This is a genomic window from Polaromonas sp. CT11-55, assembly GCF_047303325.1.
GTDB lineage: Bacteria > Pseudomonadota > Gammaproteobacteria > Burkholderiales > Burkholderiaceae_C > Polaromonas.
In genome coordinates this window covers 278,966-334,658 of the sequence record NZ_JBKBEX010000004.1, presented here as the reverse complement: position 1 = coordinate 334,658, position 55,693 = coordinate 278,966, and the positions used below count along the sequence as shown (strand labels likewise).

At 65.0% G+C, this 55,693-nt stretch carries 55 protein-coding genes (2 of these 55 cut by a window edge); 30 read left to right on the top strand and 25 right to left on the bottom strand.

What is annotated here, in order from left to right; genetic code table 11:
* From ACEN8I_RS06900 to apbC, 8 genes are all read right to left on the bottom strand, one after another.
* Positions 1–892, bottom strand: the beginning of a protein-coding gene (locus ACEN8I_RS06900; protein ID WP_413327575.1) for a 4Fe-4S binding protein. It extends 1,250 nt beyond the left edge of the window; 892 of the gene's 2,142 nt are visible here — the first part of the coding sequence; its start codon is at positions 890–892; its stop codon lies off the left edge, out of view.
* Positions 819–1,514, bottom strand: coding sequence for a DUF3306 domain-containing protein (locus ACEN8I_RS06895; RefSeq protein ID WP_413327574.1), 696 nt, complete (start codon positions 1,512–1,514; stop codon positions 819–821). The genes ACEN8I_RS06900 and ACEN8I_RS06895 overlap by 74 nt, the downstream gene beginning before the upstream one ends.
* Positions 1,504–2,094, bottom strand: coding sequence for a DUF3305 domain-containing protein (locus tag ACEN8I_RS06890; RefSeq protein WP_413327573.1), 591 nt, complete (start codon positions 2,092–2,094; stop codon positions 1,504–1,506). The genes ACEN8I_RS06895 and ACEN8I_RS06890 overlap by 11 nt, the downstream gene beginning before the upstream one ends.
* A gap of 42 nt (positions 2,095–2,136) precedes the next feature.
* Positions 2,137–5,010 (bottom strand): formate dehydrogenase subunit alpha, encoded by a 2,874-nt coding sequence (gene fdhF / locus ACEN8I_RS06885; RefSeq protein ID WP_413327572.1) that lies wholly within the window; start codon positions 5,008–5,010, stop codon positions 2,137–2,139.
* A complete protein-coding gene (locus ACEN8I_RS06880; protein ID WP_413327571.1) occupies positions 5,007–6,821 on the bottom strand; it encodes an NADH-ubiquinone oxidoreductase-F iron-sulfur binding region domain-containing protein in 1,815 nt (604 codons plus the stop codon). The genes fdhF and ACEN8I_RS06880 overlap by 4 nt, the downstream gene beginning before the upstream one ends.
* A gap of 88 nt (positions 6,822–6,909) precedes the next feature.
* Positions 6,910–8,544 carry an OFA family MFS transporter gene (locus ACEN8I_RS06875; protein ID WP_413327570.1) on the bottom strand — a complete coding sequence of 545 codons (1,635 nt, stop codon included), beginning with the start codon at positions 8,542–8,544 and terminating at the stop codon, positions 6,910–6,912.
* Positions 8,545–8,798: 254 nt separating this feature from the next.
* Positions 8,799–9,740, bottom strand: a complete 942-nt coding sequence (locus tag ACEN8I_RS06870; protein WP_413327569.1) for a LysR family transcriptional regulator — start codon at positions 9,738–9,740, stop codon at positions 8,799–8,801.
* 22 nt (positions 9,741–9,762) lie between these two features.
* Entirely contained in the window at positions 9,763–10,854 is a 1,092-nt protein-coding gene (apbC, locus tag ACEN8I_RS06865; protein WP_074578002.1) for an iron-sulfur cluster carrier protein ApbC, read from the bottom strand.
* A 178-nt stretch (positions 10,855–11,032) separates the two neighbouring features.
* On the opposite strand from apbC, the gene metG reads away from it, so the two are divergent.
* Positions 11,033–13,138 carry a methionine--tRNA ligase gene (gene metG, locus ACEN8I_RS06860; protein WP_413327568.1) on the top strand — a complete coding sequence of 702 codons (2,106 nt, stop codon included), beginning with the start codon at positions 11,033–11,035 and terminating at the stop codon, positions 13,136–13,138.
* Positions 13,139–13,162: 24 nt separating this feature from the next.
* Here metG and ACEN8I_RS06855 read toward each other — a convergent pair whose 3' ends face one another.
* Positions 13,163–14,965 (bottom strand): 7TM diverse intracellular signaling domain-containing protein, encoded by a 1,803-nt coding sequence (locus ACEN8I_RS06855; RefSeq protein ID WP_413327567.1) that lies wholly within the window; start codon positions 14,963–14,965, stop codon positions 13,163–13,165.
* A 208-nt stretch (positions 14,966–15,173) separates the two neighbouring features.
* On the opposite strand from ACEN8I_RS06855, the gene ACEN8I_RS06850 reads away from it, so the two are divergent.
* Positions 15,174–16,847: a SulP family inorganic anion transporter gene (locus ACEN8I_RS06850; RefSeq protein ID WP_413327566.1), complete on the top strand. Its 1,674-nt coding sequence runs from the start codon at positions 15,174–15,176 to the stop codon at positions 16,845–16,847.
* A 7-nt stretch (positions 16,848–16,854) separates the two neighbouring features.
* On the opposite strand, the gene bamE is transcribed toward ACEN8I_RS06850, so the two are convergent.
* A complete protein-coding gene (gene bamE / locus ACEN8I_RS06845; protein ID WP_413327565.1) occupies positions 16,855–17,376 on the bottom strand; it encodes an outer membrane protein assembly factor BamE in 522 nt (173 codons plus the stop codon).
* Positions 17,377–17,518: 142 nt separating this feature from the next.
* Between bamE and ACEN8I_RS06840 the strand changes: the two genes are divergently transcribed.
* From ACEN8I_RS06840 to ACEN8I_RS06810, 7 genes are all read left to right on the top strand, one after another.
* The gene (locus ACEN8I_RS06840) at positions 17,519–17,746 is read left to right on the top strand and encodes a DUF3460 family protein (protein ID WP_413327564.1); all 228 of its coding nucleotides are present in this window, start codon (positions 17,519–17,521) and stop codon (positions 17,744–17,746) included.
* Positions 17,747–17,791: 45 nt separating this feature from the next.
* Complete coding sequence (locus ACEN8I_RS06835) at positions 17,792–18,670, top strand: segregation and condensation protein A (RefSeq protein WP_413327563.1); 879 nt, start codon at positions 17,792–17,794, stop codon at positions 18,668–18,670.
* Positions 18,671–19,100: 430 nt separating this feature from the next.
* A complete protein-coding gene (locus ACEN8I_RS06830) occupies positions 19,101–20,573 on the top strand; it encodes a ShlB/FhaC/HecB family hemolysin secretion/activation protein (protein ID WP_413327562.1) in 1,473 nt (490 codons plus the stop codon).
* Positions 20,574–20,623: 50 nt separating this feature from the next.
* Positions 20,624–22,861, top strand: coding sequence for a filamentous hemagglutinin N-terminal domain-containing protein (locus ACEN8I_RS06825; RefSeq protein WP_413327561.1), 2,238 nt, complete (start codon positions 20,624–20,626; stop codon positions 22,859–22,861).
* A gap of 103 nt (positions 22,862–22,964) precedes the next feature.
* Positions 22,965–23,642, top strand: coding sequence for a hypothetical protein (locus ACEN8I_RS06820; RefSeq protein ID WP_413327560.1), 678 nt, complete (start codon positions 22,965–22,967; stop codon positions 23,640–23,642).
* A 160-nt stretch (positions 23,643–23,802) separates the two neighbouring features.
* Positions 23,803–25,536 carry an L-aspartate oxidase gene (gene nadB / locus ACEN8I_RS06815; RefSeq protein WP_413327559.1) on the top strand — a complete coding sequence of 578 codons (1,734 nt, stop codon included), beginning with the start codon at positions 23,803–23,805 and terminating at the stop codon, positions 25,534–25,536.
* A gap of 43 nt (positions 25,537–25,579) precedes the next feature.
* Positions 25,580–25,939 (top strand): 5-carboxymethyl-2-hydroxymuconate Delta-isomerase, encoded by a 360-nt coding sequence (locus ACEN8I_RS06810; RefSeq protein ID WP_413327558.1) that lies wholly within the window; start codon positions 25,580–25,582, stop codon positions 25,937–25,939.
* On the opposite strand, the gene ACEN8I_RS06805 is transcribed toward ACEN8I_RS06810, so the two are convergent.
* From ACEN8I_RS06805 to nadC, 4 genes are all read right to left on the bottom strand, one after another.
* Positions 25,936–27,531, bottom strand: a complete 1,596-nt coding sequence (locus tag ACEN8I_RS06805; RefSeq protein ID WP_413327557.1) for a tetratricopeptide repeat protein — start codon at positions 27,529–27,531, stop codon at positions 25,936–25,938. The genes ACEN8I_RS06810 and ACEN8I_RS06805 overlap by 4 nt on opposite strands.
* A gap of 89 nt (positions 27,532–27,620) precedes the next feature.
* Entirely contained in the window at positions 27,621–29,381 is a 1,761-nt protein-coding gene (gene pabB / locus ACEN8I_RS06800; protein WP_413327556.1) for an aminodeoxychorismate synthase component I, read from the bottom strand.
* A gap of 14 nt (positions 29,382–29,395) precedes the next feature.
* A complete protein-coding gene (gene nadA / locus ACEN8I_RS06795) occupies positions 29,396–30,511 on the bottom strand; it encodes a quinolinate synthase NadA (protein ID WP_413327555.1) in 1,116 nt (371 codons plus the stop codon).
* 2 nt (positions 30,512–30,513) lie between these two features.
* Positions 30,514–31,383 (bottom strand): carboxylating nicotinate-nucleotide diphosphorylase, encoded by an 870-nt coding sequence (gene nadC, locus ACEN8I_RS06790; RefSeq protein ID WP_413327554.1) that lies wholly within the window; start codon positions 31,381–31,383, stop codon positions 30,514–30,516.
* A 163-nt stretch (positions 31,384–31,546) separates the two neighbouring features.
* Here nadC and panD point away from each other — a divergent pair, with 163 nt between their 5' ends.
* The 10 genes from panD (at position 31,547) to ACEN8I_RS06740 (ending at position 39,461) form a co-directional block, all read left to right on the top strand.
* Positions 31,547–31,927, top strand: coding sequence for an aspartate 1-decarboxylase (panD, locus tag ACEN8I_RS06785; RefSeq protein ID WP_007867856.1), 381 nt, complete (start codon positions 31,547–31,549; stop codon positions 31,925–31,927).
* A gap of 41 nt (positions 31,928–31,968) precedes the next feature.
* Entirely contained in the window at positions 31,969–33,303 is a 1,335-nt protein-coding gene (locus tag ACEN8I_RS06780; protein ID WP_413327553.1) for an adenosylmethionine--8-amino-7-oxononanoate transaminase, read from the top strand.
* A complete protein-coding gene (bioD, locus tag ACEN8I_RS06775) occupies positions 33,290–33,976 on the top strand; it encodes a dethiobiotin synthase (RefSeq protein ID WP_413327552.1) in 687 nt (228 codons plus the stop codon). Before ACEN8I_RS06780 ends, bioD begins: the two co-directional genes overlap by 14 nt.
* 2 nt (positions 33,977–33,978) lie before the next feature.
* Positions 33,979–35,175, top strand: coding sequence for an 8-amino-7-oxononanoate synthase (gene bioF, locus ACEN8I_RS06770; RefSeq protein ID WP_413327551.1), 1,197 nt, complete (start codon positions 33,979–33,981; stop codon positions 35,173–35,175).
* A gap of 56 nt (positions 35,176–35,231) precedes the next feature.
* A complete protein-coding gene (bioB, locus tag ACEN8I_RS06765) occupies positions 35,232–36,251 on the top strand; it encodes a biotin synthase BioB (protein WP_413327550.1) in 1,020 nt (339 codons plus the stop codon).
* 88 nt (positions 36,252–36,339) lie between these two features.
* Positions 36,340–37,233 (top strand): 3-methyl-2-oxobutanoate hydroxymethyltransferase, encoded by an 894-nt coding sequence (gene panB / locus ACEN8I_RS06760; RefSeq protein ID WP_413327549.1) that lies wholly within the window; start codon positions 36,340–36,342, stop codon positions 37,231–37,233.
* Positions 37,234–37,270: 37 nt separating this feature from the next.
* Entirely contained in the window at positions 37,271–38,119 is an 849-nt protein-coding gene (panC, locus tag ACEN8I_RS06755; RefSeq protein WP_413327548.1) for a pantoate--beta-alanine ligase, read from the top strand.
* A 7-nt stretch (positions 38,120–38,126) separates the two neighbouring features.
* Positions 38,127–38,585 (top strand): GNAT family N-acetyltransferase, encoded by a 459-nt coding sequence (locus tag ACEN8I_RS06750; RefSeq protein ID WP_413327547.1) that lies wholly within the window; start codon positions 38,127–38,129, stop codon positions 38,583–38,585.
* Entirely contained in the window at positions 38,582–39,052 is a 471-nt protein-coding gene (locus ACEN8I_RS06745) for an N-acetyltransferase family protein (RefSeq protein WP_413327546.1), read from the top strand. Before ACEN8I_RS06750 ends, ACEN8I_RS06745 begins: the two co-directional genes overlap by 4 nt.
* A 79-nt stretch (positions 39,053–39,131) precedes the next feature.
* The gene (locus ACEN8I_RS06740; protein ID WP_413327545.1) at positions 39,132–39,461 is read left to right on the top strand and encodes a cupin domain-containing protein; all 330 of its coding nucleotides are present in this window, start codon (positions 39,132–39,134) and stop codon (positions 39,459–39,461) included.
* Positions 39,462–39,493: 32 nt separating this feature from the next.
* On the opposite strand, the gene ACEN8I_RS06735 is transcribed toward ACEN8I_RS06740, so the two are convergent.
* From ACEN8I_RS06735 to ACEN8I_RS06720, 4 genes are all read right to left on the bottom strand, one after another.
* On the bottom strand, positions 39,494–40,504 hold the full coding sequence (locus tag ACEN8I_RS06735) for an NAD(P)H-dependent glycerol-3-phosphate dehydrogenase (RefSeq protein WP_413327544.1): 1,011 nt from the start codon (positions 40,502–40,504) through the stop codon (positions 39,494–39,496).
* 51 nt (positions 40,505–40,555) lie between these two features.
* Complete coding sequence (secB, locus tag ACEN8I_RS06730) at positions 40,556–41,023, bottom strand: protein-export chaperone SecB (protein ID WP_074577983.1); 468 nt, start codon at positions 41,021–41,023, stop codon at positions 40,556–40,558.
* Positions 41,024–41,112: 89 nt separating this feature from the next.
* Positions 41,113–41,376, bottom strand: a complete 264-nt coding sequence (gene grxC, locus ACEN8I_RS06725) for a glutaredoxin 3 (protein WP_007867884.1) — start codon at positions 41,374–41,376, stop codon at positions 41,113–41,115.
* Positions 41,377–41,483: 107 nt separating this feature from the next.
* The gene (locus ACEN8I_RS06720; protein WP_413327543.1) at positions 41,484–41,894 is read right to left on the bottom strand and encodes a rhodanese-like domain-containing protein; all 411 of its coding nucleotides are present in this window, start codon (positions 41,892–41,894) and stop codon (positions 41,484–41,486) included.
* A 125-nt stretch (positions 41,895–42,019) separates the two neighbouring features.
* On the opposite strand from ACEN8I_RS06720, the gene gpmA reads away from it, so the two are divergent.
* The 3 genes from gpmA to ACEN8I_RS06705 all read left to right on the top strand — a co-directional run bounded on the left by gpmA (position 42,020) and on the right by ACEN8I_RS06705 (position 45,255).
* Complete coding sequence (gene gpmA, locus ACEN8I_RS06715) at positions 42,020–42,763, top strand: 2,3-diphosphoglycerate-dependent phosphoglycerate mutase (protein ID WP_413327542.1); 744 nt, start codon at positions 42,020–42,022, stop codon at positions 42,761–42,763.
* A 185-nt stretch (positions 42,764–42,948) separates the two neighbouring features.
* Positions 42,949–44,388: a S41 family peptidase gene (locus ACEN8I_RS06710; protein WP_413327541.1), complete on the top strand. Its 1,440-nt coding sequence runs from the start codon at positions 42,949–42,951 to the stop codon at positions 44,386–44,388.
* Positions 44,389–44,499: 111 nt separating this feature from the next.
* On the top strand, positions 44,500–45,255 hold the full coding sequence (locus ACEN8I_RS06705) for a HesA/MoeB/ThiF family protein (RefSeq protein ID WP_413327540.1): 756 nt from the start codon (positions 44,500–44,502) through the stop codon (positions 45,253–45,255).
* A gap of 4 nt (positions 45,256–45,259) precedes the next feature.
* Here ACEN8I_RS06705 and ACEN8I_RS06700 read toward each other — a convergent pair whose 3' ends face one another.
* Positions 45,260–47,275, bottom strand: a complete 2,016-nt coding sequence (locus ACEN8I_RS06700; protein ID WP_413327539.1) for an AsmA family protein — start codon at positions 47,273–47,275, stop codon at positions 45,260–45,262.
* 461 nt (positions 47,276–47,736) lie between these two features.
* Here ACEN8I_RS06700 and ACEN8I_RS06695 point away from each other — a divergent pair, with 461 nt between their 5' ends.
* Positions 47,737–48,117 carry a response regulator gene (locus ACEN8I_RS06695; protein WP_413327538.1) on the top strand — a complete coding sequence of 127 codons (381 nt, stop codon included), beginning with the start codon at positions 47,737–47,739 and terminating at the stop codon, positions 48,115–48,117.
* Positions 48,118–48,119: 2 nt separating this feature from the next.
* Here the strand turns inward: ACEN8I_RS06695 and ACEN8I_RS06690 are convergent, their stop codons facing one another.
* Positions 48,120–48,752 carry a response regulator transcription factor gene (locus ACEN8I_RS06690; RefSeq protein WP_007867910.1) on the bottom strand — a complete coding sequence of 211 codons (633 nt, stop codon included), beginning with the start codon at positions 48,750–48,752 and terminating at the stop codon, positions 48,120–48,122.
* A 126-nt stretch (positions 48,753–48,878) separates the two neighbouring features.
* Between ACEN8I_RS06690 and ACEN8I_RS06685 the strand changes: the two genes are divergently transcribed.
* The 7 genes from ACEN8I_RS06685 (at position 48,879) to ACEN8I_RS06655 (ending at position 52,912) form a co-directional block, all read left to right on the top strand.
* Entirely contained in the window at positions 48,879–50,219 is a 1,341-nt protein-coding gene (locus ACEN8I_RS06685; RefSeq protein WP_413327537.1) for a CHASE3 domain-containing protein, read from the top strand.
* A gap of 184 nt (positions 50,220–50,403) precedes the next feature.
* Complete coding sequence (locus ACEN8I_RS06680; RefSeq protein WP_007867921.1) at positions 50,404–50,568, top strand: DUF1328 domain-containing protein; 165 nt, start codon at positions 50,404–50,406, stop codon at positions 50,566–50,568.
* Positions 50,569–50,680: 112 nt separating this feature from the next.
* Entirely contained in the window at positions 50,681–51,067 is a 387-nt protein-coding gene (locus ACEN8I_RS06675; protein WP_413327536.1) for a hypothetical protein, read from the top strand.
* A gap of 35 nt (positions 51,068–51,102) precedes the next feature.
* Positions 51,103–51,468 (top strand): hypothetical protein, encoded by a 366-nt coding sequence (locus tag ACEN8I_RS06670; protein ID WP_413327535.1) that lies wholly within the window; start codon positions 51,103–51,105, stop codon positions 51,466–51,468.
* A gap of 22 nt (positions 51,469–51,490) precedes the next feature.
* Positions 51,491–51,946 (top strand): hypothetical protein, encoded by a 456-nt coding sequence (locus ACEN8I_RS06665; protein WP_413327534.1) that lies wholly within the window; start codon positions 51,491–51,493, stop codon positions 51,944–51,946.
* Positions 51,943–52,503 (top strand): ferritin-like domain-containing protein, encoded by a 561-nt coding sequence (locus ACEN8I_RS06660; RefSeq protein WP_413327533.1) that lies wholly within the window; start codon positions 51,943–51,945, stop codon positions 52,501–52,503. The genes ACEN8I_RS06665 and ACEN8I_RS06660 overlap by 4 nt, the downstream gene beginning before the upstream one ends.
* Before the next feature lie 94 nt (positions 52,504–52,597).
* Complete coding sequence (locus tag ACEN8I_RS06655; RefSeq protein WP_413327532.1) at positions 52,598–52,912, top strand: BON domain-containing protein; 315 nt, start codon at positions 52,598–52,600, stop codon at positions 52,910–52,912.
* 105 nt (positions 52,913–53,017) lie between these two features.
* On the opposite strand, the gene ACEN8I_RS06650 is transcribed toward ACEN8I_RS06655, so the two are convergent.
* The 5 genes from ACEN8I_RS06650 to folE form a co-directional block, all read right to left on the bottom strand.
* Positions 53,018–53,524, bottom strand: coding sequence for a BON domain-containing protein (locus ACEN8I_RS06650; RefSeq protein WP_413327531.1), 507 nt, complete (start codon positions 53,522–53,524; stop codon positions 53,018–53,020).
* A gap of 157 nt (positions 53,525–53,681) precedes the next feature.
* Positions 53,682–54,215, bottom strand: a complete 534-nt coding sequence (locus ACEN8I_RS06645) for a thermonuclease family protein (protein WP_413327530.1) — start codon at positions 54,213–54,215, stop codon at positions 53,682–53,684.
* Between the two features lie 87 nt (positions 54,216–54,302).
* A complete protein-coding gene (locus ACEN8I_RS06640) occupies positions 54,303–55,127 on the bottom strand; it encodes a DUF429 domain-containing protein (RefSeq protein ID WP_413327529.1) in 825 nt (274 codons plus the stop codon).
* Positions 55,128–55,157: 30 nt separating this feature from the next.
* Entirely contained in the window at positions 55,158–55,580 is a 423-nt protein-coding gene (locus ACEN8I_RS06635; RefSeq protein WP_007867959.1) for a BLUF domain-containing protein, read from the bottom strand.
* A gap of 2 nt (positions 55,581–55,582) precedes the next feature.
* Positions 55,583–55,693: the 3' end of a GTP cyclohydrolase I gene (folE, locus tag ACEN8I_RS06630; RefSeq protein ID WP_036838408.1), read on the bottom strand. 612 nt of this gene lie beyond the right edge of the window; only the last 111 of its 723 coding nucleotides appear in the window; its start codon lies beyond the right edge, outside the window; it ends in the stop codon at positions 55,583–55,585.

Sequence of the window (55,693 nt, the reverse complement as noted above, 5' to 3'; positions counted from 1 at the left end):
CGGTGGCCGGCAGGCCGGGCGAGGCCAGGCCGGCTGAGGCATCCTGCGCGAAATAGCCTTGCGGCGGCGCATGCAGCGTGAACAGCGGTTTGACGCCCAGGTCCAACACCAGGTCAAAGGCTTCGGTGAGGCTTTGCGGCGCGCGGTTGAAGTCGATCGCGCCGGCCACTTTGCAAACGGCCGTGCAGTCGCGGTGCGACGTGCATTTGGCGCTGTCGACCTGGTAGCTCAGGTCTATGGCGCCTTCCGGGCACACGGCCACGCAGGCATTGCAGCGTGTGCAGAGGTCCAGGTCTATGGGGTTGGTCTTATCCCAGCTCGCTTCAAACGCGCCCAGCCAACCTTTGAGCGCAAGCCGCTCGCCGCTGATCACCGGGTATTGCCGCTCCTGCGCGGGAAGACTGCCAGGAAGACCGGCCTGCGCGCCAGCGGAAACGCCCTGCGCGAAGATGGTCACCTCCAGGGTGTCGGCCAGCAATGCGGCCACCTGCTCGGCCTGGTCCAGCGGGCCGACGATGAGCAAACGGCCGGCGCTCTTGTAGGTCACCGTGGCCACGGGCTCGGCATCGGGCAACTGGGCTGCGGCCAGCAACGCCGCGATCTTGGGGCCGGCGCTGGAAGCGTCCTTGCTCCAGCCGCCGGTCTCGCGGATATTGACGAACTTGACGACTGAAGTCGCGCCCTGGGTTTGCGAGCCGACTTCAGCGAACAGACGCTTTTCCTGGGTGCAGGCGACCACCACGTCGTTGCCCGATTGCACGGCCTTCTGGAAAGCCCCGGCTTCGCGCCGGCACAGCGCCGAATGCAGCGTCAGGCTCTCATTGAGGGCCTCGCCCAGCGCCTGGGGCTGGAGCGGCATGGTCTGGTTGCAGTCGCAAATCAGTGTGGGCATGGTCTGGTTGGCTACCGGCCACGGGGGGCTCGGGTTGGCTGGTCTCTGCGGGCCCGGCCGGCTCGGGAGGAGCTATGTCCGGGTTTTCATAGGAGGACTGTGCCACGGTTTCATCCGTGGGGTTATTGGCGCTTTCCCGCGAGGCGGCGGCCGCTTCGTCCTTGTCCTTGCTTTTCTCGGCGTCCTCCTCATCGTCAAACAGCTTGAGGAACTTCGCGCTGGCCATCTGCCGCAGCATGGACTCGGGAATCGGCTCGAACTTGGAGTAATCGTCGATGTAAGTGTCCAGCCCGTCCATCACATTGAAGTGTGGGTCGGCAAAGAGTTTTTTCATGGCCGCGTTGCGCACCTCGGGGCTCACGTTACCGGCCATAAAAGGCTTGAAGTCGGAATCGCGGGTCAGCAGCCTGGCATCGTCCAGCGTCAGCACTTTGGGGGGCGAGGCATCAGCCGGCGCGGCTTCCACAACCGGCTGCGCCTGGACAGGTGCGGCAGGCGGCACAGTCCCAGCCGGGGCAGCGGAGGCAGCAGCGGCCGCCGGTTCATCCAAAGCCTTGCCCTGGCGCGCTTCCTCTTTGCGGCGCGCCCAGCGGCCCAGGAAACCGCTGGGTTCATCCGCCATGGTTACCTCCGCCGTTTTTTTTGCCCGTACTCACACTCGCGGGATTGCCGAAGCGGTCGCTCAGCGGCCTGAAGCTTTGCGGGCGTTGCCGGCGCTTGGGCTCAGCCACATGGTGTTTGTCGACGAACTCGCGCAGCCACGATACGACCTCGGGCGGCGCGGGCACCTGCTCCACGGTTTCCTGCGCGTCCAGCCAGCGGCCGGCATCGTGGTAGCTCAGTGTCACGGTCTGGGGCACGGCAATCGGCTCGCCGGCCAGCAGCGCTTCTTCCTCCATGCGCCACAGCACCCAGAAGCAGGGCTGGTCGGTGCTGGCGTTGAGGTAATAGCCTTCGGCGTCGTCGGTGAACAGCTCAACCGCAAAGCCCGGGTGCAGCCAGCGCTCCTCGCGCTCGTCTTTGAGCAGCAGCCGCGGCGCGGCGCCGAAGCCGTCTTCATGCGGCACCACGTCGGCCAGTACCCAGCGCCAGGGCTGCCAGCGGTTGTTGATGTGTTCGCGGCGCATGACGACAGCCACCGCCGTGCAGGGCCGGGGCATGGCGGCGTCTGTTTCGGGGGAACGCAGCTGGAAGTCGGACATGCCCGCAGTGTACGGCGGGCTTTTGCCTTTGCGGCAATAACCCTAGCGGGCGGCCGTCCCTTCGCCATAACCCTGGATGGCCGAGGCCTGGCCGCCGCGGCGTATCGCGACGGCGCAGTACTTGAATTCCGGGATCTTGCCGAAGGGGTCCAGCGCGGCATTGGTCATCAAATTGGCCGCCGCCTCGTAATAGGCGAAAGGAATGAAGACCGCGCCGTGCGGCGTGCCGTCGTCGCGCCGCACATGGATGGCGACCTGGCCGCGGCGCGACTGCACGGTGATCACGTCGCCGGCCTGCAAGCCCAGTTCCGCGAGGTCGTCGCCGCACAGCGAGGCCGTGGCCATGGGTTCGATCGCATCGAGCACCGTGGCGCGCCGCGTCATGCTGCCGGTGTGCCAGTGCTCGAGCTGCCGCCCGGTGATCAGCACAAAGGGGAAGTCCGCGTCGGGCCGCTCGTTGGCCGGGATGATGTCGGCAGGGACCAGATGGACACGCCCGTCGTTGGTGGCGAAGCGGTCTATGAAGACGGTGGGCGCGCCGGGGTCGTCTTCGCTCAGGCAGGGATAGGTCACGCTGGACTCGCGTTGGAGCCGCTCCCAGCTGATGCCCGAGATCGCCGCGTGCATGGCCTGGCGCATTTCCTCGTAGACGGCCGCCACGCCCGAATGCTCGCCGGCATAGTTCCAGCTGAGGCCCATGCGTTGCGCGATCTGCTGGATGATCCAGAGGTCGGGTTTCGCTTCGCCGGGCGGTGTGATGGCTTGCTTGCCCAGCTGCACCATGCGGTCGGTGTTGCTGACCGTGCCGGTTTTTTCGGGCCAGGCGGTGGCCGGCAGCACCACGTCGGCGAGCCAGGCGGTTTCGGTCATGAAGATGTCCTGCACCACCAGGTGCTCCAGGCTGGCCAGCGCATGGCGCGCGTGATTGAGGTCGGGGTCGCTCATGGCCGGGTTCTCACCCATGATGTACATGCCGCGTATCTTGTGCGGGTCGCTGTCGGGCGCGAGTGCCTTGTGCATGATCTCGACCACGGTGTAGCCGGGCTTTTCGTCCAGTGGGGTGTCCCAGAATTTCTCGAACCAGGCATGCGCGCCGGCGTTGTCCACGCGTTGGTAGTTGGGGAACATCATCGGGATCAGGCCCGCGTCGCTGGCGCCCTGCACATTGTTCTGGCCGCGCAGCGGGTGCAGGCCTGAGCCAGGCTTGCCGATCTGGCCGGTCACCGTGACCAGCGCGATCAGGCAGCGCGCGTTGTCGGTGCCGTGCACGTGCTGGCTGATGCCCATGCCCCACAAAATCATCGCGCCCTTGGCCTTGGCGAATTCCCGCGCCACCTCGCGCAGGGTTTGCGCCGGGATGCCGCAGATGGGCTCCATGGCTTCGGGGCTGTAGCCCTTGACGTTTTCTTTCAAGGCCTCGTAATTGCTGGCGCGCTTGCTGATGAAGTCCTGGTCGGCCAGGCCTTCGTCGATCACGGTGTGGATCAGCGCGTTGAGCATGGCCACGTCGGTGTCGGCCTTGAACTGCAGGGTGCGCCAGGCGTGTTTGCCGAGGTCGGTGACACGCGGGTCGGCCAGCACGATTTTTGCGCCGTTCTTGACGGCGTTCTTCATCCAGGTGGCGGCCACCGGGTGGTTGGCCGTGGGGTTGGATCCGATCACAAAGATCAGGTCCGAATGCTCCACGTCGTTGACCTGGTTGCTGACCGCGCCCGAGCCCACGCCCTCGAGCAACGCCGCGACGCTGGAGGCATGGCACAGACGTGTGCAATGGTCCACATTGTTGGAGCCGAAGCCGGTGCGCACCAGTTTCTGGAACAGATAGGCCTCTTCATTGCTGCCCTTGGCCGAGCCGAAGCCGGCCAGGGCTTTTTTGCCGTGCGTGTCGCGCAGGCCCTTGAGGCTGCCGGCGGAAAGCGCGAGCGCCTCTTCCCAGGTCGCTTCGCGGAACACTTCGGACCAGTCGGCGCTGTCGCGGTTGAGGTTTTGCAGCGCCTCGGGGTCTTTGCCCACGCCGGCCTTGCGTATCAGCGGCACCGTCAGGCGTTGCGGGCTGTGCGCATAGTCGAAGCCGAAGCGGCCCTTGACGCACAACCGCGAATGGTTGGCCGGGCCGTCGCGCCCGTCCACGCTGACGATCTTGTTGTCCTTGACGTTGTAGGTCAGCAGGCAGCCGACGCCGCAGAAGGGGCAGACCGAGTCGACCTTTTTATCAACCACCTGCGAGCCGACCTGGGATTTGGGCATGAGCGCGCCCGTGGGACAGGCCTGCACACATTCGCCGCAGGCCACACAGGTGCTGTCGCCCATGGGGTCGTTGAGGTCGAACACAATCTCGCTGTGCGAGCCGCGCATGGCGTAGCCGATCACGTCGTTGACCTGCTCCTCGCGGCAGGCGCGCACGCAGCGGTTGCACTGGATGCAGGCGTCCAGGTTGACCGCCATGGCGGGGTGCGAGACGTCGGCCGCGGGCTGCTCGCGGCGCAGGGCTTTGAGCGCGGGGCGCACCTGCACCTCCATGCGGTCCGCCCATTCGCTGAGTTCGCCGTGCTGCAGCGACTCGTCTTTTTCATTCCATTTGTAGCCGGTGTCGGGCATGTCCGACAGCAGCATCTCCAGCACCATCTTCTGGCTCTTGAGCGCGCGTTCGCTTTGGGCCTGCACCTCCATGCCGGCCGTGGCGCTGCGGCAGCAGCTGGGGGCCAGCGTGCGCTCGCCCTTGACCTCGACCACACAGGCGCGGCAGTTGCCGTCGGGCCGCAGGCCGTCCTTGTAGCAAAGATGGGGGATGTCCACGCCGTGGCGCGCGGCGGCCTTGAAGATGGTTTCGCCTTCGTAGGCATGGATGCTCTTGCCGTCGAGCTTGAACTCCACGGTTTGCGGCAGCACTTCAGCAAGTTTGGCGGGGGCGTTCATGCCGCAGCTCCGATCTCATGCGGGAAATATTTCTGGATGCTGCGCACCGGGTTGGGCGCGGCCTGGCCCAGGCCGCAGATGGAGGCGTCGGTCATCACGATGTTGAGGTCTTCCAGCGTGTCGCCGTCCCAGTGCTCGGCCTGCATCAGCTGCGCGGCCTTGGCCGTGCCGACGCGGCAGGGCGTGCACTGGCCGCAGCTTTCATGTTCAAAGAACTTCATCATGTTGAGGGCGGCGTCGCGCGCGCGGTCCTGATGGCCCAGCACCATGACGGCGGCCGAGCCTATGAAACAACCATAAGGCTGCAGGGTGTCGAAGTCCAGCGGGATGTCGCCCAGGGACGCCGGCAGGATGCCGCCCGAGGCGCCGCCGGGCAGGTAAGCGTAAAAGTCGTGGCCCTCGGCCATGCCGCCGCAGTATTCGTCTATCAGCTCGCGCACCGTGATGCCGGCCGGCGCCAGCTTGACACCGGGGTTCTTGACGCGCCCGCTCACGCTGAAGCTGCGCAGGCCCTTGCGGCCGTTGCGACCGAAGCCGCTGAACCACTGCGGGCCTTTTTCAACGATGTCGCGCACCCAGTACAGGGTCTCGAAGTTGTGTTCCAGCGTGGGCCGGCCAAAAAGGCCCACCTGCGCGATGTAGGGCGGGCGCATGCGCGGCTCGCCGCGTTTGCCTTCTATGCTTTCGATCATCGCGGACTCTTCACCGCAGATGTAGGCGCCCGCGCCGCGCCGCAGCTCGATCAGCGGCAGCTCGCAGGGCGGGTCGGCGCGCAGTTTGTCGAGTTCAGCCTGCAGGATGGCGCGGCAGTCGTGGTATTCGTCGCGCAAATAGATGTAGCAGGCCTCCACGCCCACCACCTGGGCCGCGACCAGCAGGCCCTCAAGGAAGCGGTGCGGGTCGCGCTCAAGGTAGGTGCGGTCCTTGAAGGTGCCGGGCTCGCCCTCGTCGATGTTGACGGCCATCAGGCGCGGCGCAGGCTGCTCGCGCACGATGCGCCATTTGCGGCCGGCCGGAAAGCCCGCGCCGCCCAGGCCGCGCAGGCCGGAGTCTTCCATGGCCTTGATGATGCGCTCGGCGTCTTCCTCGCCGTTGACCACCGCTGCGGCCAGCGCATAACCGCCGTGTTCGCGGTACAGCGCGTAGCCGGTGTAAGCGGGCGCGGCGCCCGTGCCGGCGCCGGTCACGCTGTGTTCGGCGAAATCGGCTGCGACGAAGGGGACGGCGGCCTGCGCCATGCCGCCAGGGGCTTGCACATCGCCAACGGCGGAAACCACAGCCTGCGGCGTCGCAAAAGGTACGGCCTGCTGGTGCACCGCGACGGCGGGCGCCTGCTCGCAGCGGCCTATGCAGGGCGCGGCGACCACACGCACGTCCTGGCTTCCAAGCAGCGCCGGCAAGCGGGCCAGCAAATCCTGCGCGCCGGCCAGTTCACAGGCCAGGCCGTCGCAGACCCGCACCGTGAGGCCGGGGGCCTTGCCGTCGCCGCGAATCACTTCAAAGTGGTGATAAAAAGTCGCGACCTCGTAGACCTCGGCCATGGGGATGTTCATCTCCTTGGCCAGCGCCACCAGGTGCCTGTCGTGCAGGCAGCGGTAAGCGTCGTTGAGCGCGTGCAGGTGCTCGATCAGCAGGTCGCGCCTGTGGCCGGCTTCGGGCCGCGCGCCTATCAGCGCGCGCACCTCGTCCAGCGATGCATCGTCCGCCTGGCGCCCCTTGAGTTTGCTTTTGCGGCGTATGCGCTCGCGCATTTCGTCGACCGTTGCGACGGCAACGGCCTTGACTTCGGGACTGCGACCAGGATGGTTCATTGTTGGCTGGGCCGGCGTCCCCGCCTCAGGCGCGGGGACGGCTTGGCTTGAAACGAAATAATCTGTGAATCAATAAAACAAGGAAAGCTCAGGCAAAAAACTTGGCAACGCTTTGCAAGGTGCGGTAGATGCCCCAGGCCAGCGGAATGCCCACCGCGAGCCAGGCCAGCACCACCACCACGGGGCTGACCGTGCCGCCGTTACCGTTGCCGCCATTGGCGCGGTGCAGTTCGGAGGCCACGGCTTTTTCATGGGCCAGGCGTTTTTCTTCGGCGAGCTCGCTGTCGGTCATGAACCACTTGGGGTTCAGCGGACGCACCAGCAGGTTGCAGATCAATCCCACCACCAGCATGCCCACCAGGATGTACATGGTCTGGTTGTACACCTGCTCGCGCGGAATGCCCAGCCCCAGCTGGTATTCGCGCATGTAATTCACCACCACCGGGCCCAGGATGCCGGCCGTGGCCCAGGCCGTCAGCAGGCGGCCGTGGATGGCGCCCACCATCTGGGTACCGAAGATGTCAGCCAGGTAGGCCGGCACGGTGGCAAAGCCGCCGCCGTACATGCTCAAAATGACGCAGAAGGCGCCGACGAACAGCAGAATGCTGCCGGCCGCCGCGCTGCCCGGCACGCTGAAATACAGCACGCCGCCCAGCACAAAGAAGACCACATAGGTCATCTTGCGGCCCAGCTTGTCGGACAGGCTGGCCCAGAAGAAGCGGCCGCCGATGTTAAAGAGGCTCAGCAGCGCGGTAAAGCCGGCGGCCACGGTGGCGATGGCGGCCAGTTGCGCCTTGTCGAGTTCGCCGAACTTCTTGGCCACGCCGATCAGCGAGCCGCCGAACACTTCCTGCAACATGGGCGAGGCCATGCCGATCACGCCGATGCCGGCGCTCACGTTCATGCACAGCACCATCCAGATCAGCCAGAACTGGGGAATACCCCAGACTTTTTTCACATGCACATGGCGCTGCGTGATCATGGTGTTGGTGGCAGCGGGCGGTGGCGTCCAGCCTTCAGGCTTCCAGCCGGTTTCGGGCACGCGGTAGCCAAAGGCGCCGGCCATCATGAAGACGAAGTACACAACGGCCATGACGACAAAGGTCTGCATCACGCCCACGCTGGTCGGCGTGGCGAAATACTTCATGAGGTCGGCCGCGAGGGGCGAACCTATCATCGCGCCGCCGCCAAAGCCCATGATGGCCATGCCGGTGGCCATGCCGCGGCGGTCGGGGAACCACTTGATCAGCGTGGAGACCGGCGAGATGTAGCCCAGCCCCAGGCCCACGCCGCCTATGACGCCGGAACCCAGGATCATGAGCCAGAACTGGTGCAGGTAAATGCCCAGGGCCGAGATCAGCATGCCGCCGCACCAGCAGACGGCCGACACCACGCCGGCCTTGCGCGGGCCGGCACGTTCCAGCCAGCCGCCCCAGGTCGCCGCGGAAATGCCCAGCAGCACGAAAAACAGGGTGTACATCCAGCCCAGCGTGGAGATTTTCCAGTCGCAGCTGGTGGTGAACAACTCGGCGATAAAGCCGACCTCAGGGCCGCATTTGATGGATTCCTTGATGCCCAGCGCCTTGGACAGCGGCAGCCAGAACACCGAAAAACCATAGGCCATGCCTATGCACAGGTGGATCGCCAGGGCGGCGGGAGGCACCAGCCATCGGTTGAAGCCGGGGCCGGCAATGATGCGCTCTTTATCGAGGAATCCAGACATGTCTTTTTATCTCCGTGTTATGGCTTATTGGTATTTCCCACCCTGAACGAGTGCGCGAAGTGTCGCGGCCGCACGGCAACACGGTCAAATTGAATCGGGACATATGTCGATTCAAAAACTAAATGGCCCCCACGGTCGCGCACTTCGTGTCGCTCCCTGCCCCCCGAGGGGGCCGCTGCGCCTGCGGCCCGGCAAAGCCGGTTCCGCGGCCCCGGCTGATTTGGGGAACCCCCTTCTACGTGTGGAGCGGAGCGCTAGACGCTCAGCAAGCCGCTATGCGCGGCGGCGTGGCGCAGCCAGCCGGCGTCCTGGGCCAGGGCCAGGGCGGCTTCGAGGGTGCGCGAGGGGTCGCCGCCCTGGGCCATAAAGCCTATGGTGGTGCGCACCTCGGGGCTGACCAGGGGCAGGGCTTCGAGTTCGCGGTAGCCGCGCACCGCGCCCACCAGTGCGCCTGGCATGACCGTGCAGACATTGCCCTCGGCCACCGACAGCGCCAGCGTGAGGATGGAGTTGGTCTGGATGACGGGCTCGCAGGCCTCGCCGGCTTCCTGGAAGGCCTTGTCGACGATGGTGCGGTTGTGCATGTCGCGCGTGAGCAGGCACAGCGGGTGTTTGGCGGCTTCGGCCCAGGTGATCTTGGGGCCGATCTGCATCTGGTCCTTGCTGGCCTTGGCGGCGCGGCGCACGAAAAAATAGTGTTCGGTGTACTGCTTGATCTGGCGCAGGCTGGGCCCGTTGGCGCGCAGCCGGTCGGTGTAGCCCAGGCCCATGTCCAGCGCCAGGCTTTCCAGGCCCGCCTCCAGTTCGTTGGAACTCATGGAGCGCACCGTGGGCGAGATGCCCGGGTAGCGCGCCTGCAGCAGCGCGCAAAAGCGCGCTGCCACCGGCATGGCGGTGGGCACTGCCCCTATGGCCAGGCTCCCCTGCGGCTTGCCGATGCCGCTGTCGAGCTCCTGCTGCAGCAGCTCGCGCTCATGCAGCATGCGCTGGGCGCTGAGCAACACGCGCTCGCCTTCGGGCGTGAAGCCTTCGAAATTGCGCCCGCGCCGCACGATGACGGTGCCGAACTCCCGCTCCAGCGCGCGCAGCGCATTGGACAGCGCCGGCTGCGTGATGTGGCAGGCCTGGGCCGCGCGGCCGAAATGTTTGTGCTCGTCGAGCGCGGCCAGGTAACGCAGGGATGCCAGCAGGTTCATGGGGCGCTGCGCCTGGGCGGTTTCAGGTGTTCTTGCTGATGGTGATGGTCGGGAACTTGGCGGAGAAGTCTTTGGACTTGGCCGCCACGGTGACGGCCATCTTGCGCGCCACGGCCTTGTAGATGCCGGCGACCTCACCGTCCGGGTCGGCCACCACGGTGGGCCGGCCGTTGTCGGCCTGCAGGCGTATCTGCATGTCCAGCGGCAGCGCGCCCAGGTAGTCCATCTTGTAGTCGGCCGCCATTTTTTTGCCGCCGCCCTCGCCGAAGATGTGCTCGGCATGGCCGCAGTTGCTGCAGATGTGCACCGCCATGTTCTCGACGATGCCCAGGATGGGCACGCCGACTTTTTCGAACATCTTGATGCCCTTTTTGGCGTCCAGCAGCGCGATGTCCTGCGGCGTGGTGACGATGACGGCGCCCGTCATGGGCACGCGCTGCGACAGCGTGAGCTGGATGTCGCCGGTGCCGGGCGGCATGTCGACGATCAGGTAATCCAGGTCTTTCCAGTTGGTCTGGCGCAGCAGCTGCTCCAGCGCCTGGGTGGCCATGGGGCCGCGCCAGATCATGGCCTCGTCCTGGGCCACCAGGAAACCTATGGACATGACCTGGATGCCATAGTTCTCCATGGGCTCCATGTTCTTGCCGTCCACGCTCTCGGGCCGGCCTTCTATGCCCATCATCATGGGCTGGCTGGGGCCGTAGATGTCGGCGTCGAGCAGGCCCACGCTGGCGCCCTCGGCGGCCAGGGCCAGGGCCAGGTTGACGGCGGTGGTGCTCTTGCCGACGCCGCCCTTGCCGGAGGCGACGGCGATGATGTTCTTGACGTTGGGCAGCAGTTGCACGCCGCGCTGCACGGCGTGGCTGGCAATCTTGACCGCGACATTGACCGAGACGTTGCCGGCGCCGGGCACGGCCTTGACGGCGGCGATCAGGCTTTTGCGCAGGCCGGCGACCTGGCTTTTGGCCGGGTAGCCGAGTTCGATGTCAAAGGACACGTCGCTGCCGCTGATCTGCAGGTTTTTCAGGGCCTTGGTGCTGACAAAGTCCTTGCCGGTGTTGGGATCCAGCACGGCTTGCACGGCGTTCAGGACGGCCTGTTGGTCCAGGGACATGGGGAAATACTCCGTTGAATCTGTCAAATGGGGCGGCGCTCTGGCGGCGGCGGGGGTTGGGCTGAAGTCTAACGCCGTGGCGGCGCCCACTGGGGTCATGGGGACTTGGCGGGGCGGCATGAGGGCCAAGCGACTTAAAATTGCGGGTTAGCCCTCATTAAGCCCAAAAAAGATCCCTATGTCCCAGCGCCGCCTGTTTGTCACAACCGCCCTGCCCTATGCCAACGGCAATTTCCATATCGGCCACATCATGGAATACATCCAGGCCGACATCTGGGTGCGTTTCCAGCGCATGCAGGGCCATGCGGTGAACTTCGTGGGCGCCGACGACACCCACGGCGCGCCCATCATGATCGCCGCCGAAAAGGCCGGCAAGACACCGCAGCAGTTCGTGGCCGATATCGCCGCGGGCCGCAAGCCCTACCTGGACGGCTTTCATATCAGCTTTGACAACTGGCATTCGACCGACGCGCCGGAAAACCACGAACTGGCAAAGCAGATTTACCGTGACCTGCGCGACAACGCCCAAGGGTCGCTGATTGAAACCAAGACCATCGACCAGTTCTTTGACCCTGAAAAGAACATGTTCCTGCCGGATCGCTTTATCAAAGGCGAGTGCCCGAATTGCCATTCGAAAGACCAGTACGGCGACAACTGCGAGGTCTGCGGCGCCGTGTACGCGCCCACCGACCTGATCAACCCCTATTCAGCCCTGTCAGGCGCCAAGCCGGTGCTCAAAAGCTCGGAGCATTTTTTCTTCAAACTGTCGGACGAGCGCAGCGTCAAGTTTCTGGAAGACTGGATTGACGGCAACAATGCCAACGGCAAGCCCCGCCTGCAGCCCGAAGTGGCGAACAAGGTCAAGGAGTGGTTTTCCGTCCGGACCAACGCCGACGGCACGAAGAGCGAAGGCCTGGGCGACTGGGACATCAGCCGCGATGCACCCTACTTCGGCATTGAAATCCCCGATGCGCCGGGCAAATACTTTTACGTGTGGCTGGATGCACCTGTCGGCTACCTGGCCTCGCTCAAAAACCTGCTGGGCAAGCGTGGTGAAAACTACGACGCCTACATGGCCGACCCCGACCTGGAGCAGATCCACTTCATCGGCAAAGACATCGTCACCTTCCACACCCTGTTCTGGCCCGCCATGCTGCACTTCAGCGGCCGCAAGACGCCCGACAACGTGTTTGTGCACGGCTTCCTCACCGTGAACAACGGCGAGAAGATGAGCAAGAGCCGCGGCACCGGCCTGGACCCGCTTAAATACCTGAGCCTGGGCATGAACCCCGAATGGCTGCGCTACTACCTGGCCGCCAAGCTCAATGCGCGCAACGAGGACATCGACTTCAACGCCGACGACTTCATGGCCCGCGTCAATAGCGACCTGGTGGGCAAGTACATCAATATCGCAAGCCGCGCGGCGGGCTTCATCAGCAAGCGCTTTGCCGGCCAGCTCGGCGAGGTGTCGGCCGACGGCGCTGCGCTGCTGGATGCCTTGCGCGCCGCGAAGGACGTGATCGCGCCGCTCTATGAAAGCCGCGAATTCGCCAAGGCCTTGCGTGAAACCATGCTGCTGACGGACCGGGTCAACGCCTATGTGGACCAGAACAAGCCCTGGGAACTCGCCAAGCAGGCCGGCATGGACGCGCGCCTGCAGGACGTCTGCACGGTCTGCATAGAAGCCTTCCGCCTGCTGACGATTTATTTGAAGCCCGTGCTGCCCGCCCTGGCCGCGCAGGTCGAAGACTTCCTGAAAGTGCAGCCGCTGAATTTTTCGGACGCGGGCAGCATGCTGGGCAAGGGGCACGTGATCGGCGATTACAAGCACCTGATGCAACGCGTGGACGTCAAGCAGCTCGACGCGCTGTTCGAGCCGCCACCCCAGGCCGAAGCCGCGCCGGCCGCGCGCGCGGACCTGCCGGGCGGTGAGGCTTTGGCCCCCGCCATCACGATCGACGACTTCGCCAAGGTCGATTTGCGCATTGCCAAAATCGTCAGCTGCGAGGCGGTGGAAGGCTCGACCAAGCTGCTGCGCCTGACGCTGGATGCCGGCGAAGGCCGCATGCGCAATGTGTTCAGCGGCATCGCCTCGGCCTACAAACCCGAGGACCTGGTCGGCAAGCTGACGGTGCTGGTGGCCAACCTGGCGCCGCGAAAAATGAAGTTCGGCATCAGCGAAGGCATGGTGCTGGCCGCCAGCCATGCTGACGAAAAAGCCCAGCCCGGCATTTATGTGCTGGAACCCCTGCCGGGCGCAACGCCGGGCATGCGCATCCACTGAGCCAAAGGCGGCCGGCCTCAGGCTTCAGCCGGCCACCGCGTTGATAAAACGCAAGCCGGTGCCGGAGCGGCCCGACAGCTCCCTGAGCACGTTGCCCATGGCGTGCAGCAGCTGCTCGGCATCGGGCGCGTTGAAAGGCGCCTCGGCCACGGCGATCCTGAACTGCAGCATGGTGCCCGGCGGCAGGCTGGGGCTGTCGGCCAGGCCCCGGGCGATCAGGCGCTGCGCAATCTGCGTGAGTTCGTCGCGCCTGAGGTGGCCCTGCAGGATCAGTAAAAAATCGCCGTCGCGGTGGCGTGCCACAGTGTCACCGTCACTCGCCACGCCGGCTACGCAGGCACCGGCCTGCACTACCGCGCTTTGCGCCGCTTCCATGCCGTAGTCCTGGCGGATATCGATGGCGTTGCCCAGCCGCACACGCATCACCGCACCCGCGCCGGGGTCGCGCCGCTGGCGCACCAACAGGGCGTCCAGCCGCTGCAGCAGCACGCGGTGGTTGCCCAGCCCGGTCAAGGGGTCGACCCGTGTGAGGGCACCGACACGGGCCTGGTTGTCGCGCTTTTCGCGGCTGCGCAGGTACAGGGCCACCAGCAGCAGCAGAATCTCGAAGGCTGCCCCTATCTGCGCGCCGTACTGCGTGGCGATGCCCAGCGGCAGCATGGCCTGCGTGCGCAGGATGGGAAAAATCGACCCTACCGTCAGGCAGACCATGGCGGCCAGCACCCACAGGCCGACCATGGGCCGGCGCCAGACATACCAGCCGGCCACGCTGAGGTAGACAGCCATGCTGCCCAGGTAATAAGGCGTGGCCAGGTTGAAGGAGGACTTGTTGCCCATCACCAGGAAAGCCGTGAGAATGCCCGCGCCGAGCACCGTCATCAGCAGCAGGCCGCGCGACAGCCAGGGCGCGTCGCGGTCGACCACCATCTGGCGCAAAAACAGGTGCAGCAGCGCGGCGGTGGCCAGCGTCAGGGCGACCGGCGCGCTGTCATTCCACCAGGCGTTGCCCGGCCAGAGAAACTCGCCGGCCAGCCCGGTCAATGACAGCTGGCCAGCGGCCACCACCAGCACGTAGCCGGCGAAAAAAAGATGGATGCTGTCGCGCCAGGAGGCGGTGTGCAGCGCGCTCATCAGCGCGATCAGCAGGACCAGCCCGATGTACACCCCGAGCAACAGGTGCGACTCCTTGGACTGTTCATGAAAGCTCTCCGGGTCGGACAGCTCCCAGGGCACACTGATGGGGTAGTTATGCGCCACCCTCAGGTAGCTGGCCTGGGTTTCGCCGGGCTGCAGCAGGAGCTCGAAGGCCGGCGTCAGATGGCGCACCGGCCACTGCGCGACAGGCACCGCGTCGCCGGACCGCTCCACTTGCCACACTCCGCCCGGCGCCGGCCGGTAGAGGTCCACGCTGTCCATATTGGGGTGGGGAATGGTGAGCATCAGCGGCGTGGGCGCGGCGACCGCCGGCAGGGCCAGGCGGTACCACAGTGCCGCCCCGCCCCCGGTGGGCATGATCTCGCTGGACTGAACGGCACGCCCTTCACCGGCATCAAACTTGCTGCGAACCTGCTCGAAAGTGAAGGTACCCGCGCTGTCCACCAGCACTTGGCCTTCACCCAGGACGCCGCGCCCGGGCTTGAAGGGGGCAGGCACCATGGCCGCGGGGCTTGCGGCGGGATTCTCGACGGGGGAAAGCGCCCCTGCCGGGGGAGCGGGGGGTTCTTGCGCCACAGCCATGGCGTGTGCCAGCAGCAGCGCCGCCAAAGCGGCCGCCCGCTGCGGCAGGCGCCATCCGGGCATCGACGAAAAACCGAAAAAACCGGGCAATCACTTCTCCAGGAAAAGCACGCTGGGACAGTCAGGAACCAGGTGCCGTGAAGCCCCAAAGCTTATCCAGTCCGCGAAAGGCTGTAAAAGTAAGTACTTTGACCTAATACATCTATTCACTGTAACCAGCCTTTACATTGCCGGCAATGGAAAAATGTCACGCCAAGGACTTCTCGGCGGCATATGCCTGGCACCACAATCAAAGCCCATGCACCTGCCCGCCTACCTTGCGCCGTTTCGCCCCCGCCTGCTTTCAGCACTCGCCGGCTACACGCGTGAACGGTTCTTGAAAGACGCCGGAGCGGGCCTCACCGTCGGCATCGTGGCCTTGCCTCTGGCCATGGCCTTTGCCATCGCATCGGGCCTCAAGCCCGAGGCCGGCATCTGGACCGCCATCATCGCCGGCGCACTGATCTCGGCGCTGGGCGGCTCGGCGGTGCAGATAGGCGGCCCCGCCGGCGCCTTTATCGTGATTGTCTACGGCATCCTGGAGCGCTACGGCCTGGCCAACCTGCTGATCGCCACCGCCTGCGCGGGCGTGCTGCTGTTCCTGCTGGGCCTGTTCAAGCTGGGCACACTGGTGCGCTATGTGCCGGTCAGCATCGTGGTGGGCTTTACCAACGGCATCGCAGTGCTGATCGCGTTGTCGCAGGCCAAGGATTTGCTGGGCTTGGTCGTGCCCAAGATGCCGGCCGATTTTTTTTCGCAGATCAAGGTCCTGGGCAGCCACCTGGACAGCTTCAACCCCTATGCGCTGGGCCTGGGTCTGGCCAGCCTGCTGGGCCTGTTCGTCTGGCCCCGGCTGTTCGGCACGCAGGCGCGCGTTGCGGGCGGTTTTTTCACCATGCGCCTGATCCGGCTCATGCAGGCGGTCGAGGGTGTGCAGCTCAAGCGCGCCACGCGCATGGCCTCGCGCATGCCCGGCCCTATCGTGGCGCTGGTCACGCTGACGGCCTTTGCCTATTTCCTGGCCCTGCCGGTGGAAACCATAGGCACGCGCTTTCACGGCATTCCGCGCGCCCTGCCCGCGTTTGCCCTGCCCGACTTTTCATGGGCGACGGTGCGCCTGCTGGTGGCGCCCACCATCACCATCGCAATGCTGGGCGCTGTGGAGTCACTGCTGTGCGCGCGCGTGGCCGACCAGGTCTCGGGCCTGCCGCGCCACGACCCCAACCAGGAACTGATGGCCCAGGGCGTGGCCAACTTCGTCGTGCCCTTTTTCGGCGGCATGCCGGCCACCGGCACGATTGCCCGCACCGTGACCAATGTGCGAACCGGCGCCAGCTCGCCGGTCGCGGGCCTGGTGCATGCGCTCACGCTGGCCCTCATCGTGCTGGCGGCGGCGCCGCTGGCGGTGCATGTGCCGCTGGCCGTGCTCTCGGGCATATTGCTCTACGTGGCCTGGAACATGGGCGAGTGGCGCGAGTTCGCCCGCCTGCCCCAGGCCAGCAGCCACTACCGCCTCATCATGCTGGGCACGTTTTTCCTGACGGTGGTGTTCGACCTCACGGTGGCGCTGCAGGTCGGTCTGATCCTGGCCTGCGTGCTCTTCGTGCGGCGCATGAGCAGCCTGTTCCAGGTGGTCGAGGTCTCGCGCGACGCGGACTCGGCGAGCTTCCAGCTCTACGGTTCGCTGTTCTTCGGTGCGGTGGCCAAGCTGGACCCGATACTGAGCGTGGTGGAAAGCGCGCCCAAGGGCCTGGTGGTGCGGCTGGACGTTCAGTCCCTGCAGTCGCTGGACACCTCGGGGCTGGACGTGCTGGAGCAACTGCACAAGGCCATCGTGCTGCGCGGCGGCCGGCTGGTGATTGCAGGGCTCAATGCCCAGCCACTGGCCGTGATGGAGCGTTCGGGCTTTCTGGCAAAGATCGAGATGGTTTAGCCGGCCTTCAGCGTGTGCCGCCCGACGGACTGACACTTTCTTCATCCACCGAGGCCGTGCCCTTGACCTTGAGGTCGGCGTCAAACACCACCGTGAAGATGCGCGCCGTCGAAGGCGGGTTCAGGTAGCGCCAGTCGTAATGGGTCTCCTGCTTGAGCGCATAAGGCGTGACCTTCATGGGCTTGCCGAGCATCTTGCGTACCTGCTCCATGCGCATGCCGGGCAGCACTTTCTCGAAATTCTGCGGCGTGAGCACCTGCCGGAGCGCGCTCATCTTGCCGTCCGCCCCTATGGTGATCATGTAGTTGGCCTGGCCCTGCGGCTGGCGGTTGTATTCAAAGGTGCGCGCACCCGCCGCCGCGGCCGCGCCGGGCAAGGGCGTGTCGGCCATGTCGGCGGCATCCCAGATTTTTTCGGGCTCGCCGAAGCGGGCGCGCACATCGGCTTCGGTCGCCACGCCTTCTTCAAGTTCGGCGATGCGCTGCGGGTCGCAGCCCACCAGGCCCAGGACAAATGAGAGCAGACCCATACAGGCAAACATCCTTCTTGGTGAAAAAGCGGGCGACAACCCCTTTTGGGCCGGCAAAGAGGGCGAAAAGGGTGAAAACAAGGAAGGCATGGCAGACCCCGGTAAAATCAGCCCACTATACGTTTCAGGCAGTTTAGACCCCATGGCCCTCCTCAACTTCTTCCGCCGCTCCGACTACACCTCCGACACGACGCAGTTCATAGACCAGCTCAAGGCCAAAAAGCCCACGCTGGAGGCCGAGCAGCGCGCCGGGCGTGCCTTGCTGTGGGACAAGAACCTGAACCGCAGCGAACAGGCCGAGTATGGTGAGGCCCGCGTGCCCCAGCAGCCCTACGTCTACGGCACCAGCAGCCACCCCAACGGCAAATAAGGGCGCCACAGCCCTTCGCGACGCCCATAGCCGCTGCTTTTTTTCATGTCCCAGCCCCATTTCACGCCCGAACCCCAGGAACTGCCGCCGGCCGCCGGCCAGGCGCAGCCCGTGGCGGGCACGGACATGCCCGAAGTGATAGACCAGGTCGCGCTGGCGCGCCTGTACGGCGAGCCGCTGTTCGCGATGCCGCATGACCTGTACATCCCGCCCGATGCGCTGCAGGTTTTCCTCGAGGCCTTTGAAGGCCCGCTGGACTTGCTGCTCTACCTGATCCGCAAGCAGAATTTCAACATCCTCGACATCCCGATGGCGGCGGTCACGCGCCAGTACCTGACCTACGTCGACGAGATTCGCGCCACCAACCTGGAACTGGCGGCCGAATACCTGCTGATGGCCGCCATGCTGATCGAGATCAAGTCGCGCATGCTGCTGCCGCCCAAGAAGGTGGCCGAGGGCCAGGAGCCCGAAGACCCGCGTGCCGAGCTGGTTCGCCGCCTGCTCGAGTACGAACAGATCAAGCTGGCCGCCCACAAGCTCAACGAGGTGCCGCAGTTCGGCCGCGATTTCCTGCGCGCCCAGGTGTATGTCGAGCAATCGCTGCAGCCTCGCTTTCCCGACGTCAACGTGGTCGACCTGCAGGAAGCCTGGCGCGACATCGTCAAGCGTGCCCGCCTGGTGCAGCACCACGTCATCAGCCGCGAAGAACTCTCGGTGCGCGAGCACATGAGCATCGTGCTGCGCAAGCTGCAGGGCCGCAAGTTCCTGGAGTTCGAGGAGCTGTTCGACGCCGCGCGCGGCATGCCGGTGCTGGTGGTGACCTTTATCGCGCTGCTCGAGCTCTCCAAAGAAGGCCTGCTGGAAGTCACCCAGGCCGAGGCCTTCGCGCCCATTTACGTGCGCCTGGCTTACACGCCGGCCTGAACGGCCCCGGCTGCCGTGCAGCCGAATCTGCGGAGCCAGGCGGATTCAACGAAACCCACCGCAGACGGATGTGGTCAACAGGGTTTTTATTGAAATACTTTTAGATTTATAGGTTTTAGCGATTAACTTGCTAATTGGCAGCGTTGCGTCCTACTCTTTTCGAGAAGGCATCCGCGCAGGATGGGGCACAACTTAGGACTCCATGAAAACTGCGCGAGGATGCGCCCCTACACCCCGGGGTTTGAAAAAAGCCTTGCTTCCCTTGACAATGCTGGCGCTGAGCCAAGCCCTTCTGGCCCAGCAGCTCCCCGGTGCCGGCAGCCAGATTCAGCAGCTTCCTCCCGTTCCCGTTCCGCAGAAAGCGGCGCCGGAAATCAGGATTCAGGAAGGCACAGCACCTGGAAAGGCCGAACCCGGCACCGCCAAAATTTTGGTCAGAAGCCTGCAAGTCACGGGTTCACGTGTATTTTCCGAAGCCGAGCTTGTGGGCCTCACCGGCTTTGCTCCCAATACCGAGCTGACATTGGCCGAGTTGCAGGCCATGGCCGCCCGCATCACCGACCACTACCGGAAAAACGGTTATTTTGTCGCCCGGGCTTATCTGCCTGCGCAAAGCGTCAAGGACAACACCGTCACCATCGCAGTCAGCGAAGGCCAATACGGCAAGATCGTCCTGAACAACCAGACCCACCTGTCGGATGACCTGGTCCGAAACATCCTGAGTGGCGTCAACAGCGGCGATCCCATCACCAACGACACGCTCGAGAAGCGGCTGCTGCTGCTTTCGGACATTCCCGGGGTCAAGATCAAGTCAACACTGGTGCCCGGGGAAACGCCCGGCAGTTCCGACCTGCTGGTCGACATCACGCCAGGCCAGCGCATCAGCGGCAGCGTGGACGTGGACAACGCCGGAAACCGCTACACCGGCGAATACCGCCTGGGCGCCACGGTCAACATCAACAACCTGCTGGGCCAGGGCGACGTCGCCAGTTTTCGGGCGGTGACGTCGGGCTCGGGGCTGAACTACGGTCGCGCGTCCTACCAGCTTCAGTTGGGCAAAGCCACAGCGGGCGTGGCCTACAGCCGCCTCGCCTATAAACTGGGCAAGGAATTTACCCCCCTGCAGGCCAACGGCACGGCGGAAATTGCGAGCATCTACGCAAGCTATCCATTGATTCGCTCACGCAACACCAATCTGAACGCCGGCCTCAACTACGACCACCGGACCTTTCAGGACCGGGTGGATGTGGTCCCCTCGGTCGTCGACAAGAAGGCGAACGTCGTCACGGCAAGTCTCTACGGGAGCCACCTTGACAACCTGGGCGGTGGCGGAATGAACGCTTTTTCTCTGGGACTGTCTGCCGGCAACCTGGATATTGAAACGCCCGCTGCCCTGGCGGCCGATGCAACCGGTGCGCGCACCAACGGCTCCTACGGCAAGCTTGCTTTCGGTGCGAGCCGCCTGCAGCGCGTCACCGACACCCTTTCCTTTTACGCGGGCGTCAACGGACAACTGGCCTCCAAAAACCTGGACTCTTCCGAGAAGATGGTCCTGGGCGGCATGGATGGCGTCAGGGCCTATCCGCAGGGCGAAGCCTTTGGCGACCAGGGATTCATCGTCACCCTGGAAGCCCGCCTGCTGCTACCCAAGCCCGAGAGCGTGCCCGGCCAGTTTCACCTGATCGGCTTCGTTGACGGAGGCAGCGCCACCATCAACAAAAAACCGTGGGCGGCAGGCGACAACCACCGCAGCCTGGGCGCTTATGGCGTGGGGCTGACCTGGGGCGAGCCTGGCAATTTTGCGATCCGAACCTACTACGCACGCAAGCTGGGTGACACGGCGGCCACCTCTGCGCCGGACAAATCGGGCCGTTTCTGGATCCAGGCCATCAAGTATTTTTAATCGCGGCAGACCGAGCCACCCGTACCCAGCAAGCTTTTGAAAGACGCCTCATGAACCACATCTACAGAACCATCTGGAACGCCAGTTCCAGCGCCTTTGTCGCAGTCGCCGAAAACGCCAGCGGTCAGGGCAAACAAAATGCCTGCACCGCTACGGGCAGGGCGCGCCCTTGTTTTGCGGTCAATCTGCTGTCAGCGTGCCTGATGCTCGGGTTCGGCGGCGCTGCCCTTGCCCTGCCCACCGATGGCGTAGTTGCGGCCGGCTTGGCCACCATTTCCAGCACGACCTCTGCCACCACCATCAACCAGTTCACCGCCAACGCAGTCATCAACTGGCAAAGCTTTGGCATTGCAGCCGGGCAGAGCGTGCAATTCGTCCAGCCGGGCGCCAACTCCGTCGCACTCAACCGCGTGCTGGGGGCCGACGCCTCCAGCATTCTGGGAAACCTGTCGGCCAACGGGAAGGTCTTCCTGCTCAATCCCAACGGCATCCTGTTCGGCGGCGGCTCGCAGGTCAACGTCAGCGGGCTGGTCGCGACGACCATGAGCCTGAGCGACGCCAAATTCATGAGCGGTGACTACAGCTTCAGCCGCGCCGGCAACGGATCGGTAGTCAACCAGGGCACGATAAGCGCGGCGGACGGCGGGTATGTGGCACTGATGGGCAAAACAGTCGTCAACCAGGGGGTCATCACCGCTCGCCTGGGGAGCGTGGCGCTTGCAGGGGGCGAAGCGGCCACGCTCGACCTAGCCGGTGACGGCATGCTGCGCGTGTCCGTGGCACAAGGCGCTGTCAACGCGCTGGTGGAAAACGGCGGCATCATCCGCGCCGACGGCGGCAAGGTACTGATGACCACGCAGGCGGCGGGCGGCCTTCTTCATACTGCGGTAAACAACACCGGCGTCATCCAGGCGCAAACCATCGGAAGCCGCAACGGCACCATTTTGCTGCTCGGCGATATGGATTCCGGCACGATGAATGTGGCCGGCACGCTGGACGCCAGCGCACCGAACGGAGGTGACGGCGGCTTCATGGAAACCTCGGCCGGCACAGTAAGCATTGGGAGCGGGGTGCGCACGACAGCCGCTCCTTTCGGCCTGACTGGCACCTGGCTCATCGACCCTCAAAACTTCGTCATCGGCCTGGGTGGAAATTATTCCAATATTCAGCTTGGCTTTGACCTGGTCAACAGCAACATCACCATCGTCACGCCACCTGGGGTCGGTGAGGGAGATATTTTTGTCAACGGCCCAGTGACCTGGACCGCCGCCGGCGCCCCGACCACCTTGACACTCAACGCTGACCGTGACGTCAATATCAATTCGACGATAACGGCCACCAACGGCAATCTGGCCGTGTGCTGCGGACGCGACGTCAACGTGAATGCGGCCATTTCAGTGACCGACGCAAGCGTTTTGCTGTCCGCAGGCCGCAACGTGAACCAGAACGCGGCTATCACCATGGTCAGGGGCAACCTGGAGATGTGCGCGGCCAATGACGTCAACGTCAACGCCAAAATCGCGATGACCAATGGCAATGCCGACATCACCCGAAGCTTGGGCCTGCCCCTCGGCCTAACCCTGATCGCCGATACGGACGGAACGGGGCCGGGTGCTGCGGGAGGCACTGTGAACATGACCGTCACTGGCGCCAGTCGCCCGAGTATCACGGGCACAGCGGGGACCGCTGCACCGGTCACCATCAACTACAACCCGGTCTCGTACGCAGCGCCCACAGATTACTTGCCGAAGTTCATACTGGTCGACAGCACGCTGACCCAGCGCATGCTGGTGTTCCCTGAAGTCACCAAAACCTACGACGGAACCACCGCCGCCACCCTCGTGTCCCTGAAAGGGAATCCCGCGGGGGTCAGCCTGGTGGCAGATCCGGGCAGCACCGCCGTATTCAACAGCGCAGACCCGGGAACCGGGAAAACCGTGACCTTTACCGGCTACCGGCTGGTCGGTCCCAACGCTGCCCAATACGCACTGGCTACAACCTGTTGCGGGCCGATTGTCAGCAAGACCACCGGAACCATCGGTCCTGCGGCCCTTGTAACGCCTGGCGTTCTCGCGGCTCTTTCGGCCGCCAAACCTTTCATGGGCATGTCGTTGGTCGCCATGGCAGGTACGTTCCCCCTGGAGCTGATGCCCACACCCTACGCCAGCAACGACGATGTGTTCCTGGCACTGGCGGAAGAAAAAGAGGTGGTGCCGGTGGCCATTCCGCTCATCCCGCCCCAACCTTACGTCGCCCGGCGCTACGCCCCCAAACCGGAACGCAACTAGCCCATCAGGCCCAGACCCAGGCACACACCCGATGTCACTTCCATCGCTTGCAAGTCCTCGCGTATCCCTGGCCAGCGCCGCCAGGACACTCACTGCACAGGGAATGTGCGTCGCCACACTGCTGAGCGTGTCGGCCTTCCAGGGCGCATGGGCCGCCGGTGAGGCTTCCCCCTCCGCACGCAAACATGCCAGCTTCGGGCAACAACAAGTGTCCAGGGAAGTGGCCGGGCTGGCTGCATGGATTGTGGACTCGGCCGACAACCGGGGCATGCCCTTCATGATTGTCGACAAGGTCAACGCGCAGGTCTTGGTCCTTGACAAGAGTGGACAACTCATAGGCGCAGCGCCGGCCCTGCTGGGCCTGGCACGCGGCGACGACTCCACGCCGGGCATTGGCGAGCGCAAGCTTTCCACCATCCTGGCGCACGAACGCACCACACCGGCCGGCCGGTTTGTCGCTTCGCTGGCCCGCAATCTTCACGGCGTGGAAATACTCTGGATTGACTACGCCACCTCCATCTCCCTGCACAGAGTGGTAAAGGGAACGCCCGCTGAACAGCGCGCCCAGCGCCTGGCCAGCGCCACCCCTGCAGACAACCGTGTCACCTTTGGCTGCATCAATGTCCCTGTCAGTTTTTACGACAGGGTGGTCAGCCCAGCCTTCACCGGCACCGACGGCGTCGTGTACATCCTGCCCGAGACCCGGATCGCTCGCGATGTTTTCGGATCCTATGAGGTTGACGAAAGCGCGCAGCCGCCGGCTCCCCTCGCGCCGCGCTGACCTTCCCGCCACCCCACCCCAGCGGCTCACGGGCGGCTCCATCAGGCCGCATCCAAAGCCGGGCACCTGGGCTGGCTGATAATTTGCGGTTTACGGGCTAACAGGACATCCGGGCGTTCGCCCGTACCATTGCCTGATGCAGCAAGGTCATACCGCCTCCATGAACACCCTTCCCGCCTCAGGCCCCCAGCAGCCCGCCAAGGCCGATGCCCCCGTGCAGCACACCTTTGATGTGGTCATCATCGGCAGCGGCCTGGCCGGACTCAGCACCGCGCTCAAACTGGTGGAAGGCAGCGGTATGGACGGCACCTCGCTTCGCATCGCAGTGCTGACCAAGGGCAAGCTGGCGGACGGCGCCAGCGGCTGGGCACAGGGCGGCATTGCAGCGGTGCTGGCGCAAGGCAAAGAAGGTGATAGCTTTGCGGCCCATATCGCCGACACGCAAGCAGCGGGCGCCTGGCTGTCCGACGAGGCGGCGACGGCTCAAGTCGTCAAGGGCGCACCGGCAGCCATCGCCTGGCTGCAGGCCCAGGGCGTGGCCTTTACGCAGGAGCCCGGCCCCAAAGCGGCGCTGCACCTCACCCGCGAAGGCGGGCACAGCCACAGGCGCATCGTGCACGCGACCGATGCCACCGGCGCCGTTGTTCAGGAAAGCCTGATCGCGGCCGTCCGGGCCCAACCCTGCATCGAGGTGTTTGAGCAGACCACGCTGGTGGACCTGATCGTGCGGAACGACATCGCTACCGGCCGGCCGCGCTGTGTCGGCCTGTATGCGCTGGACAGCCGCGACGACGGCGCGGCCAACGCGGGAGGCGGCATCGTCCGCACCTTTGCCGCACGCCACACCCTGTTGGCCACCGGCGGTGCCGGCAAGGTCTACCTCTACACCAGCAACCCCGATACCGCCACCGGCGACGGCATCGCCGCGGCCTGGCGCGCCGGGTGCCGCGTCGGCAACATGGAGTTCATCCAGTTCCACCCCACCTGCCTGTACCACCCCGAGGCCAAGTCCTTTTTGATCAGCGAAGCGGTGCGCGGCGAAGGCGGCATATTGCGCCTGCCGGAATCGGCAGGCGGCGCGCGCTTCATGCCGTCGCACGATGAACGCGCCGAGCTGGCGCCGCGTGATGTAGTCGCCCGCGCGATTGATTTCGAGATGAAAAAACACGGTGTGGACTGTGTCTACCTGGACATCTCGCACAAGGGCGAAGCGTTTGTGCGGGAGCATTTTCCGACCATCCACGCACGCTGCCTGTCACTCGGTATTGACATCGCACGTCAACCGATTCCCGTCGTACCGGCCGCCCACTACACCTGCGGCGGCGTACTCACCGATCTGGTCGGCCGCACCGATATCGCAAACCTTTACGCGGCGGGCGAAACCGCCTGCACCGGCCTGCACGGCGCCAATCGGCTGGCCAGCAATTCGCTGGTCGAGTGTGTGGTGTTTGCTCACGAAGTGGCAAGCGCTATCAAATCGGAAACCGCTCGCGCCCACCGCACCACCGCTGAAGGCCAAAATGATTCACAGGTTTCACTGCCCGCCTGGGACGAGAGCCAGGTGACCGATGCCGACGAGCAGGTGGTGATCGCCCACAACTGGGACGAACTGCGCCGGCTGATGTGGAACTACGTGGGCATTGTGCGAACCAACAAGCGCCTGGAGCGCGCCGCGCATCGCATCGCGCTGCTGCAGTCGGAAATTGACGAGTTCTATGCGAACTTCCGCGTCACACGCGACCTGCTGGAACTGCGCAACCTGGTGCAGGTGGCCGACCTTATCGTGCGCTCCGCTCAATCCCGCCGCGAAAGCCGCGGCCTGCATTTCAGCCGTGACTACCCCCTCACCGCTGAACAGGCCATTCCCACCGTGCTGGTGCCGCCTGGCAACTGAGCCTTCTCGAACCCTTTTCCCACCACTCTTACCCGGAGCCCCTATGCCTCATTTAACCGTTGAATATTCCAGCAACCTCGCCGGCTTTCCCAAGGCTGAAGTGCTCCAGGCGCTGAACCAGGCGGTTGCCGCCAGCCCTGAAATACAGAACGAATCCGACCTGAAAACCCGGCTGGTCGCGCTGGACAATTTTGAAATCGGCACCGCGCCGGCCTCACGCGCTTTTGTGCATGCCCAGCTGCGCCTGCTGTCGGGCCGCACACCCGAAGCCAAGAAGGACCTGGGCGAGCGCATCGCCCAGGTGTTGCGCCGCCTGACGCCGCGGCCGGCGGGTTTGATGGTGCAGCTGAGCGTGGAGATGGTGGACATGGACCGCGCGTCCTACGTCAAGGAAAAGCTTTAAGCCAGCAGTGACGCCCCGCCGTCCCGCTGGCGCCACAGCATCAGATAGCCCTGCACAGCCTTGGTGCCCTCCACACGGACCTGTATCTCCTTCATGCGCAGCATCTCGAAACCATTGTGCAAAGCGATGCGGTTCAAATAGTCGAGAGAATGCGTGTAGCGGCCCGTGGTATTCAGACGAAAATTGCGAGCATCCGGCGAGTCCGGCGCTTCCTCGTTGACGGCGTCAAGCGATTCCACGGAAAACGCGAACAGTCCGCCGGCACGCAGCAGCCTTTGCGCTTCGCCGAACAATCCGTCCAGCCGCCCGATATAGACAAAGACATCCGTGGAGATCAGCACGTCATAGCTGGAGGCCGCCTCCTCTTTCATCATGGCTAGCAGGTCCATATGTTCAAGCCGGGTGTAGATGCGCCGCGCCTCAGCCCTCACCAGCATGTTGGCGGAGAGGTCAACCCCCACCAGCTCTTTGGCATAAGGGGAAATGGCCAGGCCCGACAAGCCTGTGCCGCAACCCAGATCCAGCACAGACCATTGCCTCACCGCCGGAGTGGAGACCTCGCGGACAAGATCCATCAGTTTTTCCGGCGCATCGTAATGCAGTGTTTGAACCAGATGCGAGTCAAAAGTTTGCGCATACTCATCAAACAGCTGTGCAACGTAGCCGCTGGGCGCGCTGTCCCGGTGCTCTCCTGACAGGGCGGCCACCAGATGCGTCACCGGGCTGTCGGGCTGTAGTTCGACAACCCGCCGGTAGCAGGCGATCGCACCTTCTTTATCCCCGCGCTCCAGAAAAGCGTTTCCAAGGAGTCGATGCGCGACCACATGTTCAGGCGCGAGCTCAATCGCGCGCCGATAACACGTCATGGCTTTCTCGCCTCGTCCCGACGCACTCATGACATTGCCAAGGGCTGCATGGATGTCGGCGTTGGCGGGGTCGATGGCAATTGCCTTTTCATAACACTCGGCGGCCTTTGGGTGTTGGCCGAGATGCCCATAAGCGTCGCCCATCATCTTGTAAGAGACCGCCGCAGTGGGCTCCAGCGCCACCGCCTTGCCGTAGCAAGAAATGGCGCCTGCAAAATCCCGCTGGTTGAACAGCTGGTTACCCAGCAAAAAGCGGAATTCCGCTGAGTTGGGCAAAGCAAGAATGGCTCTTCTGACGACGGCTTTGGCATCCTCGGTCTTGCCGGCTCCAAGCAAAAGATCGAAGAGATCGCGATACGCAAATTCAAAGTCCGGCTTGAGTGCCAGCGCTTGTGTGAAATGCCGGACTGATTCAGGGTGGTCGTCAAGGGCCTTTGCCGCCTTGCCCAGCAGATAGTGCGCGTCGGCAAGAGAAGGGTCTATCGCCAGGGCACGTTCAAGTGCCACGGCAGCTTCCGCGAACTTCTGCTGTTCAACCAAAGAAAATCCCAGGCCGACACAGGCAGCGGCAAAGCGCGGGTTGAGCGACAGCGCCTGTTGGTAACACGCCGCGGCCTCGTCGAGTTGGCCCAAGTTCAGGTGTTGGTCGCCTTGCCTTTTGGCGGCTACTTCCTGGGGCCCTGCAGGGGGCTCCCCGCTCAACAAGATTTTCAGTTCTTCCAGCACGACTTGCCTTTCAATCCAATGTTCACGCTATCGTGGCACATTGTCTCCTCGTCCTGGCGATTGCCAAGCCCTGAGGGCTTTACCTTTACCTAGGCAAGCCGCTCCAGATCCGCCGGTATCCAGCCTCGCAGGCTGTTAACAAAAGCCAGCGCCTCCACGCGCGGCAGGTCCTCAACACGCACCACGGCTTCTTCCTGAATGTGGCCGTCCTGCAACGCACGGGCGCGCCCCACACCCGCCAGCAAGCCGCAGCGCAGCGGCGGCGTGACCCAGCGGCCGTCCAGCAGAAAAGCCACATTGCCGCGCGTGCATTCCGTCAGTTCGCCGTCGGCGTTCCAGAGCAGCGTATCGAACACATCGGGCTGCGCGGGTGTGAAGGCGTCGTAATGGGCGCGCCGGGTGGTCTTGCAGCGGACGAATTCGCCGTGTGCTTCGTCCAACGCACGATTTGCCAGTTGCAAGCGCACACGCGCAAGTGAAGCCGGTAAGGCATAGGCCTCGGCGCGTGCACGACCCCGTGCATCCAGCAACAAACGGACCCGCCACGCGCCCTGGGTGTGTGCATCGGCCACTGACTGCAATGCGCCCTGCACATGCCGCGCATCCCACGGGTAGCCAAAGTGCTGCGCGGCTTGGGCCATGCGCGCCAGGTGGGCATCGGCGTCGCGTAATTGGCCGTCTGCCAGACCCAGCGTTTCCAGCAACTCAAAGGGCGCGCTGGCGCGTTGCACAAAGGCCTGCTTAAGGCTCCATTCACGCCACTCGCCATCGGTCGTCGCGCCCGAGGTGATGCCGCTGCCGATGCCGCAGCGGGCTTCATTGCCGCGTAAGGTCACGGTACGGATCGGCACGTTAAAGGTGGTCCCGCCGCCGGGCCGCAGCACACCCATGGCCCCGCAATACACACCGCGCGGCTCCGGCTCCAGTGCGTGAATCGCCCGCATGGCGCGCACCTTGGGCGCACCGGTGATGGAGCCGCAGGGAAACAGCGCGGCAAACACATCGGCCAGGCTGCAGCCGGGCCGCGTGCGCGCCTCCACGTCCGAGGTCATCTGCCAGACCGCGGGCAGGGCCTCGGTGTGGAACAGGCGCGGCACACGCACGCTGAAAGGTTCGGCGATGCGCGACAGGTCGTTGCGCAGCAGGTCCACGATCATCACGTTTTCGGCGCGCTCCTTGGGCGAATTGCGCAGGGCCTCGGCTAGCGCGGCATCGTCCCCGGGATTGGCACCGCGCGGCGCCGTGCCTTTCATGGGCCGCGTAAGGAGCAAACCTTCGCGCCAGTCGAAGAACAGCTCGGGCGACACCGACAGCAGTTGCTCCTCGCCCGTGTCCAGAAAAGCCGCATAGCCGCCCGGCTGGGCGCGCTGCAGGGCCTGGAACAGGGCCGGCGCGCTGTGCGAATCGACGTCCAGCGCGGCCCGCATCTGCGCCGTGAAATTGACCTGGTAGTACTCGCCATCGGCAATCGCGCGTTGCAATTCGGCCAGCGCGGCCTCAAACGCGGAGCGCGCCATCGCCTCCTGCCACTGAAGCTGCGGTGATGCCTCTTGTACCGGACCAGGCCAGGGCAGCGCCGCGTCATGCACGGCAAACCAGGCCAAAGGCCCATCAGCCGGGTGCACGGCCAGCGCGGCATCAAAAGCAGGCGCGGCTTCATAACGCAAATAGCCCACGCACCAGGCGCCTTGCCGTGCCGCGGCCTGCGCGGCGTCCAGCACCGCGCGCACCTCCTCGGGCCGCCGCGCCACCAGTACTTCGCGGGCTGCGCCAAAGGCCTGGCGCAAACGCGGCCCCTCGGGCTGGCGGGGGTCGGTGAAATCGATGAGCGCTGAAACCGCGTGCGCCACGTGCTGGGCGCCCGTCAGGCCGCGCCTATGTTAGGCACCAGGCCCGTGACCGGCCGCCCTGCCTTCAAGGCTTCGGTGAAGGCCAGCATGCGGTCTATGGGCAAACGGGCACGTTGGCCCAGCGCCGCATCGACCTTGATTTCGTTCGTTCCGGTTTCCAGCACCTGCGCCAGCCCGGCCAGGCCGTTCATGGCCATCCAGGGGCAGTGGGCGCAGCTCTTGCAGGTGGCGCTGTTGCCGGCGGTAGGCGCTTCGATAAAGACTTTGCCCGGGTTCAGCGTGCGCAGCTTGTGCATCATGCCGTTGTCGGTGGCGACGATAAACTCTTTCGCGTCCATCTCGCGCGCGGCCTTCAAGATGCCCGAGGTGGAGCCCACGGCATCGGCCAGCGCGACCACGTCGGCGGGCGATTCGGGATGCACCAGCACTTTGGCACCGGGGTGTTCGGCCTTCAGGGCCTGCAGCTCAAAGGCCTTGAACTCGTCGTGCACGATGCAGGCGCCGTTCCAGAAAACCATGTCGGCGACGGTCTCGCGCTGGATGTAGCCGCCCAGGTGCCGGTCCGGCGCCCAGAGGATTTTCTGGCCCTGGTCTTTCAGCGCGCGCACGATGTCGAGCGCGCAGCTCGATGTCACCAGCCAGTCGGCACGCGCCTTCACGGCCGCGCTGGTGTTGGCGTAGACCACGACCGTACGGTCCGGATGGGCATCGCAGAAGGCGCTGAATTCAGCGGCCGGACAGCCTAGGTCCAGCGAGCAGGTCGCGTCCAGGTCAGGCATGAGCACGCGCTTTTCGGGCGACAGAATCTTTGCCGTCTCGCCCATGAAACGCACGCCGGACACCACCAGGGTCTGCGCCGCATGGTCGCGGCCGAAGCGCGCCATCTCCAGCGAGTCCGAGACCAGGCCGCCGGTTTCTTCGGCCAGATCCTGCAGGTCGGGATGCACGTAATAGTGCGACACCATGACGGCGTTGCGCGCCTTGAGCAGTTCGCGTATGCGGGTTTTGAGCGCGGCGCGCTCGGCCTGGGTGGGTTCGGCCGGCACGCGAGCCCAGGCCTGGTGCGTGCTGCAGGCGCCGGCCGCCTCGGGCTGCTCGTAATCGACGCGAATTGGCACGGCTGTTTGCATGTTCACACCGCCTGCGCATCAAAGCGCATGGAAAAATCAATCGCCCGCACGTCCTTGGTCAGCGTGCCTATGGAGATGCGGTCCACGCCGGTTTCGGCCAGGGTGCGCAGGCCGTCCAGGGTGACGCCGCCGGAAATCTCCAGCACGGCGCGCCCGGCGTTGATGCGCACGGCCTCTTTCAGGTCCGGCAGGCTCATGTTGTCCAGCAGGATCATGCGCGCGCCGGCGTCCAGGGCCTGGGCCAGCTCGCCCAGGTTCTCGACTTCAATCTGCACAAAATCGGCCTGCGCGGCGACTTCGGCCGCGCGTGCCAGCACCTGCGCGATGCCGCCGGCCGCCGCGATGTGGTTTTCCTTGATCAGCACCGCGTCGTACAAACCGACCCGGTGGTTGGTGCCGCCACCCGCCACCACGGCGTATTTCTGCGCGAGCCGCAGGCCGGGCAGGGTCTTGCGCGTGTCGACGATCTGCGCGCGCGTGCCCTTCACGATGTCGACGTAGACCGCCGTCTTGGTCGCCACGGCGCTGAGCAGCTGCAGAAAATTGAGCGCGGTGCGTTCGGCCGAAAGCAGGGCGCGAGCCCGTCCGCGCACCTCGAACACCACCTGGCCGGCTTCGCAGCGCTCGCCGTCCTTCACATGCCAGAGTAGCTGGGCCTGCGGGTCAAGCTGCCGCACCGTGGCCTCCACCCAGGCACTGCCGCAGATGACGGCGCTTTCGCGCGCCAGCACCTGGGCCCGCGTCTGGCGGGCCGCATCGATCAGGCCGGCCGTCAGGTCGCCGGCGCCTATGTCCTCGGCGAGCGCGCGCGCGGCGTCGGCCTGGGCCAAGTCGGCCAGTGCCTGGCTGGAGAAATTAAATGACTTTTTCATGAGCAATCTAAGAAAGAATGGGCACCATACCGTGCACTAAACTATTAAATAGAGCGTAAAACTGTCGCGAATGTTACAGCGGCCGGCCAGATGCCTGAACGCCGCGAAGCGCCCACTCACAATGGCGCTCCCCTTGCCCCTATTTTGATCCACGCCCATCACCATGTTCAGAACCCTGCTTAAATCAAAAATCCACCGCGCCGCGGTGACGCACTGCGAACTCAACTACGAGGGCTCCTGCGCCATCGACGAAGACCTGCTGGACGCCGCCAACCTGGCCGAGAACGAGCAGGTGCACATCTGGAACATCAACAACGGCGAGCGCTTCATCACCTATGCGATACGCGCCGAACGCGGCAGCCGCATCATCTCGGTCAACGGCTCCGCAGCGCGCCGTGCCGCGGTGGGCGACCTGGTCATCATCGCCGCCTTCGCGCAGGTGCATGAAGAGCACGTTGCGGGCTTCAGCCCCAAGCTGGTGTTCGTGAACCCCGACAACCGCATCAAGGAAGAGCGCTCCACCATCCCGGTGCAGCAGCCCTGAGCCGTTTCAGGTCTTTCCCCGCCTCCTTCACACAAGGCCTCATGGACAACGCAGCGATGATCCGGCGCAGCCTGCGCCATGTGTGGCACCCCTGCACGCAGATGAAGCTGCACGAGGCCCAGCCGCCCGTGCCCATCGCGCGCGCCGAAGGCGTGTGGCTTTACGACTTTGAAGGCAGGCGCTACCTGGACGGCGTGAGCTCCTGGTGGGTCAACCTCTTCGGCCACGGCCATCCGCACATCAAGGCGGCGCTGCGGGATCAGCTCGACACGCTGGACCACGTGATGCTGGCCGGCTTCACACACCAGCCCGTGGTGGAACTCTCCGAGCGCCTGGGTGCGCTGACAGGTCTGGGCCATGCCTTTTACGGCAGCGACGGCGCCAGCGCCACCGAGATCGCGCTCAAGATGAGCGCGCATTACTGGCGCAACAGTGGCCGGCCCGAAAAAAGCCGCTTCATTGGTCTCGCCGGCGGCTACCACGGCGAAACCGTGGGCGCGCTGGCGGTGACCGACATCGCACTCTTTCGCGAGGCCTATGCTCCCCTGGTGCGGCTGGCCGCCACCGTGCCCAGCCCCGACGCGCGCGGCGCCCTGGCCGGCGAAAGCCCGGCGGACACGGCACGCCGCACCGCCGCGGGCCTGCAGGCCTGGCTGGAACAGCACCATGCGCAGACCGCCGCACTCATCGTCGAGCCCCTGGTGCAGTGCGCCGCCGGCATGGCCATGCACGATGCAGCCTACCTCCAGGAAGCGCGCGCGCTGTGCGACCGCTACGAGGTGCATTTGATCGCCGACGAAATCGCCACCGGCTTCGGCCGCACCGGCACCATGTTCGCCCACCAGCAGGCCGGCATACGGCCCGACTTCATCTGCCTATCCAAAGGATTGACCGGCGGCACGCTGCCGCTGTCGGCCGTGCTGACCACCGACGCGGTCTATGAAGCCTTTTACGACGACGAGGTGGCGCGCGGTTTCTTGCATTCGCATTCCTACACCGGCAACCCGCTGGCCTGCCGCGCGGCGCTGGCCACGCTGGAGCTGTTCGAGCAGACCAATGCCCTTGCGCGAAACACCGAAACAGCCCGGATGCTGGATGCGGCTTTCGCGCCCCTCACGCAGCACCGCGCCGTGCGGCACGCGCGCCGTCTGGGCATGATCTGGGCCTGGGACGTAGAGCCCGGCAGCCTCCCCCACTTCGCGCGCCGCTACACGCAGCACGCGATGGCCAACGGCGTGCTGCTGCGGCCCATAGGCCAGACGATTTACGCCATGCCGCCTTATGTGATGGATGCGGAATCCGCCCAGCACCTGGCGCGCGGCGCGCTGGCGGCGCTGGAGGCCACGCTGGCTGAAGAAGGCGGTGCGCGTGACTGAAGCGCTGTCGCTGTTTGTGACCGGCACCGACACCGGCGTCGGCAAGACCCTGGCCAGCGCCGGACTGCTGCACGCACTGGCCCGCCACCATGTGCGCGTCGTCGGCATGAAGCCGGTAGCGGCGGGCACGGTTCAGGTCAGTGGCGAAGAGGTCAATGAAGACGTGCTCGCGCTGCGCGCCGCCTCCAATTACCGCGTGCCGCCCGAACTCGACAACCCGGTGCTGCTGCCCGACCCGGTGTCGCCGCACATCGCCGCGGCCCGTGCCGGCACACAGATCGACATCGCCCATTTGGTGGCCTGCCAGCGCCGCCTCGCGCAGCTTGCTGACGCCGTGGTGGTGGAAGGCGCAGGCGGCTTCCTGGTGCCGCTGTCGGACAGCGAAACCGGCGCCGACCTGGCCCAGGCCCTGGGCCTGCCGGTGCTGCTGGTGGTCGGCCTGCGCCTGGGTTGCCTGAACCACGCGCTGCTCAGCGCCGAAGCGATACGCGCACGCGGCCTCACGCTGGCGGGCTGGGTGGCCAACCACGTCGATGCCGCCATGCTGGCGCAAGAGGACAACATCGCCTTCCTGCGGAAAACACTGCAGGCGCCGCTGCTGGCCACCATCCAACACCAGGCCGCGCCCGACCCGCGCTCCATCCACTTTGAGCTTCCCTCCACATGGCAATGACAATGACTGCTTCCTGGCTTGATGAATTCCCGGCGCGCCTGGCCGAACTGGATGATGCCCACCTGCGCCGCCAACGCCGCGCGGTACGGCCCGAAAGCGGCGCGCGCCTGACGGTCGACGGCCGGAGCATGCTGGCTTTTTGCAGCAACGACTACCTGGGCCTGGCCACGCACCCGGTCCTGGTGCAAGCCGCCTGCGAAGGCGCACAAACTTATGGCGTGGGGGCCGGCGCCTCGCCACTGGTCAGCGGCCACAGCGAGGCCAACGCCGCGCTGGAGCGCGAGCTCGCGGCCTTTGTGGGCTTGCCGCGCGCGCTGTATTTTTATGCGGGTTATGCCACCAACATCGGCATCGTGCCGGCGCTGGTGGGTGCCGGCGACGCGATTTTTTCGGATGCACTCAACCACGCCTGCCTGATAGACGGCGCGCGGCTATCGCGCGCGCAGATACACCGCTACGCCCATGCCGACCTCAATGCGCTAGAAAACGAACTCGTGCGCAGCGAGGCGCCGCGCAAGCTGGTAATCAGCGACGCCGTCTTCAGCATGGACGGCGACAGCGCCGACATCCCCGCGCTGCTGGCACTGTGCGAACGCCACGACGCCCTGCTGCTGCTGGACGACGCCCACGGCTTTGGCGTACTGGGCCCGCAGGGCCGGGGCAGCCTGGCCGCCGCCGGCCTGCATGGCGCCCAGGCTTCGCGCCGCGTGCTCTACATGGCCACGCTAGGCAAGGCCGCCGGTGTGGCCGGCGCCTTTGTGGCCGGCGACGAGGCCTTGGTCGAATGGCTGCTGCAAAAAACCCGCAGCTATATTTTTGCCACCGCCGCGCCCGCGCTGCTGGCCAGTGCGCTACGCGCCAGCCTGAAGGTCATCGAGCAGGACGAGTGGCGGCGCGCGCATTTGCAGCGCCTCATCGCGCGCCTGCGCAGCGGCCTTGCAGCAGGCCTTGAAGGCAGCGGCTGGCAGCTGTCGGCCTCGCAAACCGCCATCCAGCCGCTGCTGATAGGCGCCAACGACCAAGCCCTGGCCGTGATGGAGGGCCTGCGCGCGCGCGGCATCTGGGTGCCGGCGATACGCCCGCCCACCGTGCCCGAAGGCACGGCGCGCCTGCGCATCGCCCTGTCGGCCGCGCACAGCGAAGCCGACGTCGACCAGTTGCTTGAAGCCCTGGGCACGCTGGCCAAGCAGGCCGTTTAATCACCCAAAAATCTCTTCAGCTAGACTCCAAAACCCATCCCCTGGAAGGAAGAACAATGTCCCACGTTGCAGAACAAACCGTCACCTTGCACCGCCCCCGGCCCAAGACCGAGCCGGCCCCCGCCGGCACCCAGCGCTGGAGCGTGGACGCCATCGAGGCGCTGTTCAACCTGCCCTTCCCTGAATTGATGCACCGCGCGCAGACCGTGCACCGCGAAAACTTCGATCCCACACGTGTCGAGTTCGCCACCTTGCTGTCGGTCAAGACCGGCGGCTGCGCCGAAGACTGCGGCTACTGCCCGCAGGCCGCGCGCTACGACACCGGCGTGGAAGCCAGCAAACTCATGGAGCCGGCCGAGGTGCTGGCCGCCGCGCAGCGCGCGCAAGCGGCAGGCGCCACGCGCTTTTGCATGGGCGCGGCCTGGCGCTCGCCCAAAGACCGCGACATCGAAAAAGTCGCCGAACTGGTTCGCACCGTCAAAGCCCTGGGCCTGGAAACCTGCGCCACCCTGGGCATGCTGGAAGACGGCCATGCGCAAACCCTGCAAAGCGCGGGCCTGGACTACTACAACCACAACCTGGACAGCGCGCCCGATTTTTACGGCGACATCATCACCACCCGCGACTACCAGGACCGCCTGGACACGCTGGCACGCGTGCGCAGCGCGGGCGTCAAGGTCTGCTGCGGCGGCATCGTCGGCATGGGCGAGACGCGCCGCCAACGCGCCGGCCTGGTGGCCGAGCTGGCCAACCTGACGCCCTACCCCGAGTCGGTGCCCATCAACAACCTGGTAAAGATTGAAGGCACACCGCTGGCCAACCAGGCCGACCTGGACCCGTTTGAGTTCGTGCGCACGATTGCCGTGGCGCGCATCACCATGCCGACCGCCCGCGTGCGCCTGTCGGCCGGCCGCCAGCAAATGGGCGACGGCGTGCAGGCCCTGTGTTTCCTGGCCGGCGCCAATTCGATTTTTTATGGCGACAAGCTGCTGACCACCGGCAACCCCGACACCGAGGCCGACGTCAAGCTGCTGGAACGACTGGGCATGAGCCGGTCCGCACCCGAAACGCGCTAACACGCACTGCTTGTCTGGGCTCTCTAAACCGCCCGCCAAAAAGCACGGTGAAGCTGGTTAGACTCTCGCTAAATTCTGGATCGCTGCCATGACCTCCCCTTCCAACACCTCGGTCACGCCCTACGGCACGCTGCCGCCCTCCTCCACGCCCTCAACGCGCAAGCCGATCAGCTTGCCACGCCTGCGCGAAATGCAGGCGCACGGCGAAAAAATCACCATGCTGACGGCCTACGACGCGACCTTCGCAGCCGTGGCCGACGCGGCGGGTGTGGAATGCATTCTGGTGGGCGATTCGCTGGGCATGGTTTGCCAGGGCCTGACCAGCACCGTCGGCGTGACGCTGGAGACCATGCGCCACCATACCGAATGCGTGGCCAACGGCCTGCGCCGTTCGCAGGCCACGGCCTGGCTGATAGGCGACCTGCCTTTCGGCAGTTACCACGAATCGAAAGAACAGGCGCTGCGCAGCGCCGTGGTGCTGATGCAGGCCGGCGCCCACATGGTCAAGCTCGAAGGCGGCGGCTGGACGGCCGAGACCGTGCGCTTTCTGGTCGAGCGCGGCATTCCCGTCTGCGCCCACCTGGGCCTGACGCCGCAGACCGTGCATGCGCTGGGCGGCTACCGCGTGCAGGGCAAGGGCGAGGAGGCCGCCGCCACGCTCAAGCGCCATGCCCACGAGCTGCAGGACGCCGGCGCCGCCATGATGGTGCTGGAGATGGTGCCCGCGGCCCTGTCGGCCGAACTGACGAAGGAACTGACGCATTGCGCCACCATAGGCATAGGCGCGGGCAGCGGCACGGCCGGCCAGGTGCTGGTGCTGCACGACATGCTGGGCATGAACCTGGGCAAGATGCCGAAGTTCGTGCGCAACTTCATGGAAGGTGCTGACAACAAGACCGCCAGCGTGCGCGGCGCGATGGAAGCTTATGTGCGCGCCGTCAAGGACGGCAGCTTTCCGGTCAACGCCCAGCACGCGTGGTGAGTCCCTCTCCCTTGCGCCACCCTTTTCTGGAGACATGATGCAGATCGTCCACACCATCCCCGAACTGCGCGAGGCCCTCGCCCCCTACAAGCGCCCGGCCTTTGTGCCCACCATGGGCAACCTGCACGACGGCCACATCGCGCTCGTCAAGCAGGCCAAGCCGCTGGGCGACGTGAGCGTCTCCAGCATCTTCGTGAACCGCCTGCAGTTCGCGCCGCATGAGGACTTCGACAGCTACCCGCGCACCCTGGACGCCGACGCCGAGCGCCTGGAGGCCGCCGGCTGCAACGTGCTGTTCGCCCCGCTCGAGAAACACCTGTACCCTGAGCCGCAAACCTACAAGGTGCACCCGGCCACGGACTTGAGCGACATCCTGGAAGGCCATTTCCGGCCCGGCTTTTTCATCGGCGTGAGCACCGTGGTGCTCAAGCTGTTTTCCTGCGTGTTCGCCGGCATGCCCACGGGTGTGGCGGCTTTCGGCAAGAAGGACTACCAGCAGGTCATGGTGGTGCGCCGCATGGTGCAGCAGTTCGCGCTGCCCATCGAGATCCTGGCCGGCGAGACCCAGCGCGCCGAAGACGGCCTGGCGCTGTCCTCGCGCAACGGCTACCTGAGCGCGGCCGAACGCGCCGAGGCCGTGGAACTGTCCAAAGCCATACGTGCGCTGGGCGAAGCCGCCCGCGCCAGCGACACGCCCGACCTGCCCGCGCTGGAAGCCCAGGCCATGCAGGCCCTGGCGCGCCGCGGCTGGAAACCCGACTACCTCACCGTGCGCCGCCGCGCCGACCTGCTGGCGCCGCAAGGCCCGCTGGCCGGCGAGCCGCTGGTGGTACTGGGTGCGGCCAAGCTGGGCAGCACGCGGCTGATAGACAACCTGGAAATCTAGGCCGGCAATGCACATCAAACCCATAGACCCGCTGTCACCCGAAGCGCAATCATTGCTTGCGCAATCCGACGCCTATATGGCGGCGCTCTACCCTGCTGAAAGCAACCACCTGGAAAGCGCAGAGGCGCTGCGCCAGCCCCATGTGCTGTTTGTGGGCGCCCACCTCGACGGCGCGCTGGTGGGCTGCGGCGCGGTCAAGACGCTGGACGATGACGGGACCTACGGCGAAATCAAGCGCGTCTTTGTGCTGGACGCGCACCGCGGCAAGGGACTATCCAAAGCCATCATGCAAACACTGGAGGCCCACCTTGCAGCCGGCGGCGTGGGCCTGGCCCGGCTGGAAACCGGCATCCACCAGCCCGAGGCGCTGGGCCTTTATGCAAAGCTCGGCTATGTGGCGCGGGAACCGTTTGGCTCCTATGCACCCGACCCCTTGAGCGTCTTTATGGAAAAGCCGCTCGCGTGAGCACGCTGTCCATACGGCTGGCCGCCCCGGCCGACCTGGCGGCGGTGGCCGCGCTGTTCGACGCCTACCGGCAGTTTTACGAACAGCCCGCAGACGCGAGCCTGGCGCTGCAGTTCATCGGCGAACGCATGCGTAGGCAGGAGTCGGTGATCCTGGTCGCGCAAGCTGCGGGCACCCTCGTGGGCTTCTGCCAGCTCTACCCCAGTTTCTGCTCGGTGATCGCCCAGCCGATCTGCACGCTTTACGATCTCTATGTGGCGCCCGAAGCACGCCAGACTGGCGCCGGCCGCGCGCTGATGCACGCGGCCCATGCGCACGCACAGCAAAACGGCTTTGCGCGGCTGGACCTCAGCACCGCCAGGACCAACCACAAGGCGCAGGCCTTGTATGAATCCTTGGGCTGGGTGCGCGACGAGGTCTTCCTGTACTACAACAAGGCGGTTCCCGGGACGGTTGCGCCGGCCTGATCAGGTCAAACGCGCTGACGGGCAAGGCCCGCCTTGGGGTATAAAGTTCCATAGCCCCCACGTTCCCAGGAGTTCCGCCATGGCCATTCCCCACGCCGCATCCGGGCAGCTCGTTGACGTCCAGCCGCTGGCAGGCAAGCTCTCCAAGGGCCGCACCGTCGCGCTGTTCAAAAGCGAGGAACTGGAGGTCATGCGCCTTATCGTGCCGGCCGGCAAGACTGTGCCTTCGCACCAGGTCAAGGGCGAAATCACCGTCCAGTGCCTGGAAGGCGAAGTGGCTTTCACCGCGAACGGCCAGACCCAGCCCATGAAAGCCGGCCAGTTGCTCTGGCTGGCCGGCGGCGTGCCGCACGGGCTCACGGCGGTGCGGGACTCGTCGCTGCTGGTGACACTGCATTTGCGAAAATAGGCGCGCGGGAAGCTCCGGCGCGAGTTCGGGGATCAGGCCAGCTCGGCCGTAGGCCCGCGGCCCATCAGCATCGCCACCGCTTCGGCGGGCTGAAGCTTGCCATCCAGCAAGGCGACCACGCTTTGCGCGATCGGCATCTCCACGCCCAGGCCGGCGGCGCGCTGCACCACGGTGCGGGCGCAGTACACGCCTTCGGCGACATGGCCCAGCGAGGCCACCGCCTGCGCCAGGGTCTGGCCCTGGGCCAGCAGCAGGCCGACCTTGCGGTTGCGGCTCAAATCGCCGGTGGCCGTGAGCACCAGGTCGCCCAGGCCCGAGAGACCGGTGAAGGTTTCGGCGCGCGCCCCCAGAGCCACACCCAGGCGCGTCATTTCGGCCAGGCCTCGCGTAATGAGGGCAGCGCGGGCATTGAGGCCCAATTGCAGGCCGTCGCACAGGCCGGTGGCGATGGCCAGCACGTTCTTGACGGCGCCGCCCACCTCCACGCCCACAACGTCGTCATTGGCGTACACGCGCAGCGTGGCGCCGTGGAAGGCGGCGACCAGCGCGTCGCGCACCTCGGCATGTTCGCTGGCCGCGACCAGCGCCGTCGGCTGGCCGCGCGCGACTTCCAGCGCAAAGCTGGGGCCGCTGAGCACGCCGGCCCTTAAACCGGGGGCGGCCTGCGCGCGTATTTCGTGGACCATCAAGCCGAAAGGTGAGGCCGCGGCGTCCACCGGGGCTTCAAAGCCCTTGCTGAGCCAGGCCACGGGCGCGCCGGCATCCCGCAGGCTGTGCAGCATGCCGCGGGCGGCCGATACCGGCGTCGCGAGGATGATGAGGTCTTGCCCGGCCAGCGCCTGGGCCAACGGCGCGTCGCCGCCCTGCAGCACCAGGGCGGCGGGCAAGGCGATGCCGGGCAGGTAACGGGCATTGACACGCCCGGACCGCAGGCCGGCAAGCTGGGCGGCATCGCGCGCCCACAGGGTGACCTGGTGGCGCGAGGCGCTGCTGACGGCCAGCGCAGTGCCCCAGGCACCCGCGCCAATGACCAGTATTTTCATGGGGGTGTCACGCGGACATCATGAGGCGGCCGGGAGCATCCCGGCGGGCCCTCAGACGATGATCTGGGACGGAGCCGGCGTGGCGGCCGCGGCTTCCGCCTGTTGCTGCTCGTACATGGCCTGGAAGTTGATTTCGGCCATGTGCACGGGCGGGAAACCGCCGCGCTGGATCACGTCGGCCACGTTGCCGCGCAGGTAGGGGTAGACGATTTGCGGGCAGGCGATGCCCAGGATGGCGCCCAGCTGTTCGGGCGGCACATTGCGGATTTCAAAAATGCCGGCCTGCTTGGCTTCGACGAGAAACACCGTCTTGTCGGCGATCTTGGTCTGCACGGTGGCCGTCACGGCAACTTCGAACAGGCCTTCGGCGATAGGGGTGGCGCCCACGCCCAGCTGGATGTCCACGCTGGGCTGCTCCTGGTTCAGCAGGATTTCGGGGGAATTGGGCTGCTCCAGCGACACGTCCTTGAGGTAAACGCGCTGGATCTGGAATACGGGGTCAAGATTGGCTTCAGCCATGGTGTTCTTTCGGGTGCTGGGAGGGAATCGATGCGCCGGCGGGCCGGCGGCCAGCGCGCATTATCTCAGGCAATTCCTGCCTCAAAAATTCAGGCTGGATTATTCAGGAGAGGCATGAGGCCGCCGCGGCCGTCGAGAGCCATCAGGTCGTCGCAGCCGCCCACATGGGTCTCGCCGATGAAGATCTGCGGCACTGTGCGCCGGCCGGTGATGTCCATCATCTTCTGGCGTTCGCCGGGCACCATGTCGACGCGGATTTCATCGAGTTCGGTGACGCCGCGCTGTTTGAGCAGCTGTTTGGCCTGGATGCAGTATGGGCAGGTGCCGGTGGTGTAGATCTTGACGGTTTGCATGGTGTCTCCGGATCGCGCCGGCGTGGGCGCGGCGCGGGAAAAGTGGATGAATCAGGACTTGCCGGGTGAGGCAGGTTTCATGCCCGCTTTGCCCGGCCAAGCCTTGTTCAGGCCTTTTCCAGGGGAAGGTTAGCCTCTTTCCAGGCTTTGAGCCCGCCACCCAGCGATTGGGCTTGCTCGTAACCGAGCTTTTTGGCCACGGCGACGGCGCGGCCGGCACGCGCACCGGTGGCGCAGACCAGAATCAGGGGCAGGGCTTTGTTCTTGACCGTCAGGGGCAATTTTTCTTCCAGCTCGCTGAAAGGCACGTTTTTGGCGCCCGTGACGTGGCCGGCGGCGAATTCATCCGCTTCGCTGACATCCACGACCACCGCTTTTTCGCGGTTGATCAGCTGCACCGCGCCGCTGGCGGTCAGCGCGCCGGCGTTCATCGCGCCGGAAATCATGGGCCAAACCAGCATGCCACCCGAGGCGAGTGCTATCGAAATCAGCATCCAGTTATCGATCAGAAATTTCACGGTAAACCCTTTGTGTATTTTTCAGCTAACCCGTGATTTTAGAATGGAGGGAGAAACCGCCCCGCCGGGCAGCCTCCCAATTCCCTTTATTTCCCCCTTTTTTCAACTCCCCACCCCTTCCGACCATGTACAAACTCGTGCTCATACGCCACGGCGAATCGACCTGGAACCTTGAAAACCGCTTCACCGGCTGGACCGACGTGGATCTCACGGAGACCGGTATTGAACAGGCCAAAAATGCCGGCAGGCTGCTCAAAAGCGAGGGCTATGAGTTCGACCTGGCCTACACCAGCGTGCTCAAGCGGGCGACCCGCACACTTTGGCACACGCTGGACGAGATGGACCGCACCTGGCTGCCCGTGGTGCACAGCTGGCGCCTCAACGAGCGGCACTATGGCGCCCTGCAGGGGCTGAACAAGGCCGAAACCGCGAAAAAATTCGGCGACGAGCAGGTGCTGGTCTGGCGCCGCAGCTACGACACCCCGCCGCCGCCGCTGGAGGCGAACGACCCGCGCGGCGAACGCGATGACCCGCGCTACGCCAAACTGCAGCCCGGCCAGGTGCCGCTGACCGAATGCCTCAAGGACACCGTGGAGCGCGTGCTGCCCTTCTGGAATGAATCCATGGCGCCCGCCATCAAGGCCGGCAAGCGCATCGTGGTCGCGGCGCACGGCAATTCCATACGCGCCCTGGTGAAATACCTGGACAACATCTCCGACAGCGACATCGTGGGGCTCAACATCCCCAACGGCATTCCGCTGGTCTATGAGCTGGATGCCAACCTCAAACCCCTGCGCCACTACTACCTGGGCGACAGCGAGGCTGCGGCCAAAGCCGCCGCCGCGGTGGGCGCCCAGGGAAAAGCCTGATCCCGCGCAGGGGCTTAGCCGCCCGGATTTTTGTAAAAGTCCTGTAAATAGCCGTCTGTTTCGCTTCTTTTTTCGCGCGACGCCGTGACTAGGGTGGAACTGGAGGCCCCGGCCTTTCTCCAAGGTGTATATTGCTTCCCACGGGGGGAACAAGGGTTTCCCAACGGCTTACGAAGGTATTTTTTATGGGTCAAAAGCTCAAGATAGCAGGCTGGATTTCAATCGGCGCCGTAGCGGGAGCTCTCACCACGGTACAGCTGCAGGCAGTGGCCCGCGCGGGCATCGCCCCCCTGCCGCTCGAAGAGCTGCAGCAGCTGGCTGCGGTTTTCGGCATGGTCAAGACCGATTACGTCGAGCCGGTGGACGAGAAAAAGCTCATCACCGACGCCATTTCCGGCATGGTGGCCAGCCTGGACCCGCACTCGGTCTATTTCGACAAGAAGTCCTACAAGGAATTCCGCGAAGGCACGACGGGCCGTTTTGTCGGTGTCGGCATCGAAATCAGCCAGGAAGACGGCCTGGTCAAGGTGGTCTCGCCTATCGAAGGCTCTCCCGCCGACCGCGCCGGCCTCAAGCCCAACGACCTGATCACCCGCATCGACGACACCGCCGTCAAGGGCTTGACGCTCAATGAAGCCGTCAAGAAGATGCGCGGCGAGCCCAAGACCAAGGTGCTGCTGACGATCTTCCGCAAGGACGAAAACCGCACCTTCCCGGTCACCATCACGCGCGAGGAAATTCGCACCCAGTCGGTTCGCAGCAAGGTGGTGGAGCCCGGTTATGCCTGGGTACGCCTGAGCCAGTTCCAGGAACGCACGGTCGACGATTTCGTGACCAAGCTCGAGCAAATCTACAAGCAGGAGCCCAACCTCAAGGGCCTGGTGCTCGATTTGCGCAACGACCCGGGCGGCCTGCTGGACGCCGCCGTCGCCGTATCGGCCGTCTTCCTGCCTGACAACGTCACCGTGGTGTCGACCAACGGCCAGCTCGCCGAAAGCAAATTCACCTACAAGGCCTCGCCCGAGTTCTACCAGCGCCGCAACGGCGCTGACCCGCTCAAGCGCCTGCCTGCGGCCCTCAAGAACGTGCCTCTGGTGGTGCTGGTTAATGAAGGCTCGGCCTCGGCCAGCGAGATCGTCGCCGGCGCGCTGCAAGACTACAAGCGCGCCACCATCATGGGCACGCAGACCTTCGGCAAGGGCTCGGTGCAAACCGTGCGGCCGCTGGGACCTGACACGGGCCTGAAGCTCACCACGGCGCGCTACTACACCCCCAGCGGCAAATCCATCCAGGCGCGCGGCATTGTGCCCGACGTGATGGTGGACGAAACCGCCGAAGGCAGCCCGTTTGCCGCCCTGCGCACCCGCGAAGCCGACCTGGAGAAACACCTCAATAGCGGCCAAGGCGCCGAGGTCAAGGATGCCAACCGCGAAAAAGCCCGCGAGATAGCGCTCAAACGCCTCGAGGAAGAAGCCAAGAAGACACCGGAACAGCGCCGCCCGCCCGAAATGGGCAGCGACAAGGACTTCCAGCTGGCCCAGGCGATCAACCAGCTCAAGGGCCGTCCCGTGCTGGTCAGCAAGACCGCCGTGGTGGAACCCAAGAACGAGAAAAAAGAAAATTGAGGCCGTGACGGGATAGCGCCGGGATTACCGGCCTTTTCCGGTCTCCCCGGCTGGCTTCTCGCGTCCCTGTTCCACCAAGGCCGCCCTCTCCCTGCGGCGACGCTTTTTTCAATGAACGACGACCAGCTGCTTCGCTATTCCCGGCATATCCTGCTTGATGACATCGGCATCGAAGGCCAGGACAAGCTCCTGAAAGCGCATGTGCTGATCGTCGGGGCCGGAGGCCTGGGCTCACCGGTCGCGCTCTACCTGGGCAGCGCCGGCGTCGGCCACATCACCATCGCCGACCATGACCGCGTCGAGGCCACCAACCTGCAGCGGCAGGTCGCCCACACCCTGGGCCGCATCGGCGAATTCAAGGCCGAATCCGCCCGGCAGGCCATCGCGGCGATCAACCCCGACGTGACGGTCACGCCCGTCACGCGGCGGGCCGAGGGCGCGCTGCTCGACGAACTGGTGGCCAAGGCCGACCTGGTGCTCGACTGCACCGACAACTTCGCGACCCGCCACGCGATCAACCGTGCCTGCGTGAAATACCGCAAGCCGCTGGTCTCGGGCGCGGCGATCCGCTTTGACGGCCAGGTCTCGGTGTTCGACGCGGGCAATGCGCAGTCACCCTGCTATGCCTGCGTGTTCCCCGAATCGGAACTGATGGAAGAGGCCCTGTGCGCCACCATGGGCGTGTTCGCGCCGCTGGTCGGCATCATCGGCAGCACGCAGGCGGCCGAAGCCCTGAAGCTGGTGTGCGGCGTGGGCGAGGCGCTCACCGGGCGCCTGTTGATGCTGGACGGCAGGCGCATGGAGTGGAGCGAGATGAAACTGGCGCGCAATACCGCTTGCGCGGTCTGCGGCGGCATTCACCACTGACCTTTTATTTGACGGCGGCCGCCGGAATGCGCGAGCCGGCGCTGGATGCGGCGGCCTGTTTCAGGATTGCCGCGCAGTTTTCATCCTGGCCCGGCCCGGTTTCTATGGTGGCGGCCAGGGCCAGCAAAGGATTGATCACACCCAGCGCGATCGCGATGCCAGCCCGCCCGGCCAGCGCGCCCTTATCGGGACCTGCCGACGGGGCCGCGAAAGTGCCACTGACTTTCAGGGGCGACCGCAAGCTCAGGATGCTGCGGTCCTTGGGTGCCGGCTCCAGGACCAGATCCAGGGTTTCATCGGCCAGGCTGATGTTGCCGTGTCCGTTGATCACCGTGTCGGAAGTGTCCAGCACAATGGTCTTGCTGCTCATCAGCCCCTGTTTGACCTCAAAGGCGGCAGCAGCGCAGCGCAGCTGCACGTTGCGGTCGCCGCGCACCAGGAACTTGATGATCTCGCCGCCGTCCAGGCCCATGAATTCGAGCAGGATGTTGCTGATCTCGCCTTTGCCCATCAGGACGGCCACGTCGCCCGAAGAAGTGCCCAGCATTTGCGCCAGCGAGTTGCCGCGCCCCTTGAGGTCGAACTGGCCGCTGATCTTGCCCAGGCTGCTTTTGGTGGTCTCGATCTTCGGAAAGAGCTGGTTCAGCTGCACGGCGCGCAGGTCCAGCCGCGTGCTGAAGCCGGCCGGCACAAGATTGGCATCGATGCGTATGCTGCCGGCCACCGTGCCGCCCGCGATGCCCAGCGATATGGGCTCCAGCTGCAGCACGCCGCCGTTCAGCTTGACGTGGACGCTGCCTTTGTCCAGCGGCAGCACTTCCACGTGCCGGATGTCGGCGGCGGAGTACACCACGTCGGCATTCATGGCCTTGAGGCGGGTCACGTCCAGCGTCGCAACGGGCAGTACCTTGCGCGATGCGGAACTCGCCGCGCTTTTTTTGGCCGGGGCGAGTTCATCCCCGGTCTTGACGGCCGCCGCTTTCACGGGCGTGGGGCCGGCCGGCGCGGGCAAGCCAATCACCGGCGCCAGATCGGCGAAGTCCAGCAGCTTTGACTGCACCTTGCCGCTCAGCAAGGGCACCGGCGCGGACTGGTCGAAACTGAGCGCGCCGCTGAGGTCCGAGCTGCCCAGGACGCCCTGGATCTGGCTGGCAGCCCAGACCTTGCCGTGCCTGGAAAGCTTGCCGCGCAGCTTGTAAGGCGGTGTGGAAGGCAGCACAACGCCCAGCAGCTTGTAGAGTTCTTCGAGGTTGCGGCCCTGCAGGTCAAAACTGGCATCCACCCCCGCAAGGTCCGCGAGATTGGCGATGCTGCCTTTGGCTTTCAGGCTGGTCCTGCCGGCCATCGCATTCACCTCGATGGGAAAAGGCGCTTCAAGATCCTTGCTCAGCTGCAGCACGCCGCCGGTGCGTCCATTGGCGCTGAAGGCTTCATTTTTCCATTTGCCTGTCGCCTTGTAACTCAGAGGCAACTGGCCGGTGCTTTCCTGGGCGAGCGAAAAATCCACATGGATATTGGCGCCCTGTGCCGCCGCCTGGTAGTCCACGCTGCCGCCGTCGATCAGCAAGGCATCGATGCGCGGAATGGCACCCTCATCGGAGGTGTCGCGCGCCAGCGCCCAGGTCCTGCGTCCATCGGGCTCGATCTGCAGCCCTATCTCCGGTGCCGTCAGCGCGATGCGCGGCAACACGACCTTGCCCAGCAGCAGCGGCAGCAGCCTGATGTCGAATTCGGCCGCCTCCGCCTTGACGAGATAAGGCTTGCTGGCCCACTCGGGATTGGCAAACTCCACACCGTCAGCCCTGACCGTGACGGTGCGCCCCAGGTGCACCGACAGATGCCGGGTGATTTCAAAGCGCCGGCCCAGTTGGTCCGAGACATGGCGATTGATGGGGCCGCGCAGCATATCCCAGGGGAAAAACACCAGTACCAGCACCAGGGTAAGCAGCACGGCGCCTATACCGGCAAGCCATCTTCGCCAAAGTACGGGCGCGGACTGTGGGGTGTTCATGGGTGACATGGAAGATCAGGCCTGCGTCGAGGAAGCGCAAGGCATGAGGCTTGCCGCGCAGTGGCCGGGAATACCGCAGTGGCCGGGAATACCGCAGTGGCCGGGAATACGCTGGAAGCACTGGCTGGCATGCGTTTGTCTCCCTGCGTTGTGGTGTTATGTCTGAACTTATGCCTGCGCCTGCAAGAGCGCGGGGCTCCGTTTAGCCCTGCATACCACTATCGGCCGGATCACGGCATGGGGCAGTCGGCAGGCACCATGACACGCTGTGGGCATGTGCCTACAGCCCGCGTAGTGTGGCTGGGGCGCACACGCAATGCAGGCGTAGGCGGCCTCCTACAGGTGCTGGCCTTGGCCGCTGGCAGAATGGGCCTTGGGAAAAAGATACATTAGGAAACAAGAGACATTCGCTTTTTTGGGACTTTCGTAATACTTCGAAAGCCACGCGGCCTCCTACCTGGACCTGAGCAGTGAGACTGAAAACGTACATCGTAGAAGACAACCCCACCATTCGCGAAAATCTGATCGGGACGCTGGAGGAATTGGCACGCATTGATGCCGTGGGAAGCGCAGAAACCGAAAACGAAGGCAAGGCCTGGCTTGCGGAAAACAGCGAGGACTGGGACCTGGCGATTGTTGACCTGTTTCTCAAACAGGGAAGCGGGCTGGGCGTGCTGGCCGCCTGCAGGGACCGCCCTTCGCGGCAAAAAGTCGTGGTCCTGAGCAACTATGCCACCGCCGACATCCGCCAGCGCTGCACGCAGCTCGGTGTCGACGCGGTATTCGACAAATCCAACGAGATCGACGCCCTGGTGGACTATTGCATCCAGCAGAGCGCCGCCGCCGATTGAATTCAATCGATCAGCTTGTTCTTAAGGGCGTAGTAGGTCAAGTCGCTGTTCGAGGAAAGGCTCATCTTCTCCATCACGCGGGTGCGGTAGGTGCTCACCGTTTTCACGCTCAGCGACAACGCCTTGGCGATGTCGCCCGCCGTTTCGCCCTTGGCCAGTTTGAGGAACACCTGGAACTCCCGCTCGGACAGCTGCTCGTGCGAGGCGACGTCGTTGGGCCGGTTCAGCTGCTGCGCCAGCAACTCCGCCACCGCCGGGGTAATGTAGCGTTTGCCAAGCGAAATCACGCGGATCGCGTCGACAATCTCGGAAGGATCGCATTCCTTGTTGAGGTAGCCGCTGGCGCCCTGGCGGATCAGGTTGACCGCATAGTGCTCCTCGGGATAGCCGCTCAGGATGAGAATACCTACATCGGGCGCCTTCGCGCGGATCATGGCCAGCGCGTCAATGCCGCTTTGGCCCGGCATGGACAAGTCCATGACAAGAATGTCGAGTTCGACATTGCGAACCAGGTCAATGGCCTCGCGGCCGCTGCCGGCCTCACCGACGACGCGCAAGTCGACCTGGTCCGAGAAAAACTGCTTGAGCCCCGAACGCACAATGGCGTGGTCGTCCACAATTCCGATTTTGATCATGTCGCTGTCTTCCTATAAAGCTGCAAGCCGGCAACGCCGTGAAAAGAGCCTTGAACTGGCGCCTGCTTTAATTTTCAGCACCCATTATTGACGAATTCTTCACCGAAGTACCAAACGGAGTTTGCCGTGAAAGCATTTGCGATACCCAGAATGGCCATCAGCCTGCCTTTGGCGGTGCTGGCCGCCGCCTTCCTCATCTTCATCAATGAGGCGAGTTTCCGCAAGTCTACCGAAGCGGCGGCCAGCATTGAAGAGGCGCAGCAGACCCGCGGCGCCATCAACAAGCTGCTGCAGCACATGCTGGACGCGGAAACCGGCCAGCGGGGCTACCTGCTGACGGGGGACGCGCGCTACCTGGAGCCCTACAACGCCGCGCTGGCCGACATCGACCACAACCTGGACACGCTGCGCCAGCTGTTCACGCCCTACCGGGAACAGCTCGCAGAGTTCGGCCAGATGTCGCGGCACGTTTCCCGCAAGCTGGCCGAAATGGACCTGAGCGTTCGCATGCGCAAGGAGGGCAATGAAGACGCCTGGAAATTCGTGCTGACCACGGACGTCGGCAAGGAACACATGGAGGCCATCCGCGAGCAGTCCGCCAGGCTGGCGGCCAGCAGCGTCAGCAAAATGGAGCAGGGGCAGGAGCAGATCAGGCGCTCGCTGCAGCTGTCGCGCATCGGGGTGGCCACCGTGGCGCTGGCGGGTTTGCTGGCTTTCTACATGTACCTGTTGCAGACCAAGGCCTTGCTGGCTTCCGGCCGGCGAGAGCAGGAGTCGCTGCAGCGCGAGCGCGATTTCCTCGAGGTGCAGGTGCGTGAGCGCACCGCCAACCTGGCCGAGCTGGCCACCCATCTGCAGAATGTGCGCGAGGACGAGCGCGGCCACCTGGCGCGCGAACTGCATGACGAGCTGGGCGCGCTGCTGACCGCGGCCAAGCTCGACGTGGCGCGTTTGAAGTCGCGTCTGGCGGGCAGCATGCCGGAAGCGGTGGAGAGGCTCACGCACCTGACCAACACGCTCAACAGCGGCATCGCGCTCAAGCGGCGCATCGTGGAAGACTTGCGCCCGTCCTCGCTGTCGCACCTGGGCCTGGTGGCCTCGCTGGAAATCCTGGGACGCGAGTTCGAGGAACGCTCGGGCCTGACCATCACCACCGACCTGGAGCCCGTCGAACTCGGCGGCTCCGCGCAACTGACCGTCTACCGCCTGGTGCAGGAGTCGCTGACCAACATCGGCAAATACGCGGAAGCCAGGCAGGCCGAGATCAGCCTGCATAACTTCGACAGCTACATCACCGTGGAGGTCAAGGACAACGGCAAGGGCTTCAAGGTCGGTAGCGTGGGCGCGGGAAGCCACGGGCTGGCCGGCATGCGGCATCGCGTGGAAGCCGCGGGCGGCCGCCTCACCGTCACGAGCGCCGAAGGCGAAGGCACACGGATTTCCGCGGTGCTGCCGAAGACGCGCTGACACGCGCCTGCGCCTGGCAGGCGCGTAACAAAATGTCGGCCCCCTCCTACAGGGCGTGGCCATTCGAACTGACACGGGCACACGTCCGCAGCCGATGAGGCCATCGCAGGACGCTGACTAAGCTTGGCTCAAGGCCGCTTCAATCGAAGCAACGGCCATCCACCCCCGGAGCAAGGAGCCTCAGATGTTGCACTATTCCGTCGTTTTCCTCGTGATCGCGCTGATCGCCGCTGTGTTCGGCTTCGGCGGCATCGCGGCCGGCGCCGTCGAGATCGCCAAGATCCTGTTCTTCATTTTTGCCGTGATGGCCGTCGTGAGTTTTGTCATCAGCCTTTTGCGCAAGAACTGACGGTCCCGCATTTCGCCCCAGGGCCCCCCGCATGAGCCGCGTCACCCGGTGACCCGGCTTTTGTTTTCCCTTCTTCTTTTCAATCTCTCCTCTCAACCCACCAAGGACCGCCATGAACCCCCAGACCGCCGCCAACACCGCACGCCAAGCCTCCGACGAACTGCTGCAGACCGCCGAGAAAGCAGTGGGCAACACACGCAGCTATGCCAACGAGGCCCTCGACAAGGCCGAAAACAAGGTGCGTGACCTGCGCGGCAGCGTCGATCCCCTGGTCGACATGCTGGCCTCCAAGGCCCAGCACCTGGCGCGCCAGAGCCTGGACATCGCCGCCGAAGCCAAGGAACGCGCGCAGCGCTCGCTGTCCAACGCCGCGGGTGCGACCTCGCGCTATGTCGCCGACCAGCCCCTGCGTTCCGTGCTGATCGCCGCGGCGGTGGGCGCGGGCGTCGCGCTGCTGATTTCCTCGGCACGCCACCAGCGCCAACAGAACCGCTACTGAGCCACCGCGACACCGGCCATCAAGACCAACCCGCCATGCTTCATCCCCTCTTCTCCACCATCGTGCAACGACCCGACCTGGTCGTGGACCACCTGTCGGCCTATGCGGCACTGTTCCAGGAAGAAGCTTCCGAGGCCGGCTCCGAATTGCTGGCGCGCGCCGTGGCCTGGGCCGTGGCCGTCGTGGCGGCCGCCGTGTTTCTGGGCCTGGCGGGAACGGCCGTGATGCTGGGGATGCTGCATAACCAGTTCCACTGGGCGCTGGTGGTCGTGCCGGGTATTGCGCTGGCCATTCTTGCCATTGCCATGATGCGGGCGCGCAAGCCCTTCGCCACGGAGCGCTTTCCCGAACTGAAGGCACAGATCGACAGTGACGCCCGTGCCCTGCGCATGGCCGCCTGAACAGCGTCACCAAGACCGCGCCATGACATCCCTCACTCAACTCACCCAGCCCACGCCGCAGGAAAGGCTGGCCAGCAGCCGCAAGGCCATCGTCAGGCACATGAGCCGCGACAAGCTGTCCCATGACGAGCCGGCACAGTCCGCGCGGCATGGTGAAGAAGGCCCGCCGTATGACGAGGGCGGGAGCTGGGGCTTCATCAAACACGCGCTGGGCGCCTGGTGGCAGCACCACCCCGTGAGCGCCGCGCTCAGCCTGGCGCGGCCTGTGCTCGGCCAGTACGCCAGGGAAAAGCCGCTGCAGCTGCTGGGCATCGCCGCCGTGGCGGGCGCCGCGGCAGTGGCCTTCAAGCCCTGGCGGCTGGTATCCCTGGGCAGCGTGCTGCTGGCCACGCTCAAATCGTCGGAGATCTCCGGCGCGCTGCTGTCCATGCTTTCCCGCCCCGCGCAAAACAACGAACAGACACAGAGAACACCATGAACACCTCCGTCATTTCCCAACGCCCCACCGCGGCTTCAGGCGAACTGGTGCTTGACGAAACCGGCCTGGATGCGGCTCGCAGGAGCCTGGCCGACGGCGCCATCACACCGGCCTACGGGCCGCACCGCGACGCGATCGTGAAGCTGCTCAACGACGCGCTCGCGACGGAGCTGGTCTGTGTGCTGCGCTACAAGCGCCACTATTTCATGGCCAGCGGCCTGTCCTCACCCGCCATCGCGGATGAATTCCTGGTGCATGCGAATGAGGAATCCGGGCACGCGGACCGCATCGCCCGGCGCATCGTGCAACTGGGCGGTGAGCCCGATTTTTCGCCCGACACGCTGCGGCAGCGCAGCCACGCCGATTACGACGAATCCAACGACCTCAAGACCATGGTGCGCGTCAACCTGGTCGCCGAGCGCATCGCGGTGGAGACCTACCGCCAGATGATCGCGCTGATCGGCGACAAGGATCCCACAACGCGGCGCATGCTCGAGGACGTTCTTGCCGACGAGGAAGAGCACGCCGACGAGCTCAAGGACTGGCTCGAAAAATAAACGATGACCGCTGGCCTGTGGGCGTGGTGCCGTCCACAGGCAGGCTTTTTCAACCCTGCACCAAAACCATGACATCAACACAAGAGGAAACAGTATGAAATACGCTCGCGCAATTGCATTCGCCGCCCTGGCAGGCATCACCATCATTGGCAGCGGCTGCGCTGTCGGGCGTGGCCAGGAAACTGCCGGCGCCTATGTCGACGACGCCGCCATCACGACCTCCGTGAAGGCGAAATTCGTCGAGGACAAAACCGTGGCGGCATCCTCCATCAAGGTGGAAACGCTCAACGGCACCGTCCAGCTGTCCGGCTTCGCCAAATCCGCCGCGGAAAAAGCCCAGGCAGAAAACATCGCCCGCAACGTGAAGAACGTCAAAGCCGTTCGCAACGATATCGTCATTCGCCCGTAAACGGTTAGACCCCATGCCACCGGAAAGTGGCTGGAAAAAAGGCAGGCATGGAATTTTCCGTGGCCTGCCTTTTTCACGTTCCGGGCCGGGCCCGCAGCCCAAGGATCAGCCTGCGGCTTTCACCTCAAGTTTGTTATCCACCGATTTGACGCCCTTGACCGCCTTGGCCTGATCGGCGGCCTTGTCGCGGGCAGCCGCCGTGGGCGCGGAACCCTTGAGAGTCACGGCGCCGTCGCGGGTGTCCACATTGATCTTGAGCACGCTCAGATCGGGGTCTTTCGCGAAGCCCGCGGTGACGGTGGTGGTGATCGTGAGGTCGTCGATTTTTTCACCGGCCTTGGCGGCCATGTCCTTGCCGGAAGACTCGGCGCTTTGGGTCGCGCTTTTCACCGCGGCGCCGGCACTGGCCATTTCGCTTTCGGCCTTTGCTTTGGCCCTGGCGGCGGCCTCTTCGGTTTTCGCAATGGCTGAATCGAGTTGCTGGCCGGCGGTTTTGCCCTCGTCCTGTTTGCTGCAGGCCGACAGGGCCAGCATCAGGGATGCCGCGACCAGGACGGCCAGCGGACGGAGGGCAAAGCCTGTATGCGAAGGATTGGGAAGGCTTGGAATCATGATGGCTCCTTGGTGGGAATGTGCGGGCCCGGCCTGGCCGGCCGGGCGCAAGGGAATGGCGAAGCGGCGTTCGCGCACACTCACTCTAGCCAGATGGTGCGCCGCCGCACATCGGCCCCGGCTGAAACAGCCGTAGGACAAGGGGCAGCGCCGGTAGCTAGTGGCAACTGCCGTGCCGTTTGCGAAATTGCGCGGGGTACACCGCGGGCGCGCCCTGCGAGGCTGAAAAAATCCCCAGCCCCGCGGCCTGGGCATGCCGCTGCTGCGCGGCATAGGGGCCGGCGTTGGCCCGGTTGCGGTAAGACCAGGCCAGGCCCTGCGCCACCATCCAGCGTCCCGTGTCCTCGCCTTTGAAGCTGATCTTCGCCAGCAGGCGGCCATAGTCGTCATGCAACCGTCCGTGAACAGCCACGCGCTGGCCCAGCAGCTTGCGCATCAGTGCGTCGCGGGAGGCCGTGCCGCCGGCCTGGCAAATTTCAGGCGCGTCTATGCCGCTGATGCGAACGCTCACGGGCTTGCCACCGCCGGGCGGACGCACCTTCAGCGTGTCACCGTCGACCACATAGGTCACCATGCCGGACCAGGCGGTTGCCGGGAGTTTGGCTGAGTGTTTGGCCGGTGAAGATGCCTGGGCGGGAAGCCACGCGCCCAGCAGCGCGGCCATCGCGAGTACGCGGGGGAGGAAAGACATGGTCCGAAGAGGCGCATGACGCGCGGAAAAAAGACCCTGAATATACTGGACAAACAGACAGGCCGGCCATTCTCTTTCACGCGGATGTCAGGCGGTGACAATCCAGCCTTCCAGCGGATCCATCTCCAGCGGCAAACCGTAGCGCGGCGCGCCCTGCCGCTGCGCCCAGGCTGCCTGCATCAGGCACAGCGCGGCGTCCAGGCTGTCGCCGCTGGCGTCATCGGCCAGCGAATCGCGCTGGGCATGGCTGACCTTGAGTCTCAGCCCCAGCCGGGTTTGCCCGGTTTCCAGCGCGGTGATCAGGTCCTTGCGCGCGATCAGCCGTTCCGGCGTCTGTTTGGCCTTGTCGTCGCTTTTATACGAGCGGCTGCCGAGCAACTCGCGCGCGAGCAGGCCGGGGTAGCCCTCGAGTGCGACGCGACGAATATCGCCGTCGTGCAGGCCGGGCAGGTGCACGCCAGCCGCCAGCAGCCGCGGCACACCCGCATGCAGCATATAGGCCACCGGCGGGTTGACCCACTTCATCGAGGGGCTGGAGCCGGCCGGCCCGTCGGCGGCGCGGTGGGCAAATTTCCGGCCGGCGGGGCGGGCGTCGCAGAAGGCGGCAAAAGCGCTGCGGATGTCGGGCCGGCTCAGGGCCGCGTAGTGCAGCATCAGGTCCGGCCAATGGCCGGGCCAGCCGAGCTGCTCGACCAGCTCGCGCGGCAGGCCGAAGGGGAAATCAAAAGCGCCCAGCCAGGCGGGTTCGCGGCGCAGCCATTGCTCAAAACCGTCCAGCGATTCGATGCGCTCCAGGCCCGCGAGCAGCACGCGGCCGCCGGCCATGGAGCCGGTGGCCATCACAATGGGTTTGCGGCGGCTGGGGCTGCTGGAAAAATCGCAGCCCAGCAGCAATTCGGTCACCGGCGCCATGCACGCCCCCTCACGCCGACGCCGCCAGGCTCAAACGCGCCCGCAGATGGAGGCGGTGGCCATCAGGTCTTCGAGCAGCGCGTAGGACACCTTGCCGGAGACGGAATAGGGGTCAAGCTCGGCCTTCTCGGAATACTTCAGCAAGATGGAATGGTTGAGCTTGGAGAGGTTGACCTGCCCCATGGTCCAGCCGCCGAAGCGCCGCTCGGAGATTTCCTCGAAGTGCAGCAGCACCACGTCCTTGTGGCGGGCGTCCTGCTGGATGTGGCCGAACAGGTCGCTGACCGCCATGCGCCCGCCTTCGATGGCCTGCAGGAAGATGCCGCCGCCGTAGCAGAGGATGCCGGTGATGCCGGTGGCCGGGTTGTGCTGGCGCGACTGCGACAGGATGCCCTCGATGGCTTCGGGACTGGTGTCGACCGCGCGGCTTGCGTAAAGTAAACGTACGAGCATGGTTAGCCTTTTTGCGGAATCAGTGCGAGGAATTCGCGGCGCAGGGTCGAGTCCTTCAGGAACACGCCGCGCATCACCGAGTTGATCATCTTGCTGTCCATGTCTTTCACGCC

What these genes read in the sequence shown, in the direction of transcription:
- ACEN8I_RS06895 (WP_413327574.1), bottom strand. Translation starts at nt 1,514, where the DNA reads ATGGCGGATGAACCCAGCGGTTTCCTGGGCCGCTGGGCGCGCCGCAAA.
- ACEN8I_RS06890 (WP_413327573.1), bottom strand. Translation starts at nt 2,094, where the DNA reads ATGTCCGACTTCCAGCTGCGTTCCCCCGAAACAGACGCCGCCATGCCC.
- fdhF (WP_413327572.1), bottom strand. Translation starts at nt 5,010, where the DNA reads ATGAACGCCCCCGCCAAACTTGCTGAAGTGCTGCCGCAAACCGTGGAG.
- ACEN8I_RS06880 (WP_413327571.1), bottom strand. Translation starts at nt 6,821, where the DNA reads ATGAACCATCCTGGTCGCAGTCCCGAAGTCAAGGCCGTTGCCGTCGCA.
- ACEN8I_RS06875 (WP_413327570.1), bottom strand. Translation starts at nt 8,544, where the DNA reads ATGTCTGGATTCCTCGATAAAGAGCGCATCATTGCCGGCCCCGGCTTC.
- ACEN8I_RS06870 (WP_413327569.1), bottom strand. Translation starts at nt 9,740, where the DNA reads ATGAACCTGCTGGCATCCCTGCGTTACCTGGCCGCGCTCGACGAGCAC.
- apbC (WP_074578002.1), bottom strand. Translation starts at nt 10,854, where the DNA reads ATGTCCCTGGACCAACAGGCCGTCCTGAACGCCGTGCAAGCCGTGCTG.
- metG (WP_413327568.1), top strand. Translation starts at nt 11,033, where the DNA reads ATGTCCCAGCGCCGCCTGTTTGTCACAACCGCCCTGCCCTATGCCAAC.
- ACEN8I_RS06850 (WP_413327566.1), top strand. Translation starts at nt 15,174, where the DNA reads ATGCACCTGCCCGCCTACCTTGCGCCGTTTCGCCCCCGCCTGCTTTCA.
- bamE (WP_413327565.1), bottom strand. Translation starts at nt 17,376, where the DNA reads ATGGGTCTGCTCTCATTTGTCCTGGGCCTGGTGGGCTGCGACCCGCAG.
- ACEN8I_RS06840 (WP_413327564.1), top strand. Translation starts at nt 17,519, where the DNA reads ATGGCCCTCCTCAACTTCTTCCGCCGCTCCGACTACACCTCCGACACG.
- ACEN8I_RS06835 (WP_413327563.1), top strand. Translation starts at nt 17,792, where the DNA reads ATGTCCCAGCCCCATTTCACGCCCGAACCCCAGGAACTGCCGCCGGCC.
- ACEN8I_RS06825 (WP_413327561.1), top strand. Translation starts at nt 20,624, where the DNA reads ATGAACCACATCTACAGAACCATCTGGAACGCCAGTTCCAGCGCCTTT.
- ACEN8I_RS06820 (WP_413327560.1), top strand. Translation starts at nt 22,965, where the DNA reads ATGTGCGTCGCCACACTGCTGAGCGTGTCGGCCTTCCAGGGCGCATGG.
- nadB (WP_413327559.1), top strand. Translation starts at nt 23,803, where the DNA reads ATGAACACCCTTCCCGCCTCAGGCCCCCAGCAGCCCGCCAAGGCCGAT.
- ACEN8I_RS06810 (WP_413327558.1), top strand. Translation starts at nt 25,580, where the DNA reads ATGCCTCATTTAACCGTTGAATATTCCAGCAACCTCGCCGGCTTTCCC.
- nadA (WP_413327555.1), bottom strand. Translation starts at nt 30,511, where the DNA reads ATGCAAACAGCCGTGCCAATTCGCGTCGATTACGAGCAGCCCGAGGCG.
- nadC (WP_413327554.1), bottom strand. Translation starts at nt 31,383, where the DNA reads ATGAAAAAGTCATTTAATTTCTCCAGCCAGGCACTGGCCGACTTGGCC.
- panD (WP_007867856.1), top strand. Translation starts at nt 31,547, where the DNA reads ATGTTCAGAACCCTGCTTAAATCAAAAATCCACCGCGCCGCGGTGACG.
- ACEN8I_RS06780 (WP_413327553.1), top strand. Translation starts at nt 31,969, where the DNA reads ATGGACAACGCAGCGATGATCCGGCGCAGCCTGCGCCATGTGTGGCAC.
- bioF (WP_413327551.1), top strand. Translation starts at nt 33,979, where the DNA reads ATGACTGCTTCCTGGCTTGATGAATTCCCGGCGCGCCTGGCCGAACTG.
- bioB (WP_413327550.1), top strand. Translation starts at nt 35,232, where the DNA reads ATGTCCCACGTTGCAGAACAAACCGTCACCTTGCACCGCCCCCGGCCC.
- panB (WP_413327549.1), top strand. Translation starts at nt 36,340, where the DNA reads ATGACCTCCCCTTCCAACACCTCGGTCACGCCCTACGGCACGCTGCCG.
- panC (WP_413327548.1), top strand. Translation starts at nt 37,271, where the DNA reads ATGCAGATCGTCCACACCATCCCCGAACTGCGCGAGGCCCTCGCCCCC.
- ACEN8I_RS06750 (WP_413327547.1), top strand. Translation starts at nt 38,127, where the DNA reads ATGCACATCAAACCCATAGACCCGCTGTCACCCGAAGCGCAATCATTG.
- ACEN8I_RS06740 (WP_413327545.1), top strand. Translation starts at nt 39,132, where the DNA reads ATGGCCATTCCCCACGCCGCATCCGGGCAGCTCGTTGACGTCCAGCCG.
- ACEN8I_RS06735 (WP_413327544.1), bottom strand. Translation starts at nt 40,504, where the DNA reads ATGAAAATACTGGTCATTGGCGCGGGTGCCTGGGGCACTGCGCTGGCC.
- secB (WP_074577983.1), bottom strand. Translation starts at nt 41,023, where the DNA reads ATGGCTGAAGCCAATCTTGACCCCGTATTCCAGATCCAGCGCGTTTAC.
- grxC (WP_007867884.1), bottom strand. Translation starts at nt 41,376, where the DNA reads ATGCAAACCGTCAAGATCTACACCACCGGCACCTGCCCATACTGCATC.
- gpmA (WP_413327542.1), top strand. Translation starts at nt 42,020, where the DNA reads ATGTACAAACTCGTGCTCATACGCCACGGCGAATCGACCTGGAACCTT.
- ACEN8I_RS06710 (WP_413327541.1), top strand. Translation starts at nt 42,949, where the DNA reads ATGGGTCAAAAGCTCAAGATAGCAGGCTGGATTTCAATCGGCGCCGTA.
- ACEN8I_RS06705 (WP_413327540.1), top strand. Translation starts at nt 44,500, where the DNA reads ATGAACGACGACCAGCTGCTTCGCTATTCCCGGCATATCCTGCTTGAT.
- ACEN8I_RS06700 (WP_413327539.1), bottom strand. Translation starts at nt 47,275, where the DNA reads ATGTCACCCATGAACACCCCACAGTCCGCGCCCGTACTTTGGCGAAGA.
- ACEN8I_RS06690 (WP_007867910.1), bottom strand. Translation starts at nt 48,752, where the DNA reads ATGATCAAAATCGGAATTGTGGACGACCACGCCATTGTGCGTTCGGGG.
- ACEN8I_RS06680 (WP_007867921.1), top strand. Translation starts at nt 50,404, where the DNA reads ATGTTGCACTATTCCGTCGTTTTCCTCGTGATCGCGCTGATCGCCGCT.
- ACEN8I_RS06675 (WP_413327536.1), top strand. Translation starts at nt 50,681, where the DNA reads ATGAACCCCCAGACCGCCGCCAACACCGCACGCCAAGCCTCCGACGAA.
- ACEN8I_RS06670 (WP_413327535.1), top strand. Translation starts at nt 51,103, where the DNA reads ATGCTTCATCCCCTCTTCTCCACCATCGTGCAACGACCCGACCTGGTC.
- ACEN8I_RS06665 (WP_413327534.1), top strand. Translation starts at nt 51,491, where the DNA reads ATGACATCCCTCACTCAACTCACCCAGCCCACGCCGCAGGAAAGGCTG.
- ACEN8I_RS06660 (WP_413327533.1), top strand. Translation starts at nt 51,943, where the DNA reads ATGAACACCTCCGTCATTTCCCAACGCCCCACCGCGGCTTCAGGCGAA.
- ACEN8I_RS06655 (WP_413327532.1), top strand. Translation starts at nt 52,598, where the DNA reads ATGAAATACGCTCGCGCAATTGCATTCGCCGCCCTGGCAGGCATCACC.
- ACEN8I_RS06650 (WP_413327531.1), bottom strand. Translation starts at nt 53,524, where the DNA reads ATGATTCCAAGCCTTCCCAATCCTTCGCATACAGGCTTTGCCCTCCGT.
- ACEN8I_RS06645 (WP_413327530.1), bottom strand. Translation starts at nt 54,215, where the DNA reads ATGTCTTTCCTCCCCCGCGTACTCGCGATGGCCGCGCTGCTGGGCGCG.
- ACEN8I_RS06640 (WP_413327529.1), bottom strand. Translation starts at nt 55,127, where the DNA reads ATGGCGCCGGTGACCGAATTGCTGCTGGGCTGCGATTTTTCCAGCAGC.
- ACEN8I_RS06635 (WP_007867959.1), bottom strand. Translation starts at nt 55,580, where the DNA reads ATGCTCGTACGTTTACTTTACGCAAGCCGCGCGGTCGACACCAGTCCC.